The sequence below is a fragment of the Clostridiales bacterium genome (assembly GCA_017569285.1).
GTDB lineage: Bacteria > Bacillota > Clostridia > Christensenellales > Aristaeellaceae > Aristaeella.
In genome coordinates, this window is sequence record CP069419.1 from 171,783 (window position 1) to 229,453 (window position 57,671).

The window sequence follows — 57,671 nt, forward strand, 5'->3', positions numbered from 1 at the left end:
TGACGGAGAGCCCCTCTGGGGACATACCGAAACCCTTGAAGTTTTCAGCAGCCATACCATGCTCCGGGTCTTTATCGGCGGAACTGAGGATGACCCGATGGTTATGCTGTATGACGGCGGCTACGGTCTTTCCCTGCTCGATCTCCTGAGCGGCAGGGAAAGATGGCTGCTCACAACCGCCAACTGCAATCTGGGAGACGGAGCTGTTACTGCTGTCGGGGAAAGCGGGAACATCTTTGTGTCCGGTACGGACGGCCCTGACCTTACCGCTGTTTCCCCGGACGGCCGTCTCCTGTGGACGGTTGCCGAAGATTATCCCGGGTTTTATGATCCGGTTGAGATCATCCTGAACAAAAGCTCCATCCAGGTCCGTTTCCGTTCCGGTATGGAAAATGCCTATATCCTGGCTACTTTTGATTATTCCGGAGACCTGATTGAATCCCATCAAGTTACATGATCCTCTTTTTGGCTTTTCATTCATACGAAAACGATGCCCGGTTTTCCGGGCATCGTTTTCCGTTTCGCATGATCAGCCCCACAGCTGTGACAGGGCCGGAACAATCTGTTTTTTACGGGATAAAACCTTGGGAAGGAATACGTGGCTGTCATGTACATCTTCCGCCTCTGCGCTGAACGCATTGCGGATAATGTCCGGATCCCCCGCGAACAGGAGTTCCGTACCTTCTTTCAGAACATTTGTCACCATCAGCAAAATCAGATCATATTTCTTTTCTGATTTCTGCTTCTGCAGTTCTGCCAGGATATCTTCCTTCCGCGCCATAAACTGATCCGAATCCACGGTGGTGATCTGGGAAATTGCCAGGGAATGAGATCCGAGATGGAACTCTTTCTGATCCAGGCGAATCAGTTCCAGCGCGGATTTTTCCGGAGATGCCCCCCGGGAGAACATCGTTTTCCCCAGTTCATCCAGATCGATCCGGGCATGTCTGGCCAGGCGCTCTGCCAGGATTCTGTCCCGCGGTGTGCAGGTCGGGCTTTTGAACATAACCGTATCTGAAATAATGGCTGCCGCCATCAGGCCGGCCAGGTTCTGAGAGGGCATCAGTCCGTTTTCCTGATACATTGCCGCAACAATCGATGTCGTTGATCCAACCGGTTCATTCCGCATAAAGACCGGATTCCCGGTCTGTACATCCGCAAGTCGGTGATGATCAATGATTCCGATGATATCCGCCTGTTCGAGTCCCTGGACCGACTGGCTCACTTCATTATGATCGACAAGTACAATTTTCTTTTTCCTGGGGCGAATCAGATGATACCTGGAGAGTGTGCCCACCACTTTCTCTTCTTCATTCAGGACAGGGTAGGAACGGAATCGGTTTTTGACCACCGTATCCCTTACATCATCCAGATAATCATTCAGATGGAAAAAAATCAGGTCCTTTGTAAACGCAATACGGCCGACCGGTACAGACTGAAAAATCATTCTTGCTGCCCGGTATGGATCAAACGGTGTTGACATCAGGCAGGTTCTGCATGATTTCCCCTTGTATTCCTCCGTCAAAGCCGTCTGGCAGAAAATCAGGCATGAAGCACCGGCTTCAATTGCCCGGTCGGCAATTTCCTTCTGCGAACCACACAGAACGATCATACCGGGCCTGATATCAACCGCATCAGAAAGGGGAATCGTCACTTCACCGGAAATATCCTCAAAGAAATCCCGCGGGTCATTCAGTATATGACCTTCTAGGGCACTGAGAATATTGAAAACCGGAATATGATCCACATCCGGCCGGCTGATGGATTCCATGTCCCGTTCCGCAATGTTGCCGGCGGTCACCATCCCGTACAGGGTTCCATCTTCGTTTGTAATCGGAAGCGCAGATACACTGTCCGCCTGCTGGTGAAGGATATTCCAGGCATAGGATACCGGAACAGCCTGACCGAGTGACGGAGGCGTATCATAGTCAATATCGCTGACTTGTGTCCTGACAGAGCGAAGATAAAGCGGGGGATTGAAGCCGAAGCGTTCCAGCAGAAAAGCTGTCTCATTGTTCAGATGGCCGATCCGGGCAGCAACGTAATTGTTTTCCCCAAGCGCATTCTGAAGCGAGGCATATGCCAATGCGGAAACGATTGAATCCGTATCCGGGTTCCTGTGACCGATTACATAGACGGAATCCATTATCCGATGCCTCCTGTTCAGCGGTTCATCAAAGCAAACCAGTCTTTCATCTTCAGGAGCAGCATTTCGTTATTTGCTGTTTTTTCCATCATGGAAAGCAGCTGCGGAATTGCAACAGCCGAAGAGGTATTTCCCAGCATGGAGCGGATCAGGTTCAGCCCTTCCTTCTGCTGGTCGGAAATCAGCAGGTCCGCATTTTTCGTATAGCTGTTCTCCAGATTCAGCGCCGGAAATACGCCTGCACGGGCAACATTTGAATCCAGCATCAGTTCCATATTGGCTGTTCCGCGGAATTCCTCAACCACGGAATCATCCACCTTGGAGCCGGTCATCACATCCATGGCCGCAATCACTGTCAGGCTTCCGCCTTCCTTGCAGGCACGTGCCGCCCCGAACATTCTCTTTGCACGGAACAGGCTTGCCGGATTGATCATTCCCGGCAGGCTGCGGCCCTGCTGTGCCGCAGCGGTTGTATAGACCTTGGCCAGGCGCGTCAGGCTGTCCACCAGAAGGACAACATCTTTCTTCTGTTCCACCAGGCGCATCGCCCTTTCCAGTACGATTTCAGAAAGGCGGAGATGTGCTTCCGGCGGCTGGTCAAAGCTGGATGCCAGAACCGGGCACGGAACAGAATCCCGCATCAGAGTCATATCTTCTGGATTTACATCAATCAGGAGCATCAGGACATCAATATCCGGATAATTCCGGCATATCACACTGGCAAAATGCTTCATCAGTTCGGTTTTTCCTGAGCCCGGAGGGCAAAGCAGCAATCCCCGCTGGCCGAAACCGATCGGAGCAATCAGATCCACCAGCCTCATGTCCGGATAGGATTTGTTGTCTGCAGATTCAAGGGATATCCTCCGGCTTGGATATACCGGCGTCAGTTCATCAAAAGCCGGCCGTGAGAATGTTTCCTCCTCCGCAACACCGTTGATGCTGGAAATATACAACAGTGCCGCATATTTGTCGCCTTCCTGCTGCGGACGGATTTTTCCCTGGATCATGTCGCCTGTCCGCAGTCCAAAGCGGCGAATCTGCGCCATGGAGACATACACATCCTTGGTTGACGGGAGAAAACCCGGCGCACGAAGAAAACCATACCCGTCCGGATGCAGTTCCAGAACCCCGCCACCGTCCTCGCATTCACCGGAAGCAAGCAGTTCCTCCAGTGTCGGCGTTCCGTTTCCATCCTGCTGCGGCACAAACGGCGCAGCATTCTCCGGGACAGACGGTATTCCGGCATAAGCAGATGAAGAAGAATACGGGGCGGAAATCCGATGTGAATATCCGGCTGTTTCGCTGATGCGGTGATTGGGCAGGGGAGATACCGCCGGACGCCCTGCCTCTTCATTATGCACCTGAGCCTGTTCGGTTTCCGGCGCAGCGGGCGCAGGGGCCGAGGGCGCCGGGCCGAAGCGGGGCGTAAATCCCGCAGAACGCACCGGCTGGACGCGCGGCTCCCGGTTGAACTGATGGCCGGAAAGCGTTGTACTCTGCCATGCCGGACGGGGGCCTGCCCCCGGAGCCTGATAAGACGGGCGCGCACTGAAGCGCGGTGCATCCGTGTTATGCCATGCCGACTGATACTTCGGTTCAGCCGTACCCGCCGGTGCAGATGCCGGTCCATTTTCCGCGGGCGCCTGGCTTTCCAGAATTTTCCGGATAATCCCGGCTTTGTCCACTCCGGCTCCGATCACAATGCTGTTCTCTTTTGCTGTTTTCCGCAGCTGCAGGACAGTCATTTCCCTGAGTTCATTCTCCGTAAACATCCAATTCCTCCTTAAGGGATCTTTCGGGCAAAAACAACATCCCGCACGACTGCCTGTTCCACCTCATGGCGGAAACCGGAATACCATTCATCCCTGAGCGGGGCAAACCCGCTCTTCTCCAACAGGGAAACCACGGTATCCGCGGGAAGGGTTAACGTATTGAAGCTTAGAGCAGCTGTTCCGCCGGGCACCAGCGCTTTTCTCCATTCCGGAAGGGAACGTTCCAGAATGCGGGTGAAAGGTTCCGGTTTCCTGCCGGACTGCGGGGCGTGCTGAATGCCGTATGGAAGATCTGCCACCAGCAGATGAGCCGGCTTTTTCCTTGCAAGGCCGGAAGCCACGCAGGTATCGCCGGTTGCCAGCATCAGTGAGCGTGTATCTCCGGACTGATAATGCTCCTTCGTATCAGCAAAAACGAATTCCGTAACCGGAACCGCTGTTTTACCGGCTGTTTCCGACCGTGTTTTCACCGTATGCTTCATCTGATTTATCTTCAGGTATCGGCTGAAATACTCAGAAGCTTCACGAATATCCTTTGCATCAATATCCAGACCAACCGCATTCATACCGGCAACCAGTGCACAGAAGCAGGAAGTCCCTTTGCCGCACATCGGATCCAGCAGGGTCAGCGTTTTCCCGGACTGATCTTCCGGGAGCAGAGACCTGCAGATATTGATCATCATCCGTGTAAATGAAGCTGATGTCTTCCCCTTGTATTTCAAGATTTCCGGCAGGTCCTCCTTCAGATAGCAGGCAGGCCGGAACTGGAGCGGTTTCAGCAGAAGATCCGTTTTTTCAGCCATAAAGCAGATTGTACTGTGACCCGACAAATATGATATTTCTTTTTCCCCGAGCGGGCGGCATTCGAACGTCAGGAAAACAGAACCGCCCATTTCCTCCGTCCGAACCTCACAATCAATGGAAAGTGAACGCAGCATGGACAGCAGTTCATACATGCCAAGGCGAATAACATACTCCCTGTAACGTATGTTCGCATGCTTGATCAATGCGAAAGAATAGACCATGACATCCTCATTTCATAGATCGTGATTATATAAATTATATCAAAATTCTTTTATTTTTCAAGCATTTCCGCCCGATTCAGGCAAATAAAAAACCCTTCCCGGAAAGGGAAGGGAATTCAGCGAAATTACCATTTGCGCTTACGGGCGGCTTCAGCCTTTTTCTTGCGTTTGACGCTGGGCTTCTCGTAATGCTCACGTTTACGAACTTCCTGGAGAACGCCACTACGGGCGCACTGCCGCTTAAACCGTTTGAGCGCACTTTCCAGGGACTCATTTTCGCGGATACGTACCTCGGACACTGTTATCCCTCCCCTCGCTCATACAACGGCCTTGCCAGCAGCCGGCCAGACGGACGGACGGCAAAACCATGGAATTATTATACAGCCAAATACAGGATGCGTCAACGGCTTTTGCAAATTTCAAATCATACAGCCATCTTACAATCCTGCAGCAGCGCCGGAGCATCAGGTCATATCTTCCTTCAGCTGACGTCCGCCGAGAATATGGAAATGCAGATGAAGAACTGACTGGCAGGCATGCGGTCCGCAGTTTGATACGACACGATACCCCTCCGTCAGGTTCTCCTGATCCGCAATCCGCTTTACCGCCCGGAGACACGCTGCGATTTCATGGTCATCGGCACAATCCAGGTCATTCAGGGATGAAATGTGTTTTTTGGGTACCACCAGCACATGTACAGGTGCCTGGGGATTGATATCCCTGAAAGCAAAAACCTGTTCGTCCTCATACACCTTTGTGGACGGAATGTCTCCTTTGATGATTTTGCAGAACAGACAGTTATCCATTTTCCATTCATCCTTCCTTTTCAATTATCTTGCCTGTCATTACAGGTTGTCCAGCTTCAATGATCCGGATCCTGACCGGACATCCTCCGGTGCATTCATCCTCCGGACTCAGGCGTACCCGCAGGTATTCGGGAGTATATCCCTCCCATGCGCCTTCCACTTTTTCTTCGGGAATCAGTTCCGTTGTCCGGCCCACCCAGGACCTGCTGTAAGCCAGCGCGGTTTTTTCACCGATCGCAATGAGTTCCCGGCATCTTCGCTGCTTTTCCGCTTCCGACAACTGACCGGGCATTTCTGCCGCCGGAGTAAATGGACGGGAAGAGTAGGGGAATACATGAATCCGGGAAAACCCAACCTTTTCGATCAGTTCGGCTGTTTCCCGGAATTCTTCCACGGTTTCCCCCGGAAATCCCGTCAGAATATCTGTGGTAATCGCCGCATGCGGAAACACCGAGCGGATATTCTCAACCGCTTTCAGATACTGTGCTGTATTGTATCTGCGTTTCATCCTGCGAAGAACCGAATCGCTTCCGGACTGAAGCGCAAGATGAAACTGGGGGCAGATTTTGCTGTTCCTACCAAGACGTTCCGCAAAATCGGGCGTTACCACAACCGGTTCAAGTGATCCCAGCCGGACACGAATGATTCCGTCTGTCTGCTGGACCGCATCCACCACGTCATTCAGGTTAACCGAACGATCCAGATCCCGTCCGTATGAGGTCAGGTGTATGCCGGTAAGCACAATCTCACAGAATCCTGAATCTGATAACCGCCGGATCTCATTCCGGATATCCTCCAGCGGACGGGAACGGATCGGTCCCCGTACGCGCGGGATGATGCAGTATGTGCACCGGTTATCACATCCTTCCTGAATTTTCACCACAGCCCGCGTCCGCTCATTCTGGCGGGAAACCGTCAGACCTTCAAAGCAGAGATGTTCCGGCATCGGCTCCACTGCGCAGACCGGCATTCCCGAATCCATCACAATCTGCAGCAATTCCGCAACCGCCATCCTGTGCTGTGTTCCGATAATCAGGTCTGCCCCGGTTTTGCTGAGCAGTTCTTCCCCGTACAGCTGGGCCATGCATCCGCACAGGATGATTTTGCTGTCCGGATGGAGCCGTCGGATCCTTCTCACCATCTGCAGGGATTTCTTGTCTCCTGTCCCGGTAACTGTACATGTATTGATCAGATAAACATCCGCCCCGGAGGAGAAGGGAACCGTCTGAAATCCCGCTTTTTCCAGGATTTCCTCCATCGCCTGGGTATCATACTGGTTTACTTTGCACCCAAGGGTATGATAAGCAATTGTCGGCATAATTATTCCATCTCTCCGTATAACGCTGAAAATGCACTGACCGCCGCCAGGCCGGCAGTTTCCGTCCTCATGATCCGGGGGCCGAGTGTGATGATATCGCATGATACAGATGTCAGAAACGATATTTCCCCGGGTTCAATCCCGCCTTCCGGTCCGATCACAATTCCAAGGGAACAGATATCAGGATGCGCTTTTGCAAACGCAAGAGGTCCGAAATCCCTGCCGGATTCCCATGGAACCGCAACCGCATCCAGCTTCCGGATCATATCCGCCGTTTCGCGAACCGAAACCGGCGCATGTATTTCCGGGATTACACATCTGCCGGACTGTTTTCCGGCTTCCCGGGCAATTTTCTGCCAGCGTTCCTGTTTCCGGATCCGATCCTTCGGATCAATTTTCACCACGCTCCGTGCCATCATGACCGGAACAACATCCGAAACGCCCAGCTCCGTTGCTTTCTGAACAATGATTTCCATCTTGTCCCCTTTGGGAATGCCCTGGAACAGGACAAAACGGATACGCGTTTCTGTGGACGGAAGCTCACCCTGTACCGAAATTGTCACCTTTGAATCGGAGACATCGCGCACCTCTCCTGCATGACGGACACCTGATATAACAATTTCCACGGAGTCCCCGCTGTGAAGCCGCAATACTTTTGCTGCATGGTAAGCATCATCCCGGTCCAGGTAGACTATATCGCTTCCTGAAACAGCCGGATCGGCATAAAAGCGGTGCATATCAGTTCCTCCGGGACAGGAATGCCGTCCATTCTCCGCGGTGGCGTTCTTCCAGTACCTGATATCCGGCAGTTTCCAGTGCAGAACGAACTTCATCCGTCCTGTCCACGACGATTCCCGAGCATATGAACAGTCCCCCTGGAACAATATGCTGCATCAGGGAAGCGCAGTTTGCGATAATTACATCAGAAATGATATTCGCAACACAGATATCGCACTGTTCCTTCACATGTTTCAGGAGATCCCCCTCCTGAACGGAAACCACACGGTCCAGGCCGTTATGATCCACATTCTTACGGGCAACGCGCACAGCATCCCGGTCGATATCCACTGCCAGCACAGATCCGGCCCCGAGCAGTCCGGCAGCTATAGCCAGAATTCCGCTTCCTGTTCCGACATCAATTACATTCTCGCCGCCTCTGATCTCATCTTTCAGCAGCTGGATGCACATGGCGGTGGTTTCATGAGTCCCGCTTCCGAATGCCATTCCCGGATCGATTTCAATTACCTGGTCATCCGGCTGCGGGGTAAAATCCTCCCATGTGGGTTTGATCACCATATGATCTGTCACATAGAACGGCTTGTAATACTTCTTCCATGTGTCCTTCCATGTGTCATCCGATACCGTTCTGTAGTCAATCTGCAGAGTCCCGAATTCCGGATGGTCCGAATGCAGCTGCTCCAGACGGTGGTGAAGGCCGGCAATCGCTTTTTTCCCATTGCCATCGTCCTCAAACCAGCCGTGTACCTGCACGTCTTCAGGCATTGACTCAATCAGCTTCGGGTCAATGATTTCCCATATGCCATGCGGCTTTCCGGGATCCGGAATATCTGCCCTGTCCTCGATCATCGTACCGGCAGAACCGAGTTCAATCAGTTCAAACGATACACTTTCCGCGCCTTCAGTCGTCGTATGCACAATCAGTTCAATCCAGTCCATGGAAAATCATCTCCGTTTCGGTTTGCTGCAGATTATTTTGTGAAAAATCCCTGAATTCCGCGCAGCAGCTGATACTCCCGCACATCCCGGTTTGTTGTATACATATACCGGGAGACCACTGTCCCGGTCCGCCAGTACAGGCAGAGGAACGGACAGTCTTCATAGAAGAGTGCCTGGATTTCCATCAGTTTCTGCCGGAACCCTTCCTGTGTCACCTGGGTCCGGAGGGACTTGCAGAGATTGTCCATTTTCTCGCTTTTATAACGGAAATAGTTCCCGGTATTTCCCTTCATCAGAATAAACCCGGGATCCGGACATACATCCATTGCGTAGGAAACCAGAGCCAGGTCGTATGAACCCGCTTTCAGCTTTGCCTCGAGGTTTGGCAGGGTCATTGCATCAATCCTGCACTCAATTCCGATTTCTGCAAGTGAGTCGGATATGATGTTCACTGCCACGGCCCGGACATCGTTATCCGGTTCCTCATAATAATACAGCCGCAGGCTCAGGTTAACCTGCTTGCCCTTGTTTCCGAGCTTATCCAGAATTCCGTTTTCATCGGTATCCTCCCACCCGTCTTCCGCCAGCAGCTGTTTCGCCTTTTCAACATCCTTCTTCCAGGTATTTTCATACCCTGAATTATACATCCACGTACCGGGAAAGAACGGAAAATCGGTTTCCCTGGCCATACCGGAATAAGCAGTGGCGATCAGCCTGCTTTTGTCAATCACACTTCGGATTGCCTTACGCGCATTGACGGTCAGCTCATAGGAAGAATTGTTCATCAGCAGGCATTCCAGCTGGTTGGTCCTGTAATTCATGGATACCGCAGAAGTGCCGGTCTTGTACTGCGCACCCGCAATCGAACGTGTGAAGATCGCGTTGACCTGGCCGAATTCGTAGCTTTCGATCACTTTCCTGGCTGTTTCATGCAGCAGGAAATTGATCTCCTGGACCTGCGGACGCGTTTTCCACCATCCGTCATTCACTGCAATCCACATGCTTTCTCCCGGATGGAATTCCTGAATCCTGTACGGACCCGAACCGGGCGGATTGTCATCCCCGACATATGCCGCCGGCACCACAGGGAAAGTCATCGCATACAGGAGCCCGAAATACGGCCTTGAGGTTTTCACCGTCACCGTATAGTCATCCTTGGCAGAGATTCCGGAGACAAAGTATTTCAGGTTGCTGTAAAACCCATGGTCCGTAATGTTTTCATCGTTCGCCTTATCCAGGATGTACTGGGCTGAAGCCACGACATCCGCCGCGGTCAGCGGTGTGCCGTCCGTAAAGGAAACATCCCTGCGCAGATAGAAAGTCCAGTACTTGCCGCCGGAGGATTCCTCCCACCGCTCAGCCAGATAGGGCTGCGGCATATAGTTTTCATCAATCTGAACCAGACTCTCATATACCAGATCATATATGGAAAGCATATCCCGTTCCACCGGTTCAAACGGCCGAATCGTGTTGGTCCTGACACTCTGGATTCCGAATGAAATTGACTTTCCGACCTGGGTCGCTCTTGCTGTCCCGATTCCTTCAAACAGTACCAGGACTGCTGTCAGAATGATCAGCCGCCGGAGAATAGTGTTTCTTCTGGTAAATCCCATAATCTCTCGTCACCTTTTCGGCATATTTTTTTGTCGGGCCGTCCGGAAGGTTCTGCAGTGGAATGGTAATGCCGTCCGGACTTACTGACCTGTTGGAAAGCCAGGTCTGAACCTGTCCCTGTCCGGCATGGTATGCACTGACCACACATACCGGATCTCCCCGGAACAACCTGGAAAGATAATTCAGGTACCAGCACCCGAAGCGGATATTCGTATCCGGATCTGTCATCATTTCGAACGCATATCCCGGGATTTTCAGTTTCCCGGCAATCCACTCAGCGGTATCCGGCATCAGCTGCATCAGACCGCTGGCGCCAACTTTTGACGTTGCCTTCCTGTCGAAAGAACTTTCATTCAGCACCACCGAGGTTACAAACGCAGGATTCAGATTGTACTGCGCCGCATATTTATCGATGATCGGCCTGTAATCCCTGACAATGGGGTATGCCGCATCAATTGCCCGCTGTTCTTTCAGGTGTTTTTCTTCCTGCTGTTTCAGGTAACCGGACATCAGGCTGAATGTCGTGATGCTGATCAGCAGGAGACCGCCCAGGGCAATCAGCACATTCCGAATCCATACCGGCATCCTCCAGGCTGCTTTCCGTGCGGATGGCTTCCTCTTTGCCGCTTCAGGTCTTTTCATCACTTCGAAAGCCGGGACGTTCCTATTCTGCACTGACGAAACGGCGGGCTGCACTGACGGAGCGGCAGTCTGTGGATGCGGGGCAGGGAATCCGTATTTCTCTCCATCCAGAAGCTGATCAACCACTGCCAGCGTCTGCCGGACTGATCCCGAATTGTCAATCACATGGTCCGCCCGTGATGCTTTTTCGTCTGAAGACATGACCGACCGGATCCGGGCCATTGCTTCTTCTTCTGTAAATCCGTCCCGGGCAATCAGCCTGTCCAGCTGAACGCGAAGCGGCAGCCAGACACTCCAGACCGAACTGCACAGCCGGTCATAGCCTTTTTCAAACAGAAGCGGCATGTCCAGAAAGCACATTCCGGCTCCGGCCGATTCGTAGTATGAAAGCCGCTGTTTTGTCAGTTCCATCAGGTGGGGAGCCATGATCGCATCCAGCGCATTTCTTGCATTTTCGTCCCGAAAAACAAGCTGTCCGAGCGCCCTGCGGTTCAGATTTCCGTTGTCATTGATATACCTTACCCCGAAGGTTTCACGGATTTCCGCAAGAACCGGGCTTCCTGGTTCCGTCAGTTCTCTGGACAGCTGATCCCCGTCGATCACCGGATACCCCCGTTCCGTCAGGTAGCGGCTGATCATTGATTTTCCGCAGGCAATACTGCCCGTCAGCCCGATAATTCTCACGAAATCACCTGTTTCCTGTTATAAAACGACCCGGCATATCAATGTGCCGGGTCGATAAAAGAACATTACAGTTTAACGGAAAGCAGCTTCTTTTTCAGTTCAGCTTCCATGCTGTAGAGCGTTTTCTCCGCTTCAATCCGCTTTGCCCGGCCCTGGGACTGGATATCCATCACATCGTTGATCGTATCAATCAGATCCTGATTCGTTTTGATGAGCGTTTCGATGTCAATAATCCCGCGTTCCGCTTCCCGTGCTGTCGCAACGGTACCGATCTTCAGGGCTTCCGCATTCTTCCTGAGCAGTTCATTGGTCATATTGGTAACTGCTGTCTGTGCCTGCAGCGCCTGCTGGGAATGATGCATTCCCAGTGCAAGTACCATCTGGCTCTTCCACAGCGGAAGGGTGTTGGACAGTGTGGACTGGATTCTTTCAACCAGGAGGCTGTCATTATTCTGAAGCAGCCGGATCTGCGGCGCCATCTGGATTGAAACCTGCCGTGTCAGCTTGAGATCGTAAAGTTTCTTCTCAAAGCGGTCGCACTGAGCTGCCAGGTCATTGGCCTTCTGGGCGTCCATGGCATCCTGGCTTTGTTCGGCTTTTTCACGCAGTTCCTTCAGTTCCGTATTCCGGACCTGTTCCAGTTTCTTGTCACCGGCAATAATGTACAGGGTCAGCTGATGGAAATAATCGCTGTTCTGGTCATACAGCCGGTCAAACATCGCCACATCCTTCAGCAGCTGTGTCTGGTACGATTCGAGGGAACCTGCAATGTTTTCCACGTTGGAAGATACTTTGCTGTAACGGGCTTTCATCCGTTCAATCTTGTCCTCTCCCTTTGCGAAAAGACGTGCCAGGCCTTTCTTATCCTCGGTATCCCGTTCAAAGCCCTTCAGTTCAGACACCAGGTTCACCAGCATATTACCGACTTCACCGGTATCCTGGGTTTTGACCGCGTCCAGCGCTGTCTGTGAAAAATCGGCAATCCGCTTCTGGGCATCCGCGCCAAAGAGAAGCACATGGTCCGGATTGGTCACATCCACTTTCTGGATAAAATCATCGATTGCCTTCTTTTCGGCTTCTGTCAGCTGGCTCTCATCCAGGCGCGGAAGCGCTTCAGGCTCCTGTGCCGCAGTTGTCTGCTGGATGCTTTCCGCCGTTTCAGAAGCAGCATCCGGTTCCGGCGCGGCGGGGGCGGGGGCGAGTTGGAGAATCGGTCCTTCTGACATGTTGGTTTCCTCCTTAATCAATTGTTCGTTTCATACCGTGCGGAAGCGGAAGAATTGTATTTTCCGTCTTCTGTCGGGAAATCCATCACCGGTGCCGAGGAAGCCCGCATCTGCGCTTCAGCGGCAGTTCTTGCATTCATTGTTATCCCTTTTTCGCCGGTAATTTCATTTTCTGTATAACCATCCCGCTTGAGCATCTGTTCCATGACGTCAATGTCCGTTGAGATGTCCAGCATGTTTTCCCTGTGCAGATTGTCAATCTGCTTCTGACAGGCTGTCAGAACCATATTCATACCGCGGACAGCCGTATCGCGGGCCTGGGTCATTTCAGAGAAAGATACGCCCCGCTCCTGCATCGTCCTGTAGTTTGCAAGCATCTTCAGAGTCGTCGGAAGGTAATAATTCATAAACTTGCGTACCTGGGGCGCTTTGGCGGGTGATTCATATACCGTCATGAAAATCTTCTGACACTTTTCAGTCAGCGTATTCATCTGGGCGGAAAGCGTTTCATCCGGAATCAGTGCATTCTCCGAACGAATTGTTTTCAGCATTTCCATGCCCTTGGTAATCACCTGATCCGCAGTTTCATCGCCGGTCAGGGGAATCTGGCGGGCAATCTCCTGCTTCCGGACTTCCTCGGCCTTTTTCTTTTCTTCTTCCTCGCGCCTCTGCCGTTCCACATCCCGCTTATTATGGGTCGTTGTGTCCAGTTTGCTTCCCATGATACTGGAAATCAGTCCAACCCCCGCGCCAATCAGAATACCCAGCACGATTCCGGAAGGCCCGCCGTTGGAGAGCAGCCATATTGCACCCAATGTAATCAGGAATCCGGCACCGCCGCTTTTCCCGTTGTAATTCTTGCTCTTCCTGCTCACTCTGAATTAACACCTCGTTATCATAATCAAGTTATTATATCACAAAATATCTTTTATGAAAAGGGAAAAGGCACCTGCCTGTTTTTATTTCAGCAAATCCTGATCATCTTTCTGCCAGAGATCATACGGTTCATGCTGCAATGCGTGAAGAATCCTTTCCGGCGCATCCGGTATCCTTTTTTTCAGTTCCCGGAGGAGCTGGTCCATTTCCGCACGCGCTGTTTTCCCGTCCGCAGGGCACGGAGACTTTACAACCGGAAGAGACAGGATATGATCCATATGCTTTACATGTTTTTCCGGAAGATATACCAGCGGACGAATGACCGTAATTCCCGTTCTGCTCAGCTTTGTCTTCGGATGAAAGGTATGGAACCTGCCTTCCTGGAAAAGGGACATGAACAGCGTATCGATTACATCCTCCCGGTGATGGCCGAGTGCCAGTTTGCCGCATCCCAGTTCCACGCATGTATTGGAAAGAACCGCGCGGCGCATTTTGGAGCACAGCGAACAGGGATTCTTTTCCTTCCTGTAATCAAAAATAATCCGTCCGATATCCGTTTTTCGGATCTCATACGGGATTACCAGCTGCCCGCACAATTTACGGATGCCTCCCAGGTCAAACGGTTCCAGCCCCATATCCACCGTAACCGCAACAAGAGAAAAATCCTTATGGGTAAATTTCCTGTACAGTGACAGAGCGTGCAGCAGCAGGAGCGAATCCTTCCCCCCGGAAACACCGACCGCAATCCTGTCCCCGGGATCAATCAGACCGAAATCCGTGTCTGCTTTCCGGATACATCCCAGTGTTTTCTTCATGCCTGATTACTCCTCGAATATGCGCACACTGTCTGTCTGTGAATGGCATATATGAATATGCTTCCATCTTTTTGAAAGGACTGCCGCTGCCTTTTCCGCCTCTGTTCCGGATGAGAACACACCAAAAACAGCACTTCCGCTTCCGGTCATTGAGGCAAGGCGGGCTCCGGAAGCCAGCAGGGAATGAACCGCCTCGCCGATTTCCGGGCAGCGGGATGAAGATACCGGTTCCAGCACATTTCCGATACTATCAGACAGCTGCATCAGGTTTCCGCATTCGAGCGCATGCAGTGCGGATTCCGTATCCGGATGCCGGACACAATCCGGATTCCATGATTCGAATATTTCCCGAGTACTCAGTCCCCTGCATGGCTGGAAGATCAGCATCCAGTAATTATTCCTGCATGGACGAGGCTCAATCAGTTCGCCGATTCCCCGGACACGTGCCAGCCCGCCGCGGATCATAAACGGGACATCCGCGCCGAGTCTGAGCCCGGTTTTTTCCAGTTCGTCTCCCGTCAGTCCAAGGTTCCAAAGCCGGTTCAGTCCGCAAAGAACCGCCGCCGCATCCGCGCTTCCGCCTCCCAGCCCGGCCCCCATCGGGATCCGCTTATGCACGTGAATACGGACTCCTCCTGAATAGCCGGCTGATCCCTTCAGTTCCAGCGCCGCACGCATGGCCAGGTTGGTTTTGTCCGCCCTGGAACGGGGATATCCGTCCGTCGTAATTTCCATATTGTCCGCGGGTGTCAGCACAATTTCATCCGCAAGGGAAACCGGCTGCATGATCATATCCATCAGATGGTACCCATCTTCCCGGATCCCGATAATATCCAGGGACCAGTTGATCTTTGCAAACGCTTCCAGGCGCATCAGCCATCCCTCCTGTCAGGCCGGTATATGCGATTATCATACTGCCTGCCGGTATAATTGACAAGATTGTTTTCATGTTGCAAAGCGAATGGAAGCAGTGTAAACTGATATCTGATCAGAACAGAAAGGAGGCGGACAGTATTGATCCAGCAGACAAAGCCGGTCCTGATCAACCTGCTTGCCACCGCAAGATATGACCATACGCCGGATTATCCGATCCAGTTTATGACCCGCGGGAACCTGTCTTTCTCCGGAGACGGTGAGGCCGTTATTGAATATACTGAATCGCTCCAGGATGAAGACACCGGGGAAAGCATGAATGCACATGTTTCCCTTCTGATGAAAAACGGCCGTGTGACCATGACCCGCCACGGTGATATTTCCAATATGATGGTCTTTATTCCGAAGCAGCGTTTTGAAGGTGTTTACCAGACCCCGTACGGAGAGATGAATATGGGCGTTTATGCCCGCGATGTTGATTGCCGGATCGGTCCGGACAGCGGATCCATCCACCTGAAATATCAGCTGGACCTGCAAGGCGCCTACGCATCCACCAATGAGCTTCATCTCGAATACACCGCAGAGCAGAAAGGGAACATTCAATGAACATTACCATCCTCGGTTCCGGTACATGGGGACTTGCGCTGGCCCGTGTTCTCTGCCTGAACGGACATTGCGTCACTGTCTGGAGCAAGTTTGATGAAGAGGCAGAAGCCCTCTCCCGGACGCGCAAATCCCCGAATCTTCCGGAAATGGTGATCCCGGATAGCGTAGTCATTACATCTGACTGCCGCACGGTCCTGAACTGTGCTGATTATATCATTGTGGCCGTTCCGTCCGTTTACATCCGTGAAACCATCCATTCCTTCCTTCCGTTTGTTCAGGATGATCCCATATGGATCAACGCCTCCAAAGGAATTGAAAAAGATACCTCCATGATCCTGACCGACGTCATTCGTGAGGAACTGGGAAGGGGCGGGTTCCCGAATGCCCGGATTACCGCGATCAGCGGCCCGACCCATGCTGAAGAAGTTGCAACCGACCTGCCGACACTGATCGTCGCCGCCGGGCCGGACGAAAGTGCAAAATGTGTCCAGAGGCTTTTTGAGGGCACCTGCATCCGGCCGTATACCAATCCGGATCTCCGCGGTGTCCAGATCTGCGGAGCGCTGAAAAATGTGGAAGCGCTCGCCGTCGGTATTGCAAAGGGGCTCGGTTACGGAGACAATACGCGTGCCGCCATGATCACGCGCGGTATGGAGGAAATCCGGCGGCTCGGGCTGGCAATGGGCTGTCAGGAACGCACTTTTTTCGGTCTGGCCGGTATCGGTGACCTGATCGTAACCGCCACCAGCGATCATTCCCGCAACAACCGGTGCGGGATCCTTCTGGGGCAGGGAGTTCCGGTTCAGGAAGCTGTCCGCAGGATCGGAATGGTCGTGGAAGGGCTGAACGCACTTCCTGCCGCAGTTTCTCTCTGCAGGCAGTACCATATGGAAATGCCTCTGATTGAGGGTGTGCGGAAAATTGTGGAGGATCATGCGGATCCTGCTGAAATCGTCCGCGACCTGATGAACCGAAGCCTGAAAAATGAAATCTGAACCATCCGGGAGGGCTGCCACCATGACCCGACTGATCAACGACGGCTGGGAATTCCTTAAGCTTCCGAACGGAAGCAGTATTACAGATGCAAAAAGCAGCAGCGGATGGGTTCCTGTCGACCTTCCGCATGACTGGCTGATCTGGCAGGCTGACAACCTGTATGAATCCGCTGACGCATGGTACCGCCGGAGTATCCGGATGGATGCAGATCTTCCTCCTGTATGCCTGATTCATTTTGACGGCGTATATATGGACTGTGATATTCTTCTCAACGATGAGGTGATCGATTCCCATGCCTACGGATATACCGCCTTTACCACAGACCTGAGCAGCCGCCTTCATCCCGGGATGAATGAGGTGATGGTTCATATCCGCCATCAATCCCCGAATTCCAGATGGTATTCCGGAAGCGGCATTTTCCGTGATGTCACCCTTCTGTTTCTTCCGGAATCCCATATCGTTCCGGACAGTTTCTATATCGTCGAAAGCAAAGACGACGAAACATGGAATATTGCGGTAACCGCTGAAACCGCAGGCGGCAGCGATATTCCATTTCAGTTTGATCTCCTGGACCGCGAATTGAATACGGCCGCAACCGTATGCGGCCGTTCATCCGGTTCGTCCGTTTCCGCAGTCCTCCATCTTCCGGATGCACACCTCTGGTCTGTATCCTCTCCATATCTTTATACGCTGCGCTGGCAGTACGGAGAACAGACCGGAGTCCGTAAAATCGGAATTCGTTCGATCCGCATGGATCCGGATTCCGGGCTTTACATCAACAATGAATCCGTCAAACTGAAAGGCGTTTGCCTTCACCATGACCTTGGCGCCCTGGGCGCTGCCTTCCATGAAAAAGCCGCCCGCCGCCAGCTGAAACTGATGCAGGAAATGGGCGTCAATGCACTTCGAACCAGCCACAATCCGCCTGCTGAAAAAATGCTGGATCTCTGCGATGAGCTTGGCATTCTTGTGGTTGATGAAGCCTTTGATATGTGGGAGCGTTCAAAAACAGAATTTGATTACGCCCGTTTTTTCCCGACCTGGGAGGAGCGTGATGTGGCTTCCTGGATCCGCAGGGACCGCTGCCATCCCAGTGTGATCATGTGGTCCATCGGAAATGAAATCTACGATGTTTATGCTGATATCCGCGGCGCTGAAGTGACACAGATGCTCAAGGAGCAGGTTGAGTTTCATGATCCCGCCCGCCATGCTGCCGTTACCTTCGGCTGCAACTATATGCCGTGGGAAGGCGGGCAGCGCTGTGCCGATATTTTAAAAACTGCCGGATACAATTACGGTGAAAACCTGTATGCAACTCACCACCGGCAGCATCCGGACTGGATCATATACGGAAGCGAGACCGGCAGTGTCCTGTCCAGCCGCGGCGTTTACCACTTTCCAATCGAGAAGCCAATCATGAGCGAAGCCGACCTGCAATGCTCCGCGCTTGGAAACAGCAATACGAGCTGGGGAGCTTCCGACCTGCGGCATATGATTGTCGATGATCTCAACTGTCCGTACAGTATGGGCCAGTTTATCTGGAGCGGAATCGACTACATCGGTGAACCCACCCCTTACCATACCCGGTCCTGTTATTTCGGGCAGGCAGATACTGCCGGTTTCCCCAAAGATCCCTATTACCTGTTCCGGAGTATCTGGGGAAACGATCCTGTTCTGCATATCGGAGTCACCTGGGACTGGAATCCCGGACAGCTGATTGATATTCCGATCATGACCAACTGCGCCTCTGCCGAGCTGTTTCTGAACGGGGAGTCTCTCGGGCGGAAGACCGTTGATCTTTCCGACGGGGATCAATGCCTCCCGGTATGGAAAACCGCTTATATCCCCGGTGTACTGAAAGCAGTCGGATATGATGCTGCCGGGCAGGAAATCATGACGGATATCCGGATTACACCGAACAACACCGATCACTTCATCCTAACTGCCGAAGACAGTGAGCTTTTGTCCGACGGACATGACATCACATTCGTTGATGTCACCGCTGCGGACCATGCCGGAAATCCGGTCTGGAATGCCCGCGACCATATCCATATCACCGTATCCGGCGGCGGATGCCTTGTCGGAACGGACAACGGAGACTCGACCGATACCGACGGATATAAATCCTGCAGCCGCCGCCTTTTCAACGGAAAGCTGCTGCTGATTATCGGTTCCACCGGAAGCACAGATGATGTTATTATCCGTACGGAATCTCCGGGCCTTCCTGATTCCGAACTGATCATTCCTGTGATCAAGGCCCCGCAGAAACCCGGAACCAGTCGGATTCAGCGAATCCCGGACCTGCCCGGCAGAAAATCCGTTCCTGTCCGCAAGATCGAAATTGAACCGCTTGGCAGCGTACTCCTGAACAAAAGCCATCCTGAATGCTGCTTCCGTTTCCGCATTCTCCCTGAACACGCCGACTGCCGGGAAATCACATGGCAGGTCACAAATGCTTCCGGCATTGAAACCCCATATGCTGCCCTGTCCGTGATGAACGGCAATGAAGTCTGCGTCCGGGTCTCCGGCGACGGGAATTTTTACCTTCGGGCTGTAACCGGTGAACAGGAAGACCATCCGGATTTTATCAGCCAGATCGAGTTTTCCGCCGAAGGAATCGGTTCTCCCGCACTGGATCCGTATGCTTTTGTTTCAGCAGGCCTTTATGATCTCCATTCCGGAAATATCGGAACCGGCAATGAGAAAGGCGTCTCTTTTGACCGGGAAGGGGAGAGTATGATCGGCTTTTCCTTCCTCGATTTCGGAAAAGCCGGATCCGACACCTTGGTCATGCCCATTTTTGCCCTGGACGGGAATGCTTATGACATCGAACTTTTTGAAGGTGATCCCGGAAAAGGCGGTCAGCTGATCCAGGTTCTCCGATACCAGAAGCCATCCATCTGGAATGTTTACCAGGAAGAAACATTCCATCTGAACCGCCGTCTTTCCGGAATCTGCTCCCTTTGCTTCCGGATGCACCAGAAGGTTCATCTCCGCGGTTTCCGTTTTGAAAAGCAGAGCCGTGCTTTTATCTCCCATTCAGCTGCAGAAGCAGACCGCATTTACGGTGATTCATATACAGCCGGGAAGGATTCCATCCGCGGAATCGGTAACAATGTCACACTTTCATTTGATGAAATGGATTTTGAGGATGTGCAGGAAGCACACCTGGAAATCACCGGATATACGCCCCTTCATGTGAACACCATTACCATACGGTTCACCGTTCCTGACGGCAGTACCCATACGCAGATCGCAGATTTCCGCGGAACCGGGGACGGCATTCCGACAAGTCAGGTTTTTTCCGTCCGGACTCCGGGCGGTCCTTGCAGCGTTTCCTTTGTTTTCCTGCCGGGAAGCCAGTTTGATTTTGATTCCTTCCGTTTTTCAAAGTCCTGATTTCCCAGGTAGAATCTTCCCGAATTTTCCCTGTTGACTTCCGCAAATTAAGACGTTATAATACATCTTGATTTTGAGGTTTCAGAACCCTTGTGATCAAGTATCAATGGAGGTGCTTTATGGGAAAATACTTTGGAACGGATGGCTTCAGGGGAAAGGCCGGCGTCGTTCTGACCGCCGACCACGCATTCAAAACCGGTCGTTTTCTCGGTTGGTATTACAGCAAAAAACATCTTGACGACAAAGCCCGGATTGTGATCGGCAAGGATACGCGGCGTTCTTCCTATATGTATGAAAATGCGCTTGCAGCCGGCATTACCTCTTCCGGTGCGGATGTTTACCTCCTGCATGTGACGACCACCCCCTGCGTCAGCTATATCACACGGACTGAGGGTTTTGACTGCGGCGTTATGATTTCTGCCAGCCATAATCCTTATTATGACAACGGAATCAAGCTGATGAACAACAAGGGCGAGAAAATGGATGACGACCTGCAGGACCAGGTTGAAAAATATATCGACGGGGAGACCGAAGAACTTCCGTTCGCAAAGGAAGACCAGATCGGCTGCACGGTTGACTTCTATTCCGGACGCAACCGTTACATCGGTTACCTGACCAACCTGGCAACCCGTCCGTTTGACGACCGGAAGGTTGCGCTGGATTGTTCCAACGGTTCCAGCTGGATGATCGGTCCTGCTGTTTTCAATGCACTGGGCGCCAAGACTTATGTGATCCACAACAAACCCGACGGCGTCAATATCAACCGGGACTGCGGCAGCACGCATATTGAGAGCCTGAAGAATTATGTCCGGGAAAACAACCTGGATGTCGGTTTTGCATTTGACGGTGACGCGGACCGCTGCCTGGCCGTGGATGAAAACGGCGAAGAAGTCAACGGCGACAAAATCATGTATATCTGTGCCAAATACCTGAAGAGCCACGGCCAGCTGCCCAGCAATACCGTTGTTACCACTATCATGAGTAATTTCGGCCTGTACAAAGCGCTGGATGCCGCCGGTATCAATTATGAAAAAACCGCGGTTGGCGACCGGTATGTTTATGAAAACATGAAGGCCTATGACCATCTGATCGGCGGCGAACAAAGCGGCCACATCATTTTCCGGAAGCACGCCCGTACCGGTGACGGCCTGATTACGGCCATCATGCTGATGGGGGTCATGATTGATACCCAGCTCCCGCTTTCCGTGCTTGCCGAAGGGTGCAAGATGTATCCCCAGGTACTGAAGAATGTCGTGGTTGACGACAAGGATGAAACCCTTGCTGAACAGGCGGTAATGGATGCCGTGAACGAATGCACGGAAGCGCTCGGCGACAGCGGCCGTGTGCTGCTCCGGAAGAGCGGTACGGAACCTGTTCTGCGCGTTATGGCTGAAGCCGGAATCCGTGAAGAATGCGAAAAAAATGTTGACAAAATCATTGAATCCATGAAGGCCAGCGGCCATCTGATTGAGGTGAAGAAATAATGCTGAAAACAAAAGACCTGTATGATCTGACTCATACGCGTGCGGCCTCCATCCTGGAAGAATCCGAATATCCCTGGCAGGCTCTCGGAAAAATCAAGGAATTCATCATCCAGCTGGGAAAGACCCTGCCCGCCGATGAATTTGACGAAGTCAGCGAAAACGTCTGGATCGCGAAGGATGCCAAAATCTATCCGAACAATTATATCGGGGCACCTGCCATTATCGGTCACGAAACAGAAGTCCGTCCCGGTGCATTTATCCGTGGCAGCGCGCTGGTAGGCGATCACTGTGTGGTCGGCAACAGCACAGAACTGAAAAATGTCATTCTCTTCGACAATGTTCAGGTTCCGCACTACAATTATGTCGGGGACAGCATTCTCGGATACAAAAGCCACATGGGTGCCGGTTCCATTACATCCAATGTCAAAAGCGACAAGCTGCCGGTTGTGATCAAATGCGGAAGCGAGCGGATGGAAACCGGCATGAAGAAAATCGGCGCCATGCTGGGAGATCGTGTGGAAGTCGGCTGCAACAGCGTCCTGAATCCCGGCACCATCATCGGCCGCGATTCCAACGTTTATCCGACTTCATGCGTACGCGGCACAATTCCCGAAAAGAGCATCTGGAAAGACAACGGAACCATCGTTGCCAAGAAATAACAAGAACGGAAAGGCGGTATCTTTTATGAAGGTTATTATTGCGAAGAACTATGAAGACGGCGCACGGAAAGCCGCAGACATTATTGAAAAAATCGTCCGTGAAAACCCCACCTGCACACTCGGCCTGGCCACCGGTTCCAGCCCTGTGGGAATGTATCGTGAGCTTGCACGCCGCTGCAAGGAGGAAGGGCTTGATTTCAGCAGGATTCACAGCGTCAACCTGGATGAATATGTCGGCCTGGACGGAACGCATGACCAGAGTTACCGTTATTTTATGAACGACAATCTGTTTGACCACATCAACATTGACAAACAGAATACATATGTCGCAAAGGGAACCGGCGATGTGGCCGCCAATCTTGCCGAATTCAATGCTGTCCTGGACCGGACCGATATCGCAATCCAGGTCCTGGGTGTCGGACCGGACGGACATCTCGGTTTCAATGAGCCCGGCGATACCCTGTATGACGGCGCCCATGAAGAAACGCTGGATGATTCCACCATTGAAGCCAACAAACGGTTCTTTGCCAGCAAGGAAGAGGTTCCCACCCACGCGGTCACCATGGGCATGGGAAATATCATGCGCGCTTCCCGGCTGCTGATGATTATTTCCGGCAACAAGCAGGAAGCTGCCACCAAGCTGCTGATTGAAAACAAGATCGATCCGCACTGCCCCTGCACCTTCATGCGGCTGCACCGGGACGCCACGGTAATCATTGAGCAGGCACTGGCAGACCAGATCGGCTACAAGGGATAAGAATTCCCTGTTCAGTCAAAAAAAGATGCGGATGATGATCATCCGCATCTTTTTCCGTATATGATCAGATTCGGGGCAGCCCTTCAAAGCCTTTCTCCAGTTCCTCATCGGTCGGAATATAATCCGTCATCTCTCCGTTGTGGAATTTCTCATACGCCACCAGGTCGAAATATCCGGTTCCTGTCAGGCCGAACAGTATCGTCTTTTCCTCTCCGGTTTCCCTGCAGCGGACCGCTTCGTCAATTGCAACCCGGATTGCATGACTACTCTCAGGAGCGGGAAGGATTCCCTCGACGCGGGCAAATTCTTCAGCCGCCCTGAAAACACTGGTCTGTTCGACACTGCGGGCTTCCATCATCCCGTCATCATACAGCTGGGACAGGATGGAACTCATCCCATGGTAGCGAAGGCCGCCCGCGTGGTTCGGAGCAGGAATAAAGCTGCTGCCGAGGGTATACATCTTTGCCAGCGGGCATACCATACCGGTATCACAGTAGTCGTATGCATATTTCCCTCGTGTCAGGCTGGGGCAGGAGGCAGGTTCCACCGCAATGAACCGGTAATCTTTCTCTCCCCGGAGTTTCTCGCCCATAAACGGAGCAATCAGACCGCCCAGGTTGCTGCCGCCGCCGGCACATCCGATGATGATGTCCGGCTGGATCCCGTACTTGTCCATCGCTATTTTTGTCTCGACTCCGATCACAGACTGGTGGAGAAGCACCTGGTTCAGCACACTTCCAAGCACATAACGGTATCCCGGATTGGAAACCGCAACTTCAACTGCTTCGGAAATTGCACAGCCAAGAGATCCCGTGGTTCCCGGGAACTGTTCGAGGATTTTCCGGCCGACATTCGTTGTGTCGGAAGGGGATGGAACCACGGAAGCACCGTAGGTCCGCATCACTTCACGGCGGAAAGGTTTCTGCTCATAGGAAACTTTTACCATGAAAACCTTGCAGTCCAGGCCGAAATATGAGCATGCCATGGACAGCGCAGTGCCCCACTGCCCGGCACCGGTTTCAGTTGTCACACCCTTCAGGCCCTGCTTCTTCGCATAATATGCCTGGGCAATCGCGGAATTCAGTTTATGGCTTCCGGATGTATTGTTTCCCTCGAATTTGTAATAGATTTTAGCCGGCGTCTGCAGCTTCTTTTCCAGGCAGTATGCGCGTACCAGGGGAGCGGGACGATACATCTTGTAGAAGTCAAGGATTTCAGCCGGAATCGGATATTCCCTGGTTTCATTATCCAGTTCCTGCTTCACCAGTTCATCGCAGAAAACCGCGCTCAGTTCTTCCGCTGTCATCGGCTGATGCGTACCGGGATTCAGAAGGGGAGCCGGCTTGTTTTTCATATCCGCACGGACATTGTACCAATATGTCGGCATCTCCTTTTCTTCAAGGTAGATTTTGTAGGGAATCGTTTTTTCGTTTGCCATGGTTTTTTCTCCTTTCATTTTTTGTTCTGGCTGTGGGCTTTGCGGAACAAAAAACCTGTCCCGCTGACTTGCTGGGACAGGAATGAAAGATCATTTCTGCGGTGCCACCCGGCTTGGCGCATCATGCGCCCGCTCACTGCCGTACAATCATACAGCATCCTTTGATCACGGAGGGAGCTCCGTCTCATCTACTTGGACTGTGCCCGTTCGACTCGCCCTCGAAAGCCCATTCACCCGGTTGTGTATGCCGCTTTTCACCAGCTGCGGCTCTCTGAAAATACACGGACCGAATTACTCTTCTTTCTCATCGGTTTCCTGCAATATACCAGAATCATATCGTTTCGTCAATATCCATCCAGGAACAAAAACTAACGAAATTCATTTACCAGACACTGAAAAGCAGTTCATCATAAGTCGGGAACGGCCAGTATGTTTTATCCGTTATCTGTTCAAGAGCATCCGCATGGGTCCGGACTTCCTTCATGGCCGGAAGCACCCGGTCATGCATATACCGGGCAAATACACCCGGATCTTCGGTTCCGGGTTTCCCGCTGAGCACGCTGCTGAGACCTGCCGCAGCCGCATCCAGGCATTCAGTTTCCGCACAAAGAACAGAAAGCTGTTTCTCCCCGCTCCGAAGCGCGCAGCCGGCAGAATTGACTGCCTGGACAGACTTTGCAACATCTCCGGCAAAGCGGACCACGGACGGCATGATCTGGCGGCGAACCATCATCAGCATGGTTTCCGCTTCGATGTTGATAATTTTCGCATATGAATCCAGCCCGATATCCCGGCGGGACCGCAGTTCCGCCTCGGACAGGACTTTGTGGATCCCGAATACAGAAATATTCTTTTCCGCTGTGTAGCAGGGAAGTGCGTCCACAGTGGAGTCCAGGAACGTCAGTCCCCGTTCCGCCGCTTCCTTCCGCCACTCATCTGAATAGTTGTTCCCGTTGAAAATAATCCGCTTGTGCTGTTTGATATTCCGGACGATCAGATCATGCAGGGCGGTGCGGAAATCGTCCGCTGCTTCCAGTTCATCCGCAAACTGCCGCAGGCTTTCCGCAACGATCGTGTTCAGCACCACGTTCGCGTCGGAAATGGATGCTGAAGAGCCAAGCGAACGGAATTCAAACTTGTTTCCGGTAAAAGCAAAGGGAGATGTGCGGTTCCGGTCTGTGGTGTCCTTCGGGAATTTCGGCAGCATGTGCACGCCGATTGTCATTTCCGATTTCTCCCGGCCGCTGTAATCCGATCCCGCTTCCAGCGCTTCCAGAATCTCAGTAAGCTCATCACCGAGGAATATGGAAATGACGGAAGGAGGTGCTTCAAAACCGCCCAGGCGTTCATCATTTCCGGCAGAAGCAACAGATGCCCGCAGAAGATCCTGATACTCATCCACCGCTTTAATGACCGATGTCAGGAACAGCAGGAACTGTGCGCTTTCATGGGGGCTGTCCCCGGGATTGAGCAGATTATAGCCCGTGTTGGTGAACATGGACCAGTTGTTATGTTTGCCGCTTCCGTTCACACCGGCAAACGGCTTCTCATCCAGCAGACAGACCAGGTCATGGCGCCGGGCCACTTTTTTCATCATTTCCATGGTCAGCTGATTGTGGTCACAGGCAACATTCGCAATCGAATAGATCGGAGCCATTTCATGCTGGGCCGGGGCAGTTTCGTTATGCTCCGTCTTGGCAAGAACCCCCAGCTTCCACAGCTCTTCATTCAGCTCTGCCATGAAGGCCTGGACACGCGTCTGAATCGTACCGAAAAAATGATCGCCCAGTTCCTGTCCTTTGGGGGCTTTTGCGCCGAACAGCGTACGTCCGGCAAAAATCAGGTCGCTCCGCTGATCAAACAGGTTTTTGTCCACCAGGAAATACTCCTGTTCCGGCCCGACGGTGGGAGTCACCCGAGTCGCATCCATCCGTCCGAACAGATGCAGGATCCGCACAGCCTGGCGGTTGAGTGCCTCCATGGAACGAAGCAGCGGCGTTTTTTTGTCGAGTGCTTCTCCGCTGTAGGAGCAATAAGCTGTCGGAATGCAAAGAACACGATCCTTGATAAACGCATAGGAAGTGGGATCCCATGTTGTATATCCGCGTGCTTCAAAAGTGGAGCGCAGTCCGCCGCTGGGCAGGGAAGAAGCATCGGCCTCGCCGCGCACCAGTTCCTTGCCGGAAAACACCTGGACTACTTTCCCGCCGGAAACAGGGGAAATAAACGCATCATGCTTCTCCGCCGTCACGGAATTCAGCGGCTGGAACCAATGCGTATAATGAGTGGCGCCATGCTCCAGGGCCCAGTCCTTCATTGCGTTGGCAACCACGCTGGCCACCTGTGGATCCAGCTGCCGCCCTTCATCGATGGTTTTATGCAGCGCCCGGTAGGTTTCCTGCGGCAGCCGCTGGCGCATGACAGAATCATTGAATACATTGATTCCAAACAGTTCGTCCATCATAGCCACAGGTACATTCCCCCTTGCCGGTTAATGTATCCAATATTAGAAGAAACCCATTTGATTGTCAAGGATGATCATTGTTTTGAACAGAAAAATGTGGTAGAATATTTTCGTTCGTTAAAGTGTGAAACAGACAGGATGTGACCGGATCTTATGTTCGAACCGAAAGTAAAAAACAGGCAGACCGATATGCTGATGAACGCGGTTATCCAGCTTCATGACGTGGAAGACGCATACCGTTTTTTCGAGGATCTCTGCACGATCCCCGAAATCCGGAGTATCAGCCAGCGGCTGGAGGTTGCCGATCTGCTTCGTAAAAAGGAAACATACCAGCGGATTGCCGAGGAAACCGGAGCATCCAGCGCTACAATTTCCCGGGTCAACCGGGCATTGAATTACGGGGCCGACGGATATAACCGTGTTCTCGATGAGATGGAGAAAAGCAAGTAATGGATATCTCTGTACTTAACCGCGAACAACGGAAAGCCGCCGAAACACTTGAAGGTCCGCTGCTGATCCTGGCCGGTGCCGGAAGCGGAAAAACACGCGCACTGACCTACCGCCTGGCCAACCTGATTGATCACGGAATCCCTGCATGGTCCATTCTCGCACTGACATTCACCAACAAAGCCGCCCGGGAGATGAAGAACCGGGTTGAAGCGCTGATCGGAACCCAGGGGGCAGACGAAGCCTGGATCGGCACTTTTCATTCCGTCTGCGCACGAATTCTCCGGCGGGATATCGAAAAGCTCGGATATTCCCGCTCTTTTGTAATCTATGATGAGGATGACCAGCTTCGTGTGCTGAAAGAGATCTATAAACAGCTGAACGTGGATGACAGCTTCATCCCGCTGCGTGAAACCGCCTACAAAATCAGCGATGCCAAAAACAGGCTCCTCACGCCGGATGAGTGGTTCGCCCAGTCCGGCCGTGATTTCCGGAGCAACAGAATCCACGATATCATGATTACCTATGAGTCCCGGATGAAGGGACTGAACGCCCTGGATTTTGACGACCTGCTGATGAAGACCCTGGAGCTTCTCGCCAGCCATCCCCCTGTCCTTGATACATACCGGAAAAGGTTCCGGTATGTCATGGTGGATGAATACCAGGATACCAACCACGTCCAGTACGAGCTGGTCCGTATCCTGACAGCGGAAAGCCGGAACCTCTGTGTTGTCGGTGATGATGACCAGAGTATTTATGGGTGGCGCGGCGCCGATATCCGGAATATCCTTGATTTTGAAAAGGATTATCCGGATGCCGTGGTGATCAAGCTGGAACAGAATTACCGGTCTACAGCCACCATTCTTGATGCCGCCAACCAGGTCATTGCCCACAATGCAGACCGTAAGGACAAAAAGCTCTGGACGGAGAAGGACAGCGGAAACCGGATTACTGTTTACCGCGCTTCCGACGAACATGATGAAGCCGCCTGGATTGCCGCCCGCATCCTTGAGCTGAAAAAATCCGGAATGGGATACGGCCATGACGCGGTCCTATACCGTGCAAATTCCCAGAGCCGCGTCATTGAAGAAATGATGATCCGTTCCGGGATCCCTTATAAGGTATTCGGCGGACAGAAATTCTACGAACGAAAGGAAATCCGCGATATCCTGGCTTATCTTCGCGTGATTGTAAATCCTTCGGATGATATTTCCCTCGGACGGATCATCAATGTTCCGAAGCGGTCCATCGGAGATGCAACCGTCCAGGTGCTGACCGATTATGCCTCCGCCTCCGGCATCCCCCTGTTCAGCGCCCTGAACGACCTTCCGGAATCGCTGGGTTCCAGAGCGCGGAATGCCGTATCCGACTTTGCCACGCTGATGACTATGCTCTGCGCAATGAAGGATTCCATGCCGCTGGAGGAGTTCGTGGACTATGTAATCAGTCAGACCGGACTGGAAAAGCAGTATATCAACGAAAATACCGAAGACGCCGTCGCCCGGCTGGAGAACATCGGTGAATTCCGCGGCACACTGCATGAATTTGCGGTTTCCGCAGAAAGTGCAACCCTGGAAGCATACCTGGAAAACGTATCCCTTATGACGGACCTGGACCGGGAAACCGACCAGGAGGGGTTTGTCACCATGATGACCCTTCATTCGGCCAAAGGGCTTGAATTTGATCATGTTTTTATCCCCGGGATGGAGGAAAATGTTTTTCCCAGCTACCGGAGTGTCAATGAGGAGAACCGGCTGGAAGAAGAACGCCGGCTCATGTACGTCGGTATTACCCGTGCCAGGAACCGCCTGTTCCTGTGCCACGCGGAATCCCGCATGCTTTACAACCAGTTCAGCCATAATGCACCGAGCCGGTTCCTGGATGAGATTCCGGAACGTCTTCTGAAGCGGGAATCCTTTGACGGATTCAACGGTGCAAGGGGTTTTATGAACTATTCCCGGCAGGATCCGGCTGTTTCCCGGAAGAAGCCAGAGTTTTCAGGATGGAACCGTCCGCCGGAGACCCGGCATGAGCATCCTTCCGCCCCGGCCGCCATTGGCGGCAAACCCCGCCTGACACTGAAAGGGGTCTCCCTGGACAGTATCCCGGGTGTCAGCCGCGGATTTATGCCCAGCCCCGCCAGGGAGTTTGATTCCTCCCTCCGGAAGCTGTTCCGGGAAGGGGATTCAGTCATGCATCCCAAATTCGGAAGCGGAAAGGTCGTTCAGATCAGCGGAAGCGGTTCGGACGCGCGGATTCTGATTGATTTCGGCAATAACGGCACCCGGGAGCTTTCCCTGGCCGTTGCCCCGATTGTCAAAGTGGAGGAAGAGTCATGAATGAACAGAAATCAGCCCGGATGCATGAGCTGGTCCGAAAGCTGAATGACGCTTCTCACGCTTATTACGTGCTGGACAATCCCTACATCTCTGATATGCAGTGGGATCAGATGTATGATGAGCTTCGCGCGCTGGAGAACGAAACCGGTATCGTACTGGAGGATTCACCCAGCCGTCATGTGGGCGGCGGAGAAACGCTCCGGGGTTTTGAAGAACACCGTCATATTACCCGTCTCTGGTCCCTGGACAAAGTCCAGAGCCTTGAAGCCCTGGATGCATGGATTCTCCGGACGGAAAAGCTGGCCGGAAAAACCAATCTCCAGTACTACGTGGAATACAAGTTTGACGGCCTGACCATCAACCTGACCTATGAAGGCGGAAAACTTGTCCAGGCCGCGACACGCGGAAACGGAATCATCGGGGAAGCAATCCTTCCGCAGGCCCGGACAATTCACAGCCTGCCGAAAACCATTCCGTATACCGGAAGGATTGAAGTGCAGGGTGAGTGCATCATGCGGCTGAGTACCCTGGAAAAGTACAACGCAGCCCATCCCGATGACCGCCTGAAGAACGCACGCAATGCCGCAGCCGGCGCACTTCGCAACCTGGATCCTGCCGTTACGGCAGAGCGGCACCTGGATGCGTTTTTCTACCAGGTCGGTACAATTGACAATCCGCCATACGATTCCCAGCCTGGAATGCTCCGTTTCCTTCGTGAAAACGGATTCCAGGTCAGTCCTTTCCTCGGAAAGGGAACCGGGCGGGAAGAGCTTGAAAAGTGCATCCGGGAGATCGAATCACAGCGGAACAGCCTGGACTGGCTGATCGACGGTGTTGTGATCAAGGTCGGAGACAGCCAGCTGCGTGAACAGATGGGTTACACTGAAAAATTCCCCCGCTGGGCTGTCGCTTTCAAATTTGAAGCCGAGGAATGTGTCACCACCCTGGAAAACGTTACATGGGAGCTTGGGCGGACCGGCAAGCTGACGCCGCTTGCACATGTAAAACCGGTGGATTTTTACGGTGTCACAGTCCAGAAAGCCACACTGAACAATATGGGTGATATCCTGCGCAAGGATATCGCCATCGGGTGTGATGTCTGGATCCGCCGCAGCAATGACGTCATTCCCGAAATCATGGGCCGTGCCGGAGAAATCAGGCCGGGGGAAATCCCCATTGAAAAGCCCTCCGCCTGTCCTGCCTGCGGCGGTCCCCTGACAGAAAGGGGTGCCCATATTTTCTGTATGAACCGGATCAGCTGCAAACCGCAGGCGATTGCCCGCATCAGTCACTTTGCGAGCCGGGAAGCCATGGATATTGAAGGACTGAGTGAAAAAACCGCTGCCCAGCTGTATGACCAGGCCGGTATCCGGGAGCCCGCCGACCTTTACAGCCTGACGCCCATGGATTTCCTGATGCTTGACGGATTCAAGGAAAAGAAAGCCGCCAAGCTGTCCGAAGCCCTCGAAAAAAGCAAGCACTGTGAACTGGACGCTTTCCTGTTTGCCCTTGGCATTCCCAATGTCGGACGGAAAACGGCCCGCGATCTGGCCAATGCTTTCGGCACCCTGGACAGCCTGGCCGGCGCCGATGCGAAAGCATTGACCTCCATACCGGATATCGGCGATGTAGTTGCCGGGAGCATTGTTGAATACTTCACTTTCCCTGAGAACCGGCGGACAATCGAAAAGCTCATCCATGCCGGCGTCCATCCAAAGGAAGCCGCCGGCAAAGCAGATGGTCCCTTCAGCGGAATGTCGGTTGTCGTAACGGGAACGCTGCCCACGCTGAGCCGTAAGGAAGCCGAAGACCTGGTCCGTTCATGCGGCGGGAACGCTTCCGGCTCCGTCAGCAAAAAAACGGCATTCGTTGTTGCCGGAGAAGCCGCAGGAAGCAAGCTGTCCAAGGCACAAAGTCTTGGAATCGAAGTGATCGACGAGCCGGAGTTTCTTCGGCGGGCTGGAAAATAAGTCTGTTTGTATTACAGGAGGCGAAAAGCATCCATGCTGTTCAGCGGAATCAATTCCTTCATATCCAGCCTTCAGGCTGATCCCCTGGGAACAGTTCTGGAGTATGTGTTTTTAGGCGTCTGTATCCTTCTCAGCCTGATCCTGCATGAATGTGCGCATGGCTATGTTGCCCTGAAGTGTGGTGATCCGACCGCCTGGATGATGGGAAGGCTTTCCCTCAATCCCGCCAAGCACCTGGATCCAATCGGTACCCTGTGCATGGTTTTTCTCCGTGTCGGCTGGGCCAAGCCGGTTCCGGTCAATCCGCGGAATTTCCGCCATTACAGACGGGATTACATCCTGGTATCCATTGCCGGGATCGGAGTGACTTTTCTTCTGTTTTTGATCGGTCTGGCTGCGTACATTCTGATTTACAAGTACACTGCCGATACGGTTATATGGGAATATCTGCTTCAGTTTTTCGCAATGCTTGCCCAGATCAATATCGGTCTGGCGATCTTTAACCTGATCCCGGTACCTCCGCTCGACGGGTACCGCATCCTGAATCAGTTCGCTTTCGGCGGAAAGCTTGACCAGAGCCTGACCCCGCAGACCATGATGATTATCCGTTACGCATTCCTGATGCTTTGCATCACCGGCATACTCAGTCCGGCACTCGGCAAGGTTATCGGAAGCGTGTTCTCTTTCTTCCTGAATCTTTTCTGGAAAATTCTGTAAGGCTGGAGTTTGAAACCAAATGATTGCACGGGAATTCAGGCTGAAGGATTTTGACGGTCCGCTGGACCTGCTCCTGACGCTGGTCGGAAAAGCGCAGATTGATATCCGGGATATCTTTGTCAGCGAAATCACCGATCAGTATCTGGAAATCGTCCGGAATGCCCCTGACCTGAACATGGATGAAGCCAGTGATTTCCTGGTGATTGCCGCCACACTGCTTGAAATCAAAAGCAGGTCCATGCTGCCGCGGCCCGTTGTCCATGAGGAAGAAGAGGATCCGGAAGAAGAACTGATCCGCAGGCTGGAAGAATACCGCCGTTTCCGTGAGACCGCTGACCGGATGAAATATTTCGAAGAAGCGGCCCGGCAGGTATTCACCAAGCTTCCGGAAGAATACCCGCTTCCTCCCCAGGAGTTTGAGCTGACCGGATTATCCCTGGACGGGCTGGTCCAGGCTTTCCAGCGGATCTGGGAAAGAAAACCGGTTCTGGATACTAATCCCGAGAGCAATCATTACGCTCCCCGGAATATCCGCCGGGATGTCCACACCGTCCGTGAATGCATGCTGGATCTGATGCATACGATCAAAAGGAAAAGGAAGATCCGTTTTGAGGAAATCTTTTCAGATTCTCCCACGCGGGAAGAAGTCGTCACCATGTTCCTGGCGGTACTGGAGCTGCTCAAACTCGGCCAGATGCATGTAAAGCAGGACAGCGTATATGAGCCAATTGTCCTGTATTCGGGAAAAGGAAAGCCGGTAAAGGATTTCCAGACAGAAATGGATACCGAAACAATGAATGCCGCGGGAGGTGATGTCCTATGACGGAAGGCGGGGGAAACATTTTCGGGATGATTGAATCCATCCTGTTCGTTGCCGGTGAAGCCGTGGAATTCCGGGACCTTGCCAAAGCCCTCCGGATCGGTGAGGAGGAGCTGGAGAAAGCCCTGGAAAAGCTCTCCGATGAATATGACTTCAACCAGCGCGGTTTTTTGCTGAAGCGTTTCGGCACCAAAGTCCAGCTCGCAACCCGCCCTCTGTATGCGGACGCGGTTGTTCGCCTGCTGCAGCCCGTACAAATGCAGAGTCTCGGCCAGGCGGCCATGGAAACCCTGGCCGTCGTCGCTTACCGCCAGCCGGTCACCCGGGCGGAAGTAGAACAGATCCGGGGCGTGAAATGTGATTACAGCCTGCAGAGTTTGATGATCAAGGGACTGATCCGGGAAACCGGCAGAAAAGATACCATCGGCCGTCCGATCCTGTACGGTACGACAGATGAGTTCCTCAGTCATTTCGGAATCCGCAGCCTGGAGGATCTTCCGCCTCTTCCGGATGATACACGGACTGCAGCTATCCCCGATGTTCCGGAAGATTCCGGAGATCTGATTTCATAAATGGATTCTTGCTTCAGTTGGCAAATAAGACAGGAGGTTGAAAAAGATGGATAACCAGAAGAAACCGAGAGCCCGTGAGAAAAAAGTAGTTGGGAACGGCAAAGGGGTTGAAATCCACGGTGAAGGACTGGGAACCGGCCCGGTCAACAACATGGGCAATTATGAAGACCGGAAGCCCCATCCGTCTTCCGTGCCCCAGTCGGGGCGTCCATCCGGCTCCGGATTCGGGAGTCCTTTCGGGCAGAGTTCATCCCATCCCCCAAGACCGCAGTCCGGTCAGTCTGCCGGTTTTCAGGATCCTTTCCGCCGTCCATCCGGCACTTCCGGTTCTTCCCAGCAGCGTCCTTCCGGGACTTACAACAGTTCTTCCCATCAGCGGCCGACATCCGTTCCCGGATCCGGATACCAGCAGCCTTCCGCCTCCCAGGGCAGCCATCGTCCGACAACCCGCAGCGGCGGAACCGGTTCGGGCGGCAGCGGAAAGCTGATTATGCTGGTGCTGGTCGCCGCTGTCCTGTTCTTCTTCGGCAAAAACTTTCTCGGCGGGGATAATGAGGAAATCCTGTCCTACACCGGCAACGACAATACCGCATTGACCCAGACATCCATTGACCAGAGCAGCAGCACCGGATCCACCGGCAGCCTTTCCAACCTGCTGAGCGCTTTCATGTCCTCAGGAAGCAGTTCTGTCTATGATTTCAGCGGCGGAAACCTGCTCTCTTCTGTCACCGGAAACACCGGCAGTTCCGCTGACTACTTCACATCCACATCCAGTACCGGCAGCGGCAATACCAATTCCGGCACTCCGGACACCACTGTTGCCAGCGGCGCACGCTCCAAATTTACAAAGATCCTCGGCGGCCAGAAAGATACGGTCACACTGATGGTTTATATGTGCGGCACCGACCTGGAAAGCCAGAACGGGATGGGAACCGCCGATATCAAGGAAATGCTGAATGCAGATCTCGGCGACCGTGTGAACCTCCTGATTTATACCGGCGGATGTTCCCGCTGGCGGAATAATGTGGTATCCAATCAGTACAACCAGATTTACCTGGTCCGGGGCGGTCAGCTGACCAGGCTGGAAAACAACATGGGAACTGCCTCCATGACCAATCCAGCCACACTAACCGGTTTTATCCAGTACGGCGCTAAAAATTTTCCGGCCAACCGGATGATGCTGATCCTGTGGGACCATGGCGGCGGGTCCGTGTCCGGATACGGCTACGATGAGAAATACGGGCGCAATCAGTCCATGTCCCTGGCAGGCCTCAATACCGCGCTGAAAAACGGCGGTGTCCAGTTCGATTTTATCGGTTTTGACGCTTGCCTGATGGGTACGGTTGAGAACGGCATCATGCTCTCACAATACGCTGATTACATGATCGGCAGTGAAGAAACCGAACCGGGCGTCGGCTGGTACTATACCAACTGGCTGAACAAACTGGGAAAAAATCCCGGAATGAGCACCATCGAGATCGGAAAGACCATTGCTGACGATTTCGTTGAAGTCTGTGCGAAGCAGTGCCGCGGACAGGCAACCACTCTCAGCATTGTTGACCTCGCTGAGCTGGAAGCCACTGTTCCCGCCGAACTCAAAAACTTCAGCATCGGCACAAACCAGATGATCCAGAATAAGGAATATAAGGCAGTATCCACTGCCCGTATCAAAACAAGGGAATTCGCCCAGGCTTCCCGGATCGACCAGATCGACCTGGTTCATTTTGCCAAAAACATGGGCTCTGAAGAAGGCAAAAAGCTGGCGGAAGCCCTGCAGGGTGCGGTCAAATACAACCGGACCGGCGGCGGAATCAGCAATGCCTACGGCCTGAGCATTTATTTTCCCTACAAGCGCTCCTCTGATGTCGGTAAAGCCGTTTCCACCTATGCAGCCATCGGAATGGATGAAGAATACTCCCGCTGCATTCAGGAATTTGCCAGCCTGGAAATCAGCGGGCAGGTGGCCGGCGGTTCAAGCATTTCTTCCTACTCATCCGGTTCCCAGAGCATTGCCCTGCCCGGACTGATGGAAAGCCTGATGGGCAGCGGAAACAGTTATTCCTCTTCCGCATACGGTTCATCCTCCGGCCTGACCGACCTGCTGGGCGGTCTGTTCAGCACAGACTCTTCCTCCTACGGAGGAGGAAGTTCCCTGTTTGACCTGTTTTCCGGACGCAGCCTGACTGCGGAGCGTGCCGCAGAATACATTCTTGACAATCATTTTGACGCGACACAGCTGGTCTGGAAAAACGGCGGAATCGAACTTCCGCAAAGCCAGTGGGACCTGGTTGTCAGCCTGACGCGGAACGTATTCTTCGATAACGGATCCGGATATATCGACCTGGGAACCGACAATGATTTCACCATCACCGGAAATACCCTGGCCGGCGAATTTGACGGGACCTGGCTGTCCATCAACCGCCAGCCGGTTGCGTACTATTACCTGGATACGATTGAGGACGGAGATGACTATCTGATCTCCGGATATGTCCCCGCCATCCTGAACGGAACCCGGGTCAACCTTCTGCTGTATTTCGATTCCGAAAACCCTTACGGCTATATTGCCGGCGCCCAGATAGTCTACCCCGGTTCCGAGCCCGGTGTGGAAGCCAAAAACCTGATCCAGATCGGCAAGGGAGACCGGATCCAGTTCATCTGCGATTTCTACGATTATAACGGAAATTACCGCGACAGCTACAAAATCGGCAATCCGCTGGTTCTCGGGGATGAGGTTGAAATTGCCAATACCCCTGTCGGAACCCTGGAAAACTGCCGCGTCACTTTCTGCTTCACCGATCTGTACCAGCAGAAATACTGGACGCCCGCACTGTAAACCGCCAGCAAGAAATCTACCGGGAGTCTGAATACATGAACGAAAATGAACGCTTTGAAAAAATCCTGGAAAAAGTGCAGAAAGCGCCCCGTTATACCGGCGGAGAGATGAATACGGCCGTCAAAGGGTGGGATGACTGTCCGCTGCACTTCGGCTTCTGTTTTCCGGATACATACGAAGTAGGAATGAGCCATCTGGGGCTTAAAATCCTGTACGGCCTGATTAACCGGGAAGAATGGAGCCTGTGTGAACGGTTCTTTATGCCATGGACCGACATGATTGCCCTGATGAAGGAGGAAAACCTTCCGCTCCTGTCCACGGAAAGCCGGCATCCGATGCATGAATTTGATGTCATCGGTTTTACGCTTCAGTATGAAATGAGTTATACCAATATCCTTGCAATGCTGGATATGGGCGGAATACCGCTGGAGGGAAAGGACAGGGGAGAATCGGATCCCATCGTCGTCGCCGGCGGTCCGTGTGCCTTTAATCCGGAACCGCTGGCGGATTTCATCGATGCCTTTATGATCGGGGACGGCGAGGACGTAATGACCGAACTGAACCGGGTCATCCTGGAACGGAAAGAAAAAGGGCTTTCCCGGAAGGAATGCCTGCGAAAGCTTGCTGATCTGGAGGGCGTATACGTTCCTTCCTTCTATGATGTGGAATATGATGCCTCCGGTATTATTACCGGCATTCATCCCAATACCCCGGGCGTACCGGAAACCATCCGGAAACGCGTGGTAACCGACCTGAACCAGACATATTATCCGGAAGAAATCCCCGTTCCTTACACGGAAGTTGTTTTTGACCGGATTATGCTGGAGATCATGCGGGGCTGTACCCGCGGATGCCGTTTCTGCCAGGCCGGAATGCTCTACCGTCCTGTTCGGGAACGGAGCCTGGAAAAGCTTATTGACCTGAGTGAAAAGCTTGTTGCCTCCACCGGATATGAGGAGATCAGCCTGAGCAGCCTCTCCAGCGGTGACTACACGTGCCTGCCCGAACTGATCCGCGAACTGATGCGGAGAATGAAGGATAAACGGGTTTCTATCTCATTGCCCAGCCTCCGGATTGACAGTGTGCTGAAGGAAAGCCTGGAGGAAACCCAGCAGGTTAAAAAAACCAGCCTGACTTTTGCGCCGGAAGCCGGTACGCAAAGAATGCGCGATGTGATCAATAAGGGCGTTACCGAATCCGACCTCCTGGAGAAAGTCCGGGATGCATTTGAAGGCGGATGGAGCAGTGTCAAACTGTACTTCATGGACGGACTTCCGACAGAAACCGATGAAGACCTGGACGGGATTGCCGACCTTGCCCGAAAGGTGGTCGAAGAATACTTCCGCGTTCCCCGGGAGCGCCGGGCCAAGGGGCTGCGGGTGACCGTCAGCGCCAGCACTTTTGTACCCAAGCCTTTTACTCCATTCCAGTGGGCTGCCCAGGACACAATTCCCGAAATCATCCGGAAGCAGGATCATCTGAAAAAAGTGCTGAATATCAAGGGTGTAAACTTTAACTGGCACGAACCGTATGTCAGTTTCCTGGAAGCCTGCGTTTCCCGCGGGGACCGGCGGATCGGCCGTGTGCTCCTGACTGCTTACCGGCTTGGCTGTATTCTGGACGGCTGGACCGAAACATTCCGGTTTGATACCTGGATGGAAGCTTTCAAAGCCTGCGGCCTGGATCCGGCCTTCTATGCCAACCGCGAGCGCGGACGGGATGAAATCCTGCCATGGGATCACATTGACAGCGGAATCACCAAACAGTTCCTCTGGCATGAAAAGGAAAAGAGTGAACAGGCAGTCACCACAAAAGACTGCCGGAAGGGCTGCAACGGATGCGGCCTGCAGCGCTGGAAGGGGGTATGCGGATATGCGAATCCTCGCAGTGTTTGAGAAAAGCGAAAGAATCCGCCATATCGGCCACCTGGACATCCAGCGCAGTATGCAGCGCGGTTTGCGCCGCAGCGGTCTTCCGGTAGCCTATTCAAACGGGTTTAACCCGCATATCCTGATCACGTTCGCGTCCGCGCTGAGCACCGGTGCCTGCGGACAGCGGGAGATCATGGACGTAACCATGGCCGAACCGACGGATGCAGAAGTATTCCTTGAGAAAATGAACCGCGCCATGCCGCCGGAACTGCACCTGAAGGAGGCACGGGCTGTGGATGACCGGCATCCTGCGCTGATGGGATCCCTTCGGGCCGCTTCCTACGATCTGATGGTTTACGATCCGCAGGAGGCTGCACTGCTGAACAGCGCCATTCCGCTCATGATGAGCCAACCTTCCATTCCGGCTATGCGCAAAACAAAAACCGCACTGAAGGAATGCGATATCAAGCCGCTGATTTATTCCCTGAGCGGAAACGGCCAGCATATCCGTGCCATGCTAGCCCTGACCGAAAAGGAAGCCTGCAAGCCCGGTATGCTGATGGAAGCCCTTTCCGGAGCCGCCGGACTGAAAGAACCGGTCCGCTTCCTGACCACACGCACCGGATTATTCGGAGAAAATACGGAAGGAAACCTGGCTCCTCTGGAGCTGCTGTAACTGAATGATGAACAGAACCATCTACATTCTTCCGGATGCACGTGCGGTTGCCGAAGACAACCGGCTGGTGGAATACCTCCCGTCGGATTCGGATACGCAGTCCGGTGATATCCTGATCGCCCGGATCGGGCGGATCATGGCCGGAATGGAATGTGCATTTGCAGATATCGGCAGGAGCAAAAGCGGCTTTCTCCCCCTTGCTGAAAACAGCAGCAGTTTCCAGGGGTCCGCAGTGCGCTCAGGCGATCTGACCGTTGTTCAGATCCGGAGGGAAGAAAACGGAACCAAAGGCGCTTTCCTGAGCAGGGATCTCTCAATTCCCGGCGAAAAAGTCATTCTGATGCCTATGAACCGGTATATCGGTGTCAGCAACCGGATTACCGAACCTGAGGAGAGGGATCGGCTCCGGAAAATCGGACAGGCGGTTTCCGGCGGCGCATTCGGCCTTGTTCTCCGTACTTCCGCCGTCAACGCAGATGAATCTTCCATCCGGGAAGAAGCAGAAACGCTTTTCTTTCTCTGGCAGGATATTGAGAAAAAAATCCCCGGCGAGCATCGTCCCGGAACCGTTCTGTTTTCCGGAGACCCTGTACAGCAGCTGATGGATGATTACCGCATTCATTCCGGTGATTCTGTAGTCCGGGCCGATACACTGCCCGCTGATCTCGCGCACCAGCTTTCCTCCGCTTCCGCCCGGAAAATTCCCCTGAAAAGCGGTGGGAACATCGTGATTGATCCATGTGAGGCACTGACCGTCATTGATGTCAACTCCGCTTCATACACCGGCAGCAGCACCAAGGAAGCCAGTGTTACCGCGGCCAACCTGGAGGCCTGTGATGAAGCCGCCGTCCAGATCCGGCTTCGGAATATCACAGGAATCATCCTGATCGACTTCATTGATATGGAGAGCGAAACAGACCGAAGTCTGATACTGGAACGGCTGCAGAATCAGTTTTCCCGTGACCGCCGGAAGACCGTGATTCATGGCTGGACAAGGCTTGGAATCATGGAAATGACCCGAAAGAGAGTGTAACCGCATGAAGAAACAGGAGACCATCGTTTCCCGGGAAGAAATTGAACGCCAATACGGATTCATGCATGAAATCCGCATGCTTCCGCATCGTCCGGAAACTTATTATATTGTGACATACGGCTGCCAGATGAATGCCCATGACTCGGAAAAGCTGGCCGGCATGCTGGAAGAAATGGGGATGACTCCCGCTCCGAACCGGGAAGAATCCGATTTTGTGATCTTCAACACCTGCTGTATCCGGGATAATGCGGAACGGCGTGCCCTCGGCAATATCACCTGGCTGAAGGAGGTCCGCAAGACACGGCCGAACCTGATGATTGCTGTATGCGGATGTATGATCCAGGAACCCGGAATGGCTGAAAAGATTATGAAGCAGTACCGCTTTGTCAATCTGGCATTCGGCACTTCCAATCTGTACCGCTTTCCGGAACTGATGCTTCAGGCGCTCAACAGCATGGAAAGCACGGTTGTCGTGGATGACGGAGAGCCCGTACCGGAAGGGCTGCCCGTCCGCCGGCTGCGCCATGATGCTGCCTATCTCACCATCATGTACGGCTGTGACAACTTCTGCAGCTATTGTATTGTTCCATACGTACGCGGCCGGGAAAGAAGCCGTGATCCGGAATCCATTCTGAAAGAAGCAGAAGATCTCCTGAAAAGCGGAATACAGGAGATCATGCTGCTTGGCCAGAATGTCAACAGCTACGGAAAAGGGCTGCCCGGGAACCCGTCATTTGCCGGTCTTCTCAGCGACCTGGACCGGATGGGTATCCCCCGGATCCGGTTCATGACAAGCCATCCGAAGGATCTTTCCGATGACCTGATCGATGCGATGGCCTGCGGAAAACATATCCTGCCCCAGTTCCATCTTCCTGTTCAGAGCGGAAGCGACCGGATCCTGAAGCTGATGAACCGCCACTATACGCGTGAGAAATACCTGGAACGCGTGAAACAGCTTCGTGATGCCGTGCCCGGCATCGGCCTGAGCACAGATATCATCGTCGGTTTTCCGGGGGAAACGGATGAGGACTTCCGGGATACACTGGACCTGGTCCGCGAAGTGCGGTATGACAGTGCTTTCACTTTCATTTATTCTCCGCGTACCGGAACAAAAGCCGCCAGTTTTTCTGACCAGATTGACCCGGATGTATCCTCCCGCCGGATTGAGGAACTGATTGCCCTGCAGGAAAGCCTGCAAAAGGAAACCATGAAGCGTTTCCTCGGGCAGGAGGAGGAAATCCTGGTGGAAGGACTCAGCCGGAGAAGCAAGCATGAAATTTCCGGAAAAGGACTGCACGGGATCTCCGTTACCACCGGAGGATGCAATGAAGACATCGGCCGTATTATCCGGTGCCGGATTACCGGCCTGAAAAACAACACGCTGACTGCGGAAAGGATCTGAACCATGCGCGAAGTAATGATGAAAGCCCAGGAACTGGCGGAAGCCATCCTGAACAGTGAAACATATACCCGGATGAAAAAGCTGGAAGGCGAAGTGCGCCATGATGAAACCGCCGCCCGTCTGTTATCCGATATGATCGAAAAACGGCAGGCCGTTGAATCCATCCTGTCTTCGGCCAACATGAAACCGGAAGAGCTGTCCAGCGCCAGCCTGGAAATGGAGGCGGCGGAAAAGGCAATGAATGAAAACGAGCAGATTGCCGCCCTGAAATCCGCCCGCAAGGATTTCCAGACCATGATGGATAATGTCAACCAGATCCTCCGCCTGGTGATTACCGGCCGCGTTGATGACAATCCGTCCGGCGGGTGCTGTTCCGGCAATTGTTCTTCCTGCGGAGGATGTCAGTAAAGAGAGGTTTATACCATGGCAATTTCACCGATGATGCAGCAATATCTGCAGATTCATGACCAATATCCGGACTGCCTGCTTTTATTCCGGCTGGGCGACTTTTACGAGCTTTTTTTTGAGGATGCAAAAACCGCCTCCCGCGAGCTGGAGCTGACACTGACCGGAAAAGACTGCGGGCTCGAAGAGCGCGCACCGATGTGCGGCGTCCCGTTCCACTCTGTCAATACCTATATTGAAAAGCTGATCAGCAAAGGATACAAGGTTGCCATCTGTGAACAGATGGAGGATCCCGCCACCGCCAAAGGCCTGGTCAAACGCGATGTGGTGCGTGTCATTACCGCCGGTACCGTGACCGATCCTTCCATGCTGGAAGACAAAAGCAACAACTTCCTGGCAAGCGTCTATTTCGACGGAAAGCAGACCGGAGTTGCCTATGTGGACGTCTCCACAGGTGAATTCAATGTTTCCGAACCCGTTCCCGAGCATCTGCGGACAATGCTCCTGCGGATTGCTCCCACCGAAATCATCAGCAATGATCCGGTCCGCCTGGTTGAGAAAGCGGGCAGCGAAATCGGATATGTGACTGAGCAGAAAAAGGAATGGTACCAGCATCGGAATGCTGCCTCTGCACTGGCCGCCCATTTCCATGTGGGACAGCTGACCAGCCTCGGACTGGATGACCACCGGAAAGCGGTTTGCGCAGCCGGCGCGCTGATGAAATACCTGGAGGAAACTCAGAAGAACGACCTGGAGCACATTACCTCCGTCCGCTTTATCCGTGATGAAAACGGAATGATCCTGGATTCCAATACCCGGAGGAATCTCGAACTGACGGAAAGCCTTCGCGGCAAAGGGCGACAGGGAACCCTGCTGGGGCTTCTGGATAAAACCTGTACCGCCATGGGCGGCCGCCTGCTGCGAAGCTGGGTGGAGCAGCCCCTGATCCGACTGGACCTGATCAACAGCCGCCTGGATGCCGTGGAGGAACTCGTCAGCCGACGCATTCTCGGTATGACGCTGGCAGAAGAGCTTGAAGGTGTTTACGATATGGAGCGCCTGCTGAGCAAAGTTTCATACCGAAGCCTGAACGCAAGGGATTGTCTGGCCCTCTGTGCCAGCCTGAAACGGATTCCGGGCATCCGTTCGCTGCTCTCGGATGTGCAGAGTGAAGAGCTTTGCCGGATCCGGGAAGACCTGGATCCACTGGATGACCTATGCGCGCTGCTGGATCAGTCCATCCATCCCGATGCGCCTGTATCCATTACGGATGGCGGAATCATCCGGGATGGATATTCCCGGATCCTGGATGACTACCGGAGTGCCCAGACCGGCGGGAAGCAGTGGATTGTTGAGCTGGAGCAGCGCGAAAGGGAAGCAACCGGCATCAAGAACCTGAGGATCCAGTACAATAAGGTCTTCGGCTACTATATCGAAGTGACAAAGAGTTTCCTGTCCCAGGTTCCGGACCGGTATATCCGCAAACAAACCCTGACCGGAGCCGAGCGGTATATGACCGCTGAGCTAAAGGAGATCGAGCAGAAAATCATCGGTGCGCAGGAACAGAGCGTCCGGCTGGAGCTCCAGCTCTTCAATGAAATCCGGGACCGGATTGCCGCGGAAATCGGACGAATCCAGAAAACCAGCAGTGCCCTGAAGCACCTGGATGTTTATCAGAGCATGAGCCGGACCGCATCCGAAAACGGATACGTCCGTCCGCTTATGACGGAAGACGGTACCATTGCCATTACCGAAGGCCGGCATCCGGTGGTAGAACAGAGCATCGGCGAAAGCGGTTTTATTCCGAATGATACGCTGCTGGACCTGGATGCTAACCGCATGATGATTATTACCGGCCCGAACATGGCCGGAAAAAGCACCTACATGCGGCAGGTTGCCCTGATCTGCCTGATGGCCCAGATCGGATCTTTTGTTCCGGCAAAGGAAGCGAGGCTGTCTGTATGCGACCAGATATTCACCCGGGTCGGCGCATCCGATGATCTTGCCAGCGGACAGAGCACGTTTATGGTGGAAATGAGCGAGACTGCCTATATCCTGCGCAATGCCACGCGGAACAGCCTGATCATCCTGGATGAGATCGGCCGGGGGACCAGCACATTTGACGGTCTGGCGATTGCGTGGGCCGTTGTCGAATACATCTGCAGCAAGGAACGGATCGGAGCAAAGACGCTGTTTGCCACGCATTATCATGAACTGAGCGAGCTGGAAGGCCACCTGGACGGAATCAAGAATTACTGCATTTCCGTCAAGGAACACGGAGAGGATGTTATTTTCCTGCGGAAAATCATCCGCGGCGGCGCTGACAAAAGCTTCGGTGTCCATGTGGCCCGCCTGGCCGGTATTCCCCGGCCTGTCATTGTCCGGGCGCACGAAATCCAGGCCCGGCTTGAAGTCAGTGACATTAACCAGAATACGATCGGGCAGAATATTCTGGGGGAACAGAGCCAGCAGCGGATGAATGAGCAGCTGGACCTGTTTGACTACCGGAAAACCGAAATACTCGAAGAATTGCAGGCACTGGATGTCATGGCCCTGACACCCATGGACGCCATCAACAAGCTGTTCCTGCTCCGGGAGAAAGCCCGTAAACTGTAACCTTGAAGGGAGATTGCGACCATGAGCAAGATCCGCATGCTCAGCGAAAGCATGATCGGCAAAATTGCTGCCGGTGAAGTGGTGGAGCGCCCTGTATCTGCGATCAAGGAGCTGATTGAAAACAGCCTGGATGCCGGCGCCACTTCCGTGACAATTGAAATCCGTGAAGGCGGTCTGGAATACATCCGGGTTACGGATAACGGCAGCGGTATCGACGAAAGCGATATCCGCATGGCTTTTGAACGCCATGCCACCAGCAAAATTTCCCGGGAACAGGACCTGGATGCAATCCAGACGCTCGGGTTCCGCGGTGAAGCGCTTGCCAGTATTGCAGCTGTTTCCCGCATCACTCTGACCACCCGTACCCGGGACCGGGATACCGGCCTGAAAGTAATCAACGAAGGCGGAAAGATCACATCCGTTGAGGAAACTGCCGCTCCGGCCGGCACCACCATCATCGTTCGGGATCTTTTCTTCAATACACCCGTACGGCGTAATTTTATGAAAAAGCCTTCTGTGGAAGGCGCTGCCGTGAATGAACTGATCACCCAGCTGATCCTCAGCCGCCCGGACATCAGTTTCCGTTATCTGTCCAACAGCAAAGTCCTGTATCATTCTCCCGGCGACGGACAGCTTTCCTCCGCTGTCCATACCGTTTACGGCGGCCAGGCCCTGGGTACCATGCGGAAAGTGGACGGCCATATGAACGGCATCATTCTGAAAGGATACGTCGGAATCGGGGATAATGCCCGCGGCAACCGAAACCAGGAAATGTTCTTTATCAACCGGCGGATCATGCAGAGTCAGACGCTTTCCAATGCTCTGGAGCAGGCATGCCGGGAGCGTGTGATGATCGGGAAGTTCCCGGTCTGTGCCCTTCATATCAGCATCCCGTTTGAAAACGTCGATGTCAATGTCCACCCAAACAAGCTCCAGGTCCGTTTCCGTGATGAAGCAGCCGTCAGCGAAGCGGTCCTGACGCTTGTCCTTGAAGCGCTGAAGGACCGTGATGCTTTTGAAAGGCCTGTGGAGATGTTCCTGACGCGTGACCGTGTGCCCCAGGATCCGGTTCCTGCCACCGGAAAAAATCCTGCGTCAGCGCCGTCCGCCGTTGTCACCATGGCGAAGACTCTTCCTGCCCAGGCTTCTGTCGTTTCGCCCGCAGTTCCTCCGGAACCTGTATTCCGGGAAATCGTGAAACCTCCGGAGCAGTATTGTGCCGCTCCGGCTGCCCTCGCCGTTCAGACCGTGCCGCCTGTCATCCCGGTTTCTTCTTCCGGTATCCCGGCTCCGGCTGCTGATCCGCTTTCCCCCGCGGCAGTTGCTCCGGCACCATTCCGGGAAGAGAAAGCCGAGCAGATCAGCACGATTCTTCCGCAGGTATCCCGGCCGCTGAAAATTTTCGGTGCGGTTTTCAACACGTTTATCCTGATTGAATATGAAGATCATCTGCTGCTTGTCGATCAGCATGCGGTACACGAGCGCCTGCTCTTTGACCGCCTGATGCAGGAAAATGCTGTCCAGAATCTCGGCCAGGAGCTGCTTGTACCGATTATCATTCCTATGACCCGCAAGGAAATTTCCCTGATTGAAGACAACCGGAAAGAGCTTGAATCCATCGGTCTTGTAATCGATTCCTTCGGGGAAAAGGACGTTGCGGTCCGCACGATTCCCATGGTTCTGGGCGAAGCCGAAACCACCGGATTCGTCCGGGATATTCTGGCGGACCTGGATGAAAAGCATTCCCTGGCTTTTGACAAGAAGCGCGCCGCCCTTCTTCAGACCGCCTGCAAACATGCAGTTAAGGGTGGGGAAGAGCTTTCCGAAGACCAGCTTCGCAGCCTGGTCGAGGAAATGATTGAAAAGAAAGTAACCCCGACGTGTCCCCACGGACGCCCGTTGGTGGTTTCCATCAGCCATCGGGAACTGGACCGGAAGTTCAAACGGATCCAGAACTGAACCTGAACGGAGAGGAATCATGCCGGATCGAATCATATGCCGGGTCCTGACCGGACCGACCGCGAGCGGCAAATCCAATTTCGCCATGGAACTGGCCGCACAGATGGGATGGGATATCCTCTGCATGGACAGCATGCAGGTTTACCGGCGGATGAATATCGGCACAGCCAAACCTTCTGCCGCAGAACAGAAGCTTGTTCCGCATCATCTCCTGGACATCCGGAATCCGGAAGAATCCTTCAGTGTATCCGAGTATGTCACAGAAGCGGAGTCCCTGGTTCGGGAGCTGTATCATGCAGGGAAAAACGTCCTGTTTGTCGGCGGGACCGGGCTGTATCTGCAGGCAATGATGATGCCGATGGGAATGGGAAACGTTCCGGCCAACCCCGCTTTGCGGGAAGAACTGAACCAACTGGCACTGACCGAGGAAGGGAAGCGGATCCTGCATTCCCGCCTTGAAAAGACCGATCCCGATACTGCCGCCAAACTTCCTCTGAACGATATCCGGCGGACAATCCGTGCCATCGAGGTAACCGAAGCAACCGGAATTCCTTTTTCCCGTCAGGAAAATCGCCCTGATCATTCCCCCTTTGAATGGCGGGTTGTATCCACTGCAATGGATCGGAACATGCTTTATGACCGGATCAACCGCCGTGTGGATCAGATGTTTCATGACGGTCTTGAAGAAGAGGTTCGGGGCCTGCTTTCAGACGGTGTCCCGGAAACAGCCCAGAGCATGTGCGCCCTCGGCTATAAGGAAATGATCCCGTATATTCACGGCCTGATTACAGCCGTGCAGGCTGCTGATGCCATCCGTACAGGAAGCCGTCATTACGCCAAGCGCCAGATCACCTTCCTGAAACGGATACCGGATATCCGGTTTGTCGATGCCGGAATTCCCGGTGCCTGCAGCCGGATCGGCCGGATTCTTGCATAACAGAAAGGAACATTGCCCATATGGAAACCATTCAGAAGCTGATCCGATCCGCAGAGGAGGATCTGTCGGCCATTTTCAGGCAGATTGATGAAAACGAAGAATACCGGACCCGTGCCATCCTGGATGTTTTCCGGGATGAAGGTGTCAGCTACCGTCATTTTTCCCCGACTACCGGTTACGGATATGATGATATCGGACGTGATACCCTGGAGCGGGTTTATTCCCGTGTTTTCCATACAGAAGCAGCCCTGATGAGACCCCATGTCGCAAGCGGCACCGCGGCCCTCAGCCTGACCCTGTCCGGTCTCACTCATCCGGGGGATCACATTCTCAGTGTCACCGGGATGCCTTATGATACGCTGCAGAGTGTGATCGGGATCGGAGACCGTCCGCATCCCGGTTCCCTGAAGGAATACGGGGTTTCCTTTGACTGCCTGGAACTGAACAACGGGAAAATAGATATTTCCGCAATGGAGCAGGCAATCCAGCCGGAAACCACCCTGATCATTGCCCAGCGCAGCCGCGGGTATGCATGGCGTCCGAGCCTGCTTCCGGAGGATTTTCGTGAAGCTGCTGAAATAATCCATACCCGTTATCCCGGAATCCGTTTCATGGTTGACAACTGTTACGGTGAATTTGTAACCCGGGATGAACCCACCGATTACGGCGCAGATGTCTGTGTCGGCAGCCTGATCAAAAATCCCGGCGGCGGCCTTGCTCCGACCGGGGGATACATTGTCGGAAAAACAGAGTGTGTGGAACGGATCGCTTACCGGCTGACCGCTCCCGGACTGGGGAGGGAACTCGGTTCCTACGCAGCCTCCTACCGTCCGTTCTATCAGGGGCTTTTCATGGCACCGCATACGGTTGCCCAGGCGCTGAAAACCGCTATCCTCGCTTCCCGTGTTTTTGAAAAACTCGGCATGGTTACCACTCCTTCCTCCACTGAAAAGCGGGCTGATATTATCCAGGCAATCCAGTTCGGCTCTCCCGAGCGGCTGGTTGCCTTCTGCCAGGGGATTCAGGCCGCCAGTCCTGTCGACAGCCAGGCTGTTCCGGAACCATGGGATATGCCCGGATATGACGATCCTGTCGTGATGGCCGCCGGAACATTTGTCGCCGGTGCCAGTATTGAACTCAGCTGTGACGGCCCGATCCGTGAACCGTACACCGCCTATATGCAGGGCGGCCTGACATATGCACACGGAAAAATCGCGATTGCAGAAGCACTCAGCCGAATGGCAGGGAACGGTTCCCTGAAGCTTCTCAACCGTGATGAATAATGCGTGCCTGCAGCCGTCCGGGTTTTATACCTACCTGCTGGAATGCTCGGACGGAACCTATTACTGCGGCTGGACCAACAATCCTGCCGGGCGGCTGGCAGCCCACAACAGCGGCAGGGGAAGCAAGTATACCCGTTCCAGGAGGCCCGTCCGGATGGTATACCTGGAGTGCTGTTCATCCCGAAATGAAGCGATGCGAAGGGAAGCAGAAATCAAAAAGCTGACCCGGCAGCAGAAGGAAAAGCTGATCCTCTCCATACCGGATCCGGTTCTGTAAAACCGGCCGGTATTATTTTTGTTTTCTTTTTTGGCTTTTTTTCTTGATCTGCCCGGCTAAATATGATATATTAATCAGGTAAGCCCAACCCCTGGTCGTTAATTACGGTTCATTTCCTCCATGGTTGTTTACATGACCATTGTCTGGAACGGGGCACGATTCTTCACCAATGGAGCGGGTAAACAACATTTTTAGGAGGTATTCCCATGTACGAGGACAAGACCCTGACCTGCCGTGACTGCGGCAACGAATTCGTTTTCTCTGCCAGCGAACAGGAATTTTTCGCGCAGAAGGGTTTCCAGAATGAGCCCAGCCGCTGCCCGGCCTGCCGTGCCGCCCGCCGCGCTCAGAACGGAAACGGTGGTGCTCCCCGCCAGATGTTCACAGTGATCTGTGACGGCTGCGGCTGCGAGACGCAGGTTCCTTTCCAGCCCCGTGGAGATCGTCCCGTCTACTGCCGTGAGTGCTATGCCGCTCAGCAGCAGTCCCGTTTCTGATTCAGACAGTCAGAAAAAGACCGCCATATTCCATGGCGGTCTTTTTTTCTTTCAGTTTTATTTTCCGCAAAGCTGGCTGACAACGGCTTCCAGGTGGTCCAGTTCTTTTTCCGCAGCAGCCGGCTGATCTCCACAGGCAAAAAGATACGCTTTCAGCTTTGGCTCTGTCCCTGAAGGCCTGACAACAATTTTACGTCCCCCTGATAGGCGGAACTCCACCACATCGCTGGAGGGGAGGCCATTCACACCCTGCAGATAATCCGTACGTTCTGACTGCTCCAGTTCCGCCTGGCCGATCCGGTTCAAAGGCTGGCGCAGATTCTCCATAATCCGGTTCATCCGGTTCAGTCCGTCTTCTCCTTCATACTGGAAAGTCAGCAGCCGCTGTGCATAACAGCCGAAATCCCTCTGCAGCTCTTCCAGCCTGTCTGCAAGGGATTTCCCTTCAGCCTTCAGCTGAGAAGCCATCTCACAAAGAAGCAGGGCTGCATTGACCGCATCCTTATCCCGGACATCTGTCCCGGAAAGATATCCATAGCTTTCCTCGAAGCCAAACAGGAAACGGTCTGCCTGTCCTTCTTTTTCCAGGAGCCCGATCTGCTCACCGATAAATTTGAATCCGGTCAGCACATTGCGCAGCTCCACGCCGTAACGGCGGCAGACCGGTTCCGCCATTTCCGTGGATACAATGGTCTTGACCACTACTCTGGGCAAAGTACCGGCCGATGTGTTCCGGCACAGATAGTCCAGCATCAGAATCCCCATTTCATTCCCGGTAATAAGGCGTGCGTCGTCTCCGTTCCGCACTGCTGCACCCATCCGGTCACAGTCCGGATCCGTTGCAAAGCAAAGATCTGCACCGGTTTCCAGCATCTTTCGGATTGCAAGCTGCATCGCTTCCCGGATTTCCGGATTCGGATACGGACATGTCGGGAAATTCCCGTCCGGCAATTCCTGCTCACTCACAATATCCACTGTGATATTTCCAAGCCGTTTCATGATTTCCCGAACCGGAATATTGCCGGTACCGTTCAGCGGGGAATAAACCAGATGCAGCGGTTCTGAAACCGGATGAATCTGGAGCCTGAGCACAGCCTGATAATAGGCTTCCACAGTTTCCGCAGAGATATACCGGATCATCCCGGAGCGAAGGCCCTCCTCAAAATCCGGTACCGAATCCGCCAGTGCAGGCTGCAGGTTAATCTGTTCCTGAATTGCCCGGGCGGCGTCCAGTGTAATCTGGCAGCCATCCGGCCCATATACCTTATATCCGTTAAAGGCGGCTGGATTATGGGAAGCAGTGATCATGACACCCGCTGAAGCCTTCAGATGCCGGACCGCAAAAGAGAGCATCGGTGTCGGCTCCAGTACCGGGTAAATATATGCTTTGATTCCCATGGCTGCCAGCGATGCCGCAGTGATCTCCGCGAAATCCCGGCTGTGAATCCGGCTGTCAAAGCTGACCGCACAGGACGGCTGCACGAACTGTTCCTTCAGATAAGCTCCAAGTCCTCTTGTTGCCCGGATTACCGTGAAAATATTCATTCGGTTCGTTCCGGCTCCCAGAACACCGCGAAGTCCGCCTGTTCCGAACGCAAGATCCCGATAAAAGCTGTCATTCATTTCCGCATCATTCATCGAATGCAGTTCCTGCATCAGCTCATCGGTCATGATCGGGCATTCTTTCCATGCCCGGGCTTTTTCCTGAATTGTCATTCTTTTTCCTCCCTGATGAAAAAAACGCCTGAACGGCGTTTATGTTTTATCAACTGCAAATCAGACAACTCCAAGCCGGCCGGAGTAATTCATCTGGTTCTTCCTGAATGGACGAACCATCTGCGTATCCCATGTAAAACCGTCCAGCATCAGGCGAATTCCGTTCTCAGCAAAAAGATTGGCAATATCCTCGAACAGAACATAAATGTGCCGTGTAAAGAATCCGGCTTCAGATCCTGCCGGCTGTGCCAGCAGGTCATTGATCCCCCAGACACGGACAGGATCATAACCATCAAACGCAAATGAGGAAGCATACGGTGTCAGATTTGCCGCACGCAGGTCACAGGGGCAGGCCCCCAGCCAGCTCCCGGCATTCCGGAGCAGGCTGTAGAAGCAGGGCATAATCCGCAGCGGAAGAGAAAAGCACAACTCATCCAGGAAAGCACCATTTACATCATAGGTGCTGAATGACAGGATGCTGTTCTCGTACAGGATAATGCAAAAGCCGCCGTCGGCTGCTCTGTGATCCTTCATCAGGGGACGGAACTGATACTGAAAGACCGGTCTGCACTGATAACCGGCAATCATATATTTTCACCTCCGTCAACTGTCATCACTTATCATATATTATCTAAATATGCGAATTCAGTCAACGGATTCATACTACATCTTGTGGTCAAAAATGTTAACTTTTTGTAATAAATTCCATCAGCGCGTCACGATTCTCCCTTGGGGTCGTTGTGGGACGTCCCAGATCGTTCCGGGCTCCGCATGCGCATCGCACTTCCAGCAGCACCGGCCCGCCTGTTTCTATATTGTAAATGCTTTTCAGTGCTTCCACCAGCGTATCCTCCGAGTCGGCCGAGAGGACCTTTGCATAACCGGCTGCCTCCGCTTCCTTTTCCAGATTCAGGCAGCCGGAACAGACCGGCATACCGCCCACCGTTTCATGCGCCCCGTTATTGATCACCACATGAATCAGACGGGCAGGGGAGCGCTTTCCGATCACCGGCATGGCTCCCATATGCATCAGTGCCGCACCGTCGCCATCCAGGCACCAGATTCTTCTGTCCGGCAGAGCCTCCGCCATCCCGAGCGCGATCATGGAAGCATGGCCCATTGATCCGACCGTCAGGAAATCGTGATCATGTGAACGGCCGCTTCTTTCCCGTATTTCAAATATCTCCCGGGACAGCTTCCCGGTTGTGGATACCACCACATCCCGGTCATCCATCGAGGAAAGCAGGATTTCCGCTGCCCGTTCGCGCTTCATCGTAAATCCGTTGCTGTAATCCGGTCTGTATGCGGAAACGAGCGCTCCTTTCTTCACTACAAGCGCCGCAGATTTTCCATCACAAAGGAATTTATTCAGTTCTGTAAAAATAACGCGGAATTGCTCTTCACTTGTATCGGCCGTCAGGATTCTCCACGGTATTCCGAGAAGGTCCAGCTGTCCCAGTGTAATTTCGCCCTGTTTCACATGCTGCGGTTCATCCTTTAGCCCCGGCTCACCCCGCCAGCCGACCACCAGCAGACAGGGAAGCCCATATACGCGGGGATCCATCAGAGAAGCCAGCGGGTTCACGGCATTTCCCAGGCCGCTGTTCTGCATATAGCATAGAGCCGGACGGCCTGTTGCAAGATAATGGCCTGCACAAAGGCCGATTGCTCCGCCCTCATTATGCGCCACAATATGATGAACGCTTTCGGTTCCGAAGCGGCCGTAAAGCTCATCACACAGCCCTTTCAGGAATGAATCCGGCACACCGGTAAAAAAGTCAATGCCGGCTTCCTGCAGCACATCCAGCAAAAAGGAAGCATTCATGTTTTATCCTCCGCACAAACAGAGACTGCGGTCATTCAAATTCCATCGGAAACTCCATAACCGCGTAATCCAGGCCTTTCGTATTGTAATTGCTTCGCATCGTACTGAAAATGGAATCCGATTCCGCACCGGGTTTGAAGGGAGTCGGAATAAAATCGTTAATTTTCTGTTTGGATGAGATACGGATCGGAATTACACGGAAATCCTTGTATGAAACCGTCCCGTTTTTAATCTTGTACCGGATCTGGAACATGATGGAAGTCATGTCTCTCGGGCTTTTATGGCCGGCAAAGCAGAAATTGCCGAGTGAATAGCAGATATATACCCCGTTATAGCATTCAATCGGCTGAACCCTGTGGGAATGATGCCCGACAACCAGGTCCGCGCCGCTGTCCACTGCCAGACGGCCAAGCCTTATCTGGTTATCTGTCGGTTTATATCCGCGGTTGGGCTGGGATGAAGTGGGTTCCAGCCCCCAGTGGAATGATACAATGACGAGCGGATAATACTGCTTGGCACTGGCAATATCCGCCGCAACTTTTTCCTCAAAGGTCGGATATCCGCCAAATGGTTTTCCGTACCGGTCAATGCAGAGGTAGGACAGCATGGCCACCTGGATTCCTTCGAATTCAAAGATGCCCATTTCTTCCGAATTGGAGTAGATGACCCCCGCATCCCGCAGGGTGTTTTTCGTATCCTCATACCCCTCATCGCCATGGTCCATCACATGGTTGTTCTCCAGGGACACCGCTTCAATCCCGTTATCTGTCAGAACGGAAACATAGGACGGGGAGATGTTGAAAAGGAATTCATTTTCCTTTTTGTTGGAAGGCACATAGGTTGTATCCGTAAATGTCCCTTCGAAATTGACAATGGTCAGTTCATCGTTCACCAGAATATCGCGGACGTTGGACATGGTGAAATTGATATCCCCGTCATGGGCATTCAGTTCAGGGGTGAAAATATCCTTTTTGTGGTAATTGTCGCCGCCGATTGTGAAATCACCCGTGCATGTAATCGTCATGATGACGGCATCGTCACTGTCCCGCGTCAGTTTCTTTCCCGGTTCTTCCGGAAGAAACTCCAGAATTTCCGTTATTTCCAGTTCATCGTCAAACCCTTCCGCCAGTCCCGCCGGAATCAGCATAATCAGGCAGAGCAGCAGCGAAATCATTCTCCGGTTCATTGTTCCCGTTCCTCCATATCCTGTCAGCACGAATGAATAAACTCCGAAATGCGTTCCATTGCCACCGTAATCTTTTCGATGGATGTGGCATAGCAGCACCGGATATTTCCTTCACCGGAAGGCCCGAAAGCCGTTCCCGGAACAGCCGCCACATTCTTTTCCCGCAGAAGTCTTGCACAGAATTCCTCGCTGGTCATACCGGTCGTACGGATCGACGGAAACGCATAGAACGCGCCATAGGGCTCAAAGCATGCCAGGCCCATTTCCCGGAACGCATTTACCATATAACGACGCCGGCGGTCATAACTGTCCCGCATTCTGCTGATTTCCTCGTACCCGTTCTCCCGGCCGTTCCGCAGGGCAGCCGCAGCAGCAATCTGTCCCTGGCGCGGAGCGCACATAATGCTGTACTGATGGATTTTGTTCATTACACCGATAATTTCCGCCGGTCCGCAGGCATAGCCCACCCTCCAGCCAGTCATGGCAAAGGATTTACTGAATCCGTTGATGGTCAGCGTACGGTCCGCCATTCCTTCCAATGCTGCAAAGGAGAAATGCTTTTTCCCGTCATATACCAGTTCTGAATAGATTTCATCTGAAATGACCATCAGGTCATGCTTCCGGACAAATTCTGCAACTTCCCCCAGATCCTGCTGTTCCATGATTCCGCCTGTCGGATTGTTGGGGTAGGGCAGAATCAGAACCTTTGTGCGGGGCGTAACTGCTTCCTCCAGGCATTTGGCTTTCAGGCGGAAATCGTCTTCTTCCTTTGTGATCACACCAACGGGATTCCCTCCAGCGAAGATCACCCCCGGGGAATAAGAAACATAGCTCGGTTCCGGAACCAGGACCTCATCCCCCGGCTCGATCAGGGCACGAAGCGCAACGTCGATCGCCTCAGAGGCGCCGATGGTCACGAGAATATCCGTTTCCGGATCATAGCTGAGTCCATAGCGTCCCTGCAGGTACAGTGAAATCTCATTCCGGAGCACAGGCAGGCCCCGGTTCGCCGTATACTGGGTTTCCCCGTCCACCAGGGAATCAATCGCCGCATTGCGGATGCTGTACGGCGTTTTGAAATCCGGTTCACCTACGCCCAGGGATATTGTATCCTTCATACCGGCGGCAATATCGAAAAACCGGCGGATCCCGCTTGGCGGAACCGCTGCAATCCGGGCATTCAGAAATCTTTCATAATTCACGGGCTGATCACCAGCCTGCGATCAGTTTCCCCGTTATCGAAGATAACGCCTTCTTCCTTGTAACGCTTCAGAACAAAGCTGGTGGCTGTTCCGGTTACAGTTTCCAGCGGGGACAGCTTTCCCGAAACGAAGGCCGCCAGTTCCTTCAGGGTGCGCGCTTCCACCAGCACCAGCAGATCATAGGATCCGGACATCAGGAAAACACTTTTTACCTCGTCAAAGCAGTAGATCCTCCGTGCAATCGCGTCAAAACCCATATCCCGCTGAGGCGTAACACGGACTTCGATCATCGCCTCCACGCGTTCGCGGTCAGTCAGATCCCAATTGATCATCGGCGCATAACGCAGGATAATTCTCCTCTTCTCGAGGTCCTCAATGGTTGAAGCAACTTCCTCAAGCGGTGCGCCTGTCATAATGGCAATCTTTTCCAGCGGCAGGCGGCAGTCTTCCTTCAGAAGGTCCAGAACAGCTGTTTCCAATTTCGTCATGGTCCGCACATCCTTCCAAAACATTCAAATTATTTTACATCAACCAGGCATGAAAGGCAAGATTGGTCATCCGGTATCCCCCCTGTCTTCCGCCCTGCCGCAAGATGCACAGAACAAACAGGAATTCTTATTGATTTCAGCCGCTTCCGTCTGTTATAATTTTTATTAGTCACAAATCAAAAAACAGGAGGGTTTCATCATGAGCCAGAACAAATATGCCGGTACGCAGACTGAAAAAAACCTTCTTTCCGCCTTTGCGGGAGAATCACAGGCCAGAAACAAATACACCTATTTCGCTTCCCGGGCCAAAAAAGACGGCTTCGAGCAGATTGCCGCGCTGTTTCTCAAAACAGCTGACAATGAGAAGGAGCATGCCAAGCTGTGGCTGAAGGAACTCAACGGAATCGGCAGCACTTCCGAGAATCTCAGAGAAGCCGCTGACGGCGAAAACTATGAATGGACGGATATGTACGAGGGCTTTGCGCGGACCGCAGAGGCTGAAGGATTTCCTGAACTCGCTGCCAAATTCCGCGGGGTCGCTGCAATTGAAAAGCACCATGAGGAACGCTACCGGGCTCTTCTCCGGAATGTGGAAACAGCCGAAGTATTCAAAAAAAGCAGTGTCAAAATCTGGGAATGCCGTAACTGCGGACACATTGTTGTCGGCACGGAAGCGCCGGAAATCTGCCCCGTCTGCGCCCATCCGCAGAGTTACTTCGAAGTCAATGCTGAAAATTACTGATCTGCCGGGCATCCGATTGACTTTTGTATACCAAAATCCTATAATTCCTGATTGGAAAATGTGAATCCGGGGAGGTAAAAGAATGGATATTCAGGCATTGGAAAAACAGGCACGCCAGGTACGGCGGGATATTATTACCATGATTTCAAAAGCAGGAGCCGGTCATCCGGGCGGGTCTCTTTCCTGCACCGATGCCCTGGTTGCCCTCTATTTCGAAATCATGAATGTGGATCCCGCAAATGACAAGGATCCCAACCGTGACCGGTTTGTCCTTTCCAAGGGACATGCCGCACCTGCCCTTTACGGTACCCTGTGCGAACGCGGTTATTTCGGTCGTGAGGAATTTGACCGGTTCCGCCAGCTTCACGGTATTCTGCAGGGGCATCCGGATACAAAGAAGTGCCCCGGCGTGGATGCCTCCACCGGATCGCTCGGCCAGGGCATATCGATCGCAGTCGGTATGGCGCTGGGCGCCAAGCACACCGGCAACCCCTGCCATGTGTACACGGTCGTCGGCGACGGGGAAAGCCAGGAGGGCATTGTATGGGAAGCCAGCATGGCTGCCGCCCATTATCACCTGG

General features: G+C 53.3%; 49 protein-coding genes (2 of these 49 cut by a window edge). 27 read left to right on the forward strand and 22 right to left on the reverse strand.

All coding sequences use genetic code 11. The features are described 5' to 3' along the window. Window positions 1-457, forward strand: partial view of a hypothetical protein gene (locus JNO48_00855; GenBank protein QTE68495.1) — the 3' end only. The gene continues 482 nt to the left of window position 1, outside the view; 457 of the gene's 939 nt are visible here — the last part of the coding sequence; its start codon lies beyond the left edge, outside the window; its stop codon occupies window positions 455-457. A gap of 72 nt (window positions 458-529) precedes the next feature. Here JNO48_00855 and JNO48_00860 read toward each other — a convergent pair whose 3' ends face one another. From JNO48_00860 to ispE, 14 genes are all read right to left on the reverse strand, one after another. Next, complete coding sequence (locus JNO48_00860; protein ID QTE68496.1) at window positions 530-2,146, reverse strand: putative manganese-dependent inorganic diphosphatase; 1,617 nt, start codon at window positions 2,144-2,146, stop codon at window positions 530-532. A gap of 17 nt (window positions 2,147-2,163) precedes the next feature. Continuing rightward, window positions 2,164-3,918, reverse strand: a complete 1,755-nt coding sequence (rho, locus tag JNO48_00865; protein ID QTE68497.1) for a transcription termination factor Rho — start codon at window positions 3,916-3,918, stop codon at window positions 2,164-2,166. An 11-nt stretch (window positions 3,919-3,929) separates the two neighbouring features. Then, on the reverse strand, window positions 3,930-4,640 hold the full coding sequence (locus JNO48_00870) for a hypothetical protein (protein ID QTE68498.1): 711 nt from the start codon (window positions 4,638-4,640) through the stop codon (window positions 3,930-3,932). 428 nt (window positions 4,641-5,068) lie between these two features. After that, window positions 5,069-5,242 (reverse strand): 30S ribosomal protein S21, encoded by a 174-nt coding sequence (rpsU, locus tag JNO48_00875; protein ID QTE68499.1) that lies wholly within the window; start codon window positions 5,240-5,242, stop codon window positions 5,069-5,071. Window positions 5,243-5,407: 165 nt separating this feature from the next. Continuing rightward, complete coding sequence (locus JNO48_00880; GenBank protein QTE68500.1) at window positions 5,408-5,749, reverse strand: histidine triad nucleotide-binding protein; 342 nt, start codon at window positions 5,747-5,749, stop codon at window positions 5,408-5,410. A 7-nt stretch (window positions 5,750-5,756) separates the two neighbouring features. After that, the gene (gene mtaB / locus JNO48_00885; GenBank protein QTE68501.1) at window positions 5,757-7,067 is read right to left on the reverse strand and encodes a tRNA (N(6)-L-threonylcarbamoyladenosine(37)-C(2))-methylthiotransferase MtaB; all 1,311 of its coding nucleotides are present in this window, start codon (window positions 7,065-7,067) and stop codon (window positions 5,757-5,759) included. 2 nt (window positions 7,068-7,069) lie between these two features. After that, window positions 7,070-7,804 carry a 16S rRNA (uracil(1498)-N(3))-methyltransferase gene (locus JNO48_00890; GenBank protein ID QTE68502.1) on the reverse strand — a complete coding sequence of 245 codons (735 nt, stop codon included), beginning with the start codon at window positions 7,802-7,804 and terminating at the stop codon, window positions 7,070-7,072. Between the two features lies 1 nt (window position 7,805). Continuing rightward, on the reverse strand, window positions 7,806-8,744 hold the full coding sequence (gene prmA / locus JNO48_00895; protein QTE68503.1) for a 50S ribosomal protein L11 methyltransferase: 939 nt from the start codon (window positions 8,742-8,744) through the stop codon (window positions 7,806-7,808). Window positions 8,745-8,776: 32 nt separating this feature from the next. Next, window positions 8,777-10,357 (reverse strand): ABC transporter substrate-binding protein, encoded by a 1,581-nt coding sequence (locus tag JNO48_00900; protein QTE68504.1) that lies wholly within the window; start codon window positions 10,355-10,357, stop codon window positions 8,777-8,779. Next, window positions 10,287-11,684: a dephospho-CoA kinase gene (locus tag JNO48_00905; protein QTE68505.1), complete on the reverse strand. Its 1,398-nt coding sequence runs from the start codon at window positions 11,682-11,684 to the stop codon at window positions 10,287-10,289. The genes JNO48_00900 and JNO48_00905 overlap by 71 nt, the downstream gene beginning before the upstream one ends. Before the next feature lie 65 nt (window positions 11,685-11,749). After that, on the reverse strand, window positions 11,750-12,931 hold the full coding sequence (locus JNO48_00910; protein ID QTE68506.1) for a toxic anion resistance protein: 1,182 nt from the start codon (window positions 12,929-12,931) through the stop codon (window positions 11,750-11,752). Continuing rightward, a complete protein-coding gene (locus JNO48_00915) occupies window positions 12,928-13,785 on the reverse strand; it encodes a 5-bromo-4-chloroindolyl phosphate hydrolysis family protein (protein ID QTE68507.1) in 858 nt (285 codons plus the stop codon). Before JNO48_00915 ends, JNO48_00910 begins: the two co-directional genes overlap by 4 nt. A gap of 84 nt (window positions 13,786-13,869) precedes the next feature. Next, window positions 13,870-14,601, reverse strand: a complete 732-nt coding sequence (locus JNO48_00920; GenBank protein QTE68508.1) for a tRNA 2-thiocytidine(32) synthetase TtcA — start codon at window positions 14,599-14,601, stop codon at window positions 13,870-13,872. A gap of 6 nt (window positions 14,602-14,607) precedes the next feature. Continuing rightward, complete coding sequence (gene ispE, locus JNO48_00925; GenBank protein ID QTE68509.1) at window positions 14,608-15,474, reverse strand: 4-(cytidine 5'-diphospho)-2-C-methyl-D-erythritol kinase; 867 nt, start codon at window positions 15,472-15,474, stop codon at window positions 14,608-14,610. A 141-nt stretch (window positions 15,475-15,615) separates the two neighbouring features. On the opposite strand from ispE, the gene JNO48_00930 reads away from it, so the two are divergent. From JNO48_00930 to JNO48_00955, 6 genes are all read left to right on the forward strand, one after another. Beyond that, the gene (locus tag JNO48_00930) at window positions 15,616-16,080 is read left to right on the forward strand and encodes a DUF1934 domain-containing protein (GenBank protein ID QTE68510.1); all 465 of its coding nucleotides are present in this window, start codon (window positions 15,616-15,618) and stop codon (window positions 16,078-16,080) included. Further along, the gene (locus tag JNO48_00935; GenBank protein QTE68511.1) at window positions 16,077-17,075 is read left to right on the forward strand and encodes an NAD(P)-dependent glycerol-3-phosphate dehydrogenase; all 999 of its coding nucleotides are present in this window, start codon (window positions 16,077-16,079) and stop codon (window positions 17,073-17,075) included. The genes JNO48_00930 and JNO48_00935 overlap by 4 nt, the downstream gene beginning before the upstream one ends. A gap of 22 nt (window positions 17,076-17,097) precedes the next feature. After that, entirely contained in the window at window positions 17,098-20,475 is a 3,378-nt protein-coding gene (locus JNO48_00940) for a DUF4982 domain-containing protein (protein ID QTE68512.1), read from the forward strand. Between the two features lie 119 nt (window positions 20,476-20,594). Continuing rightward, a complete protein-coding gene (locus tag JNO48_00945; protein QTE68513.1) occupies window positions 20,595-21,959 on the forward strand; it encodes a phosphoglucosamine mutase in 1,365 nt (454 codons plus the stop codon). After that, window positions 21,959-22,618 (forward strand): UDP-N-acetylglucosamine pyrophosphorylase, encoded by a 660-nt coding sequence (locus tag JNO48_00950; protein QTE68514.1) that lies wholly within the window; start codon window positions 21,959-21,961, stop codon window positions 22,616-22,618. Before JNO48_00945 ends, JNO48_00950 begins: the two co-directional genes overlap by 1 nt. 25 nt (window positions 22,619-22,643) lie before the next feature. After that, window positions 22,644-23,375 carry a glucosamine-6-phosphate deaminase gene (locus JNO48_00955; protein QTE68515.1) on the forward strand — a complete coding sequence of 244 codons (732 nt, stop codon included), beginning with the start codon at window positions 22,644-22,646 and terminating at the stop codon, window positions 23,373-23,375. A 64-nt stretch (window positions 23,376-23,439) separates the two neighbouring features. Here the strand turns inward: JNO48_00955 and JNO48_00960 are convergent, their stop codons facing one another. After that, window positions 23,440-24,813, reverse strand: a complete 1,374-nt coding sequence (locus JNO48_00960; GenBank protein QTE68516.1) for a TrpB-like pyridoxal phosphate-dependent enzyme — start codon at window positions 24,811-24,813, stop codon at window positions 23,440-23,442. Window positions 24,814-25,195: 382 nt separating this feature from the next. After that, window positions 25,196-27,277: a glutamine synthetase III gene (locus JNO48_00965; protein ID QTE69644.1), complete on the reverse strand. Its 2,082-nt coding sequence runs from the start codon at window positions 27,275-27,277 to the stop codon at window positions 25,196-25,198. A 153-nt stretch (window positions 27,278-27,430) separates the two neighbouring features. On the opposite strand from JNO48_00965, the gene JNO48_00970 reads away from it, so the two are divergent. The 18 genes from JNO48_00970 (at window position 27,431) to JNO48_01055 (ending at window position 49,931) form a co-directional block, all read left to right on the forward strand. After that, window positions 27,431-27,727, forward strand: coding sequence for a hypothetical protein (locus JNO48_00970; GenBank protein ID QTE68517.1), 297 nt, complete (start codon window positions 27,431-27,433; stop codon window positions 27,725-27,727). After that, window positions 27,727-30,063, forward strand: a complete 2,337-nt coding sequence (locus tag JNO48_00975; GenBank protein QTE68518.1) for a UvrD-helicase domain-containing protein — start codon at window positions 27,727-27,729, stop codon at window positions 30,061-30,063. Before JNO48_00970 ends, JNO48_00975 begins: the two co-directional genes overlap by 1 nt. Next, window positions 30,060-32,033 (forward strand): NAD-dependent DNA ligase LigA, encoded by a 1,974-nt coding sequence (gene ligA, locus JNO48_00980; protein QTE68519.1) that lies wholly within the window; start codon window positions 30,060-30,062, stop codon window positions 32,031-32,033. Before JNO48_00975 ends, ligA begins: the two co-directional genes overlap by 4 nt. A 33-nt stretch (window positions 32,034-32,066) precedes the next feature. Then, window positions 32,067-32,750 (forward strand): site-2 protease family protein, encoded by a 684-nt coding sequence (locus JNO48_00985; protein ID QTE68520.1) that lies wholly within the window; start codon window positions 32,067-32,069, stop codon window positions 32,748-32,750. Window positions 32,751-32,769: 19 nt separating this feature from the next. Then, window positions 32,770-33,573, forward strand: coding sequence for a segregation/condensation protein A (locus JNO48_00990; protein QTE68521.1), 804 nt, complete (start codon window positions 32,770-32,772; stop codon window positions 33,571-33,573). Then, on the forward strand, window positions 33,570-34,142 hold the full coding sequence (scpB, locus tag JNO48_00995) for an SMC-Scp complex subunit ScpB (GenBank protein QTE68522.1): 573 nt from the start codon (window positions 33,570-33,572) through the stop codon (window positions 34,140-34,142). Before JNO48_00990 ends, scpB begins: the two co-directional genes overlap by 4 nt. Before the next feature lie 46 nt (window positions 34,143-34,188). After that, window positions 34,189-36,975, forward strand: coding sequence for a peptidase C11 (locus JNO48_01000; protein ID QTE68523.1), 2,787 nt, complete (start codon window positions 34,189-34,191; stop codon window positions 36,973-36,975). A gap of 35 nt (window positions 36,976-37,010) precedes the next feature. After that, entirely contained in the window at window positions 37,011-38,870 is a 1,860-nt protein-coding gene (locus JNO48_01005; GenBank protein ID QTE68524.1) for a TIGR03960 family B12-binding radical SAM protein, read from the forward strand. Next, entirely contained in the window at window positions 38,848-39,522 is a 675-nt protein-coding gene (locus JNO48_01010; protein ID QTE68525.1) for a TIGR03936 family radical SAM-associated protein, read from the forward strand. Before JNO48_01005 ends, JNO48_01010 begins: the two co-directional genes overlap by 23 nt. 4 nt (window positions 39,523-39,526) lie before the next feature. Next, window positions 39,527-40,555: a ribonuclease E/G gene (locus JNO48_01015; protein ID QTE68526.1), complete on the forward strand. Its 1,029-nt coding sequence runs from the start codon at window positions 39,527-39,529 to the stop codon at window positions 40,553-40,555. A 4-nt stretch (window positions 40,556-40,559) separates the two neighbouring features. Next, the gene (gene miaB, locus JNO48_01020; protein ID QTE68527.1) at window positions 40,560-41,957 is read left to right on the forward strand and encodes a tRNA (N6-isopentenyl adenosine(37)-C2)-methylthiotransferase MiaB; all 1,398 of its coding nucleotides are present in this window, start codon (window positions 40,560-40,562) and stop codon (window positions 41,955-41,957) included. Between the two features lie 3 nt (window positions 41,958-41,960). Beyond that, window positions 41,961-42,365 (forward strand): YlbF family regulator, encoded by a 405-nt coding sequence (locus tag JNO48_01025; protein ID QTE68528.1) that lies wholly within the window; start codon window positions 41,961-41,963, stop codon window positions 42,363-42,365. 15 nt (window positions 42,366-42,380) lie between these two features. Further along, a complete protein-coding gene (gene mutS, locus JNO48_01030; GenBank protein QTE68529.1) occupies window positions 42,381-44,978 on the forward strand; it encodes a DNA mismatch repair protein MutS in 2,598 nt (865 codons plus the stop codon). A gap of 21 nt (window positions 44,979-44,999) precedes the next feature. Continuing rightward, window positions 45,000-46,937, forward strand: a complete 1,938-nt coding sequence (mutL, locus tag JNO48_01035; GenBank protein ID QTE68530.1) for a DNA mismatch repair endonuclease MutL — start codon at window positions 45,000-45,002, stop codon at window positions 46,935-46,937. Between the two features lie 19 nt (window positions 46,938-46,956). Further along, window positions 46,957-47,874, forward strand: coding sequence for a tRNA (adenosine(37)-N6)-dimethylallyltransferase MiaA (gene miaA, locus JNO48_01040; GenBank protein ID QTE68531.1), 918 nt, complete (start codon window positions 46,957-46,959; stop codon window positions 47,872-47,874). Window positions 47,875-47,894: 20 nt separating this feature from the next. Beyond that, window positions 47,895-49,157, forward strand: coding sequence for a methionine gamma-lyase family protein (locus JNO48_01045; GenBank protein ID QTE68532.1), 1,263 nt, complete (start codon window positions 47,895-47,897; stop codon window positions 49,155-49,157). Next, a complete protein-coding gene (locus tag JNO48_01050) occupies window positions 49,150-49,434 on the forward strand; it encodes a GIY-YIG nuclease family protein (GenBank protein ID QTE69645.1) in 285 nt (94 codons plus the stop codon). Before JNO48_01045 ends, JNO48_01050 begins: the two co-directional genes overlap by 8 nt. A 206-nt stretch (window positions 49,435-49,640) precedes the next feature. Then, on the forward strand, window positions 49,641-49,931 hold the full coding sequence (locus JNO48_01055) for a zinc-ribbon domain containing protein (protein ID QTE68533.1): 291 nt from the start codon (window positions 49,641-49,643) through the stop codon (window positions 49,929-49,931). A 57-nt stretch (window positions 49,932-49,988) separates the two neighbouring features. Here the strand turns inward: JNO48_01055 and JNO48_01060 are convergent, their stop codons facing one another. From JNO48_01060 to JNO48_01085, 6 genes are all read right to left on the reverse strand, one after another. Continuing rightward, window positions 49,989-51,647, reverse strand: a complete 1,659-nt coding sequence (locus JNO48_01060) for a phospho-sugar mutase (GenBank protein ID QTE68534.1) — start codon at window positions 51,645-51,647, stop codon at window positions 49,989-49,991. Window positions 51,648-51,707: 60 nt separating this feature from the next. After that, a complete protein-coding gene (locus JNO48_01065; GenBank protein QTE68535.1) occupies window positions 51,708-52,235 on the reverse strand; it encodes a hypothetical protein in 528 nt (175 codons plus the stop codon). Window positions 52,236-52,332: 97 nt separating this feature from the next. After that, complete coding sequence (gene aepY / locus JNO48_01070) at window positions 52,333-53,472, reverse strand: phosphonopyruvate decarboxylase (protein ID QTE68536.1); 1,140 nt, start codon at window positions 53,470-53,472, stop codon at window positions 52,333-52,335. A 31-nt stretch (window positions 53,473-53,503) separates the two neighbouring features. Further along, the gene (locus JNO48_01075) at window positions 53,504-54,658 is read right to left on the reverse strand and encodes a CapA family protein (protein ID QTE68537.1); all 1,155 of its coding nucleotides are present in this window, start codon (window positions 54,656-54,658) and stop codon (window positions 53,504-53,506) included. Between the two features lie 23 nt (window positions 54,659-54,681). After that, window positions 54,682-55,776, reverse strand: a complete 1,095-nt coding sequence (locus JNO48_01080; protein QTE69646.1) for an aminotransferase class I/II-fold pyridoxal phosphate-dependent enzyme — start codon at window positions 55,774-55,776, stop codon at window positions 54,682-54,684. A gap of 80 nt (window positions 55,777-55,856) precedes the next feature. Then, entirely contained in the window at window positions 55,857-56,348 is a 492-nt protein-coding gene (locus JNO48_01085; protein QTE68538.1) for an Lrp/AsnC family transcriptional regulator, read from the reverse strand. Between the two features lie 199 nt (window positions 56,349-56,547). On the opposite strand from JNO48_01085, the gene JNO48_01090 reads away from it, so the two are divergent. After that, window positions 56,548-57,090 (forward strand): rubrerythrin family protein, encoded by a 543-nt coding sequence (locus JNO48_01090; GenBank protein QTE68539.1) that lies wholly within the window; start codon window positions 56,548-56,550, stop codon window positions 57,088-57,090. Between the two features lie 82 nt (window positions 57,091-57,172). Further along, window positions 57,173-57,671, forward strand: the 5' portion of a protein-coding gene (locus JNO48_01095) for a transketolase (protein QTE68540.1). Its footprint extends 314 nt past the window's final position; only the first 499 of its 813 coding nucleotides appear in the window; it begins with the start codon at window positions 57,173-57,175; its stop codon lies off the right edge, out of view.

Coding starts and splice junctions, on each gene's coding strand:
- JNO48_00860 (QTE68496.1), bottom strand. CDS start 2,146: ATGGATTCCGTCTATGTAATCGGTCACAGGAACCCGGATACGGATTCA.
- rho (QTE68497.1), bottom strand. CDS start 3,918: ATGTTTACGGAGAATGAACTCAGGGAAATGACTGTCCTGCAGCTGCGG.
- JNO48_00880 (QTE68500.1), bottom strand. CDS start 5,749: ATGGATAACTGTCTGTTCTGCAAAATCATCAAAGGAGACATTCCGTCC.
- mtaB (QTE68501.1), bottom strand. CDS start 7,067: ATGCCGACAATTGCTTATCATACCCTTGGGTGCAAAGTAAACCAGTAT.
- JNO48_00890 (QTE68502.1), bottom strand. CDS start 7,804: ATGCACCGCTTTTATGCCGATCCGGCTGTTTCAGGAAGCGATATAGTC.
- prmA (QTE68503.1), bottom strand. CDS start 8,744: ATGGACTGGATTGAACTGATTGTGCATACGACGACTGAAGGCGCGGAA.
- JNO48_00900 (QTE68504.1), bottom strand. CDS start 10,357: ATGGGATTTACCAGAAGAAACACTATTCTCCGGCGGCTGATCATTCTG.
- JNO48_00920 (QTE68508.1), bottom strand. CDS start 14,601: ATGAAGAAAACACTGGGATGTATCCGGAAAGCAGACACGGATTTCGGT.
- ispE (QTE68509.1), bottom strand. CDS start 15,474: ATGCGCCTGGAAGCGTTTGCAAAGATCAACTGGTCCCTGGATATTATC.
- JNO48_00935 (QTE68511.1), top strand. CDS start 16,077: ATGAACATTACCATCCTCGGTTCCGGTACATGGGGACTTGCGCTGGCC.
- JNO48_00940 (QTE68512.1), top strand. CDS start 17,098: ATGACCCGACTGATCAACGACGGCTGGGAATTCCTTAAGCTTCCGAAC.
- JNO48_00945 (QTE68513.1), top strand. CDS start 20,595: ATGGGAAAATACTTTGGAACGGATGGCTTCAGGGGAAAGGCCGGCGTC.
- JNO48_00950 (QTE68514.1), top strand. CDS start 21,959: ATGCTGAAAACAAAAGACCTGTATGATCTGACTCATACGCGTGCGGCC.
- JNO48_00955 (QTE68515.1), top strand. CDS start 22,644: ATGAAGGTTATTATTGCGAAGAACTATGAAGACGGCGCACGGAAAGCC.
- JNO48_00960 (QTE68516.1), bottom strand. CDS start 24,813: ATGGCAAACGAAAAAACGATTCCCTACAAAATCTACCTTGAAGAAAAG.
- JNO48_00965 (QTE69644.1), bottom strand. CDS start 27,277: ATGATGGACGAACTGTTTGGAATCAATGTATTCAATGATTCTGTCATG.
- JNO48_00970 (QTE68517.1), top strand. CDS start 27,431: ATGTTCGAACCGAAAGTAAAAAACAGGCAGACCGATATGCTGATGAAC.
- JNO48_00975 (QTE68518.1), top strand. CDS start 27,727: ATGGATATCTCTGTACTTAACCGCGAACAACGGAAAGCCGCCGAAACA.
- ligA (QTE68519.1), top strand. CDS start 30,060: ATGAATGAACAGAAATCAGCCCGGATGCATGAGCTGGTCCGAAAGCTG.
- JNO48_00985 (QTE68520.1), top strand. CDS start 32,067: ATGCTGTTCAGCGGAATCAATTCCTTCATATCCAGCCTTCAGGCTGAT.
- JNO48_00990 (QTE68521.1), top strand. CDS start 32,770: ATGATTGCACGGGAATTCAGGCTGAAGGATTTTGACGGTCCGCTGGAC.
- scpB (QTE68522.1), top strand. CDS start 33,570: ATGACGGAAGGCGGGGGAAACATTTTCGGGATGATTGAATCCATCCTG.
- JNO48_01000 (QTE68523.1), top strand. CDS start 34,189: ATGGATAACCAGAAGAAACCGAGAGCCCGTGAGAAAAAAGTAGTTGGG.
- JNO48_01005 (QTE68524.1), top strand. CDS start 37,011: ATGAACGAAAATGAACGCTTTGAAAAAATCCTGGAAAAAGTGCAGAAA.
- JNO48_01010 (QTE68525.1), top strand. CDS start 38,848: ATGCGAATCCTCGCAGTGTTTGAGAAAAGCGAAAGAATCCGCCATATC.
- JNO48_01015 (QTE68526.1), top strand. CDS start 39,527: ATGATGAACAGAACCATCTACATTCTTCCGGATGCACGTGCGGTTGCC.
- miaB (QTE68527.1), top strand. CDS start 40,560: ATGAAGAAACAGGAGACCATCGTTTCCCGGGAAGAAATTGAACGCCAA.
- JNO48_01025 (QTE68528.1), top strand. CDS start 41,961: ATGCGCGAAGTAATGATGAAAGCCCAGGAACTGGCGGAAGCCATCCTG.
- mutS (QTE68529.1), top strand. CDS start 42,381: ATGGCAATTTCACCGATGATGCAGCAATATCTGCAGATTCATGACCAA.
- mutL (QTE68530.1), top strand. CDS start 45,000: ATGAGCAAGATCCGCATGCTCAGCGAAAGCATGATCGGCAAAATTGCT.
- miaA (QTE68531.1), top strand. CDS start 46,957: ATGCCGGATCGAATCATATGCCGGGTCCTGACCGGACCGACCGCGAGC.
- JNO48_01045 (QTE68532.1), top strand. CDS start 47,895: ATGGAAACCATTCAGAAGCTGATCCGATCCGCAGAGGAGGATCTGTCG.
- JNO48_01050 (QTE69645.1), top strand. CDS start 49,150: ATGAATAATGCGTGCCTGCAGCCGTCCGGGTTTTATACCTACCTGCTG.
- JNO48_01055 (QTE68533.1), top strand. CDS start 49,641: ATGTACGAGGACAAGACCCTGACCTGCCGTGACTGCGGCAACGAATTC.
- JNO48_01060 (QTE68534.1), bottom strand. CDS start 51,647: ATGACAATTCAGGAAAAAGCCCGGGCATGGAAAGAATGCCCGATCATG.
- JNO48_01065 (QTE68535.1), bottom strand. CDS start 52,235: ATGATTGCCGGTTATCAGTGCAGACCGGTCTTTCAGTATCAGTTCCGT.
- aepY (QTE68536.1), bottom strand. CDS start 53,472: ATGAATGCTTCCTTTTTGCTGGATGTGCTGCAGGAAGCCGGCATTGAC.
- JNO48_01075 (QTE68537.1), bottom strand. CDS start 54,658: ATGAACCGGAGAATGATTTCGCTGCTGCTCTGCCTGATTATGCTGATT.
- JNO48_01080 (QTE69646.1), bottom strand. CDS start 55,776: ATGAAGGATACAATATCCCTGGGCGTAGGTGAACCGGATTTCAAAACG.
- JNO48_01085 (QTE68538.1), bottom strand. CDS start 56,348: ATGACGAAATTGGAAACAGCTGTTCTGGACCTTCTGAAGGAAGACTGC.
- JNO48_01090 (QTE68539.1), top strand. CDS start 56,548: ATGAGCCAGAACAAATATGCCGGTACGCAGACTGAAAAAAACCTTCTT.